A 55,410-nucleotide genomic window follows, 5' to 3' on the forward strand; every position below is an offset into this window, starting at 1 on the left:
GGAGGAGTTGGAGGTGGGGGTGGTGCGGAAGGCACCGCTGCGCCTGATCCGGCACCACCCCCACCTCCAACTCCTCCCCGCAAGGGGGAGGAGAGCCGGTTGGCGTCGAAACTGCCCCTAGGCGGCGCTGCGCGCAAGCACCGGCGCGAGAAGCTTGCGGATCTCAGGGATGCAGGAGCCGCAATTCGTGCCCGCCTTGCAGGCGGCGCCCACCGCCTCGACCGAGCCGGCCCCGGCGGCGATCGCCGCATTGATGACGTCGAGCCCGACGCCGTGGCAGGCGCAGACCACCGGCCCGGCCGAGGCCGTCGCCGCCCGGCCCGAGAGCAGGGCGCGCCGGTCGATGGCCTCGAGGTCGGGGCTGGCGAAGACCGCCTTGGCGAGTTCCCAGTCCGGCCGCCGGTCGCCCGGCGCGACGGCCAGCGCGGCCACGAGCCGGTCGCCGCGATAGACCGCGCAGCGGTAGAGCCCGCGGGCGTGATCGACATATTCGGCCAGTTCGTGGCCGGGGAACATCCCGCGCACGGCGAGCGCCATCTCGCGCGAGCCCTCTTGGGTGGCGAAGAGCAGGCCCGAGCCGCCCTGCACGGTCGCCCGCGCCCACCACCAGCCGGCGGGCGCCGCGTGGGCCTCCCGCGTCAGCAGATAGCCGCGGGAGCGGTAGGCGACGGCCTCGACGGAGGCCGGCGTCGCCTTCAGCTCGGGCTGGCCGGAGACCGGATCGGTGATGCCGCGGGCGAGCGCCGCCGCGCGCCCGTCCGAGGCGGTCATGTCGCTCCAGTGCATCGGCGCGAAGATCGAGCCCGGCAGGACGCCGTCCGTCACGGTCACTTCGAGGATCGCGCTGCCGAGATCGGTCGTGACCCGGGCGAATCCCCCGTCGCTCAGACGGTGGCGGGCCGCGTCGTCGGGATGGATCTCGACGAAGGGGACGGCGCGGTGGGCCGAGAGGCGCTGGCTTTTGCCCGTGCGGGTCATGGTGTGCCAGTGGTCGCGGATGCGGCCGGTGTTGAGCACGAGCGGGCGTTCCGCGGTCACGGGCTGCGCCAGGGCCGGCGGCTGCACCGCGACGAAGCGGGCGCGCTGATCGAAGGTGTAGAAGCGCCCGTCGGCGAAGAGACGGGCGCGGCCCTTCCGCGCGTCGGGCCCGCGCTTCGGCACCGGCCACTGCATCGGCAGGTGGGCGTCGTAGGCGTGCCGGTCGATCTCCGCGAGGCCGCCGAGGTCGAAGTCGCGGGTGCCATCGTTCTCGAAGGCCGAGAGCGCGGCGTGCTCGCGGAAGATCTCGACCGCCGAATTGTAGGCGAAGGCCTCGCCGTGGCCGAGGCGGCGGGCGACGTCGGAGAGGATCGCCCAATCGGCCCGCGCCTGCCCCGGCGCCTTCAGGAAGGCGCGCTGGCGCGAGATGCGCCGCTCGGTGTTCGTCACCGTGCCGTCCTTCTCGCCCCAGGCGAGCGCCGGCAGCAGCACGGTCTTCTTGCCCACGGCGCGGGCGCTGTCGCTGGTCGCGACCGCCTCCGAGACGACGTAGAGGTCGAGCGTCTTGAGGCTCTCGCGGATGCGGTCGGCCCGCGGCATCGACACGACGGGATTGGTGCCGATCACCCAGAGCGCCTTGATCTTCCCCCGCTCGATCGCCTCGAACAGCGCCACCGCCTTCATCCCCTCGCCGGTGATGATGTTCGGCGCCTTCCAGAAGCGCCGCACCCGGTCCACCTCCTCGGGGGCGAAGTGCATGTGGGCGGCGAGCATGTTGGCGAGCCCCCCGACCTCGCGCCCGCCCATGGCGTTGGGCTGGCCGGTGAGCGAGAGCGGCCCCATGCCGGGCCGGCCGATCCGCCCCGTGGCGAGGTGGCAGTTGATGATGGCGTTGCCCTTGTCGGTGCCCTGCGCCGACTGGTTCGCCCCCTGGCTGAAGGCGGTGACGACCCGCTTCGTGCGGGCGAACAGCTCGAAGAAGGCCTGCACGTCGGCCTCCGCGAGACCCGTCGCCCGGGCGGTGGCGGCGGCGTCCGGCGCGATCTGCCGGGCGCGCTCCAGGGCGCCCTCGATGCCGGCGGTGTGCTCCTCGATGAAGCGCCCGTCGAGCTTGGCCTGACCCGCCAGATAGGAGAGCAGGCCGGAGAACAGGGCCGTGTCGGTGCCGGGCTGGAGGCCGAGATGCAGGTCGGCCTCCTCGCCGGTCTGCGTCCGGCGGGGATCGACGGTGACGATCTTCGTGCCGCGGTTTTTGCGGGCATCGACCATGCGGCGGAACAGGATCGGGTGGCACCACGCCGCGTTCGAGCCGACGAGCACGATCAGGTCGGCCTCGTCGAGATCCTCGTAGCAGCCGGGCACCGTGTCGGAGCCGAAGGCGCGGCGGTGGGCGGCCACCGCCGAGGACATGCAGAGCCGCGAATTGGTGTCGACATGCGGCGTGCCGATGAAGCCCTTCGCCAGCTTGTTGGCGACGTAATAATCCTCCGTCAGGATCTGGCCCGAGAGGTAGAAGGCGATCGCGTCCGGCCCGTGCTGCTCGGCGATCCGCCGCAGGCCGCCGGCCACGGTGCCGAGCGCGCCCTCCCAGGACACACTCTGCCCATCGACGGTCGGGGCGAGCAGCCGGTCGCCGAGATCGACCGTCTCGCCGAGCGCCGAGCCCTTGGAGCAGAGGCGCCCGAAATTCGCCGGATGGTCGGGATCGCCCGCGATCGCCACGCCGCCCTGCCCGTCCGGCGTGGCGATCACGCCGCAGCCGACGCCGCAATAGGGGCAGGTCGTCTTCACCGCGGGTGCGGCGAGATCGGGGGCGGGCTGAGACATCACGTATCCTCGGCGGATTTTTTGTGCCGTCGCGCGGACGTTCCACCACCTTTTGCAAAAGTCGGGCCGCCCCCTTCGCGCGGGCGGAGGGGGGCCGAAAGGCCGAGCCGTCTCGGGCGGTTCCGACGGGTTTCGTCCGCTTTCCTCGCCCGCGCGTCCGGCCGCGTGGACATATGCCGGTCCGGCCTCAGATAACGACGGGAGAACGATCAGGGAGACGAGAACCATGAGCGAGCCCGCAAGCCCCTCCGCCGAGCGGGTCGAGCCCGTCACCGCCGAGCAGGCGGACAATGCCGGCACGCCCCTCCGGGTAACCGCGACGCCCGCGGCGCTGGAACTGATCGAGGAACTTAAGGCCGAGCACGGCCCGGTGATGTTCCACCAGTCCGGCGGCTGCTGCGACGGCTCATCGCCGATGTGCTATCCGGTCGGCGACTTGATCGTCGGCGACGGCGACGTGCATCTCGGCCAGGTCGGCGGCGCGGACTTCTTCATCTCGCGCTCGCAATTCGAGGTCTGGAAGCACACCCACATCATCCTCGACGTGGTGCCCGGCCGCGGCGGCATGTTCTCGCTAGAGAACGGCCGCGAGAAGCGCTTCCACATCCGCTCGCGGCTGTTCACCAGTGCCGAGAACGCGGCGCTGTCGGGCGCCTGCCGGCTCTAGCCGGCTCTCCTTCGGGATTCTTTTGGATGTTCAGCAATTCGCTGAATTTCCAGCCACTGTCCTCGATACCCGACCCCGTCATTCCGGGGCTCGCCGCAGGCGAGAACCCGGAATCCACCCGAGATGCCGAAAGTCCTGACGGGCGTGCCCGGTCGTGGATTCCGGGTTCCGCTGCGCGGCCCCGGAATGACGGCGGTGGTGACGAAGTCGGCGGGCGCCCGTTCAGGCGCGTTCGAAACCCAACAGCAGCGTGCCGCAATCGGCGGATTCATGAGCTTCTACAACTGCGAGGCAAGGCGAAAGCAATCCATGGCGCGCCTTGTCCGGAGATGGCGCACGCTGGTTCGCTTCGGCTCCGCCTCGCGACGACGGGATCGGGCGCGGCCCGGGGGCGATCGACCGGAAACCGGACGCGACGCCCTCAGCCGTCGCGGCGCAGGGCGTGGACCGAGAACAGCCCGTCGCGATCGGTCCAGGCCTCGACCGGCGACCAGCCGGCGCGGGCGGCGAGCGCCCGGAAGCCGTCGAGCGTGTACTTGTAGCTGTTCTCGGTGTGGATCGTTTCACCCGCGGCGAAGCTGAAGCCGCGCCCGGCGACGCGCACGGTCTGGGCCCGGCGGCTGACGAGATGCATCTCGATGCGCGAGGCCGCCGCGTTGAAGAAGGCCTGGTGCGCGAAGGTGCTCGGGTCGATCTCGCCGTCGAGTTCGCGGTTGATGCGGGTGATCAGGTTCAGGTTGAACGCCGCCGTGACGCCGGCCGCGTCGTCGTAGGCCGCCTCCAGCACGGCCCGGTCCTTCACGAGGTCCACGCCGAGCACCAGCGTCGCGCCCGCGCCGAGGATGCGCCCGAACACGTCGAGGAGGCGGGCCGCCTCGCAGGGCTCGAAATTGCCGATGGTCGAGCCGGGGAAGAAGCCGGCAAGCGGCCGGCCCTCGAAGCCCTCGGGCAGGGCGAAGGGCCGGGTGAAGTCGGCCACCACCGGCTCGACCGCGAGGTCGGGGAAGTCGCCCCGCAGCGTCTCGGCCTGCTCGCGCAAAAACTCGCCCGAGACATCGACGGGGAGGTAGGCCGAGAGCTCGGGCAGATGGCGCAGGAGGCGCCGCAGCTTGGCCGTCGAGCCGCTTCCGAACTCGACGAGCGCCGCGCCCTTCGGCAGCAGCGCGGCGATCTCGGGGCCGCGCGCGTCGAGGATGCCGAGCTCCGTCCGGGTCGGATAATATTCCGGCAGGGCGGTGATCTGCTCGAACAGGCCGGAGCCGGCGGCGTCGTAGAAGTACTTGGCCGGCAGCGCCTTCGGGCTCGCGCCGAGCCCGTTCCAGACATCGGCCAGGAACAGCCCGTCCTCGGTGATCGGGGCGGCGGGGCTGGTTTCCGTCAGGCGGGGATCGATCGTCAACGGCTTTCTCCGGGACCGCGGGAGGTGGAGGGCGGGATGGGCGATCAACCTCGCGCGTCGGCGAGCCTCAGACCCGTGAATTGCCAGCGCTGGTGCGGGTAGAAGAAGTTGCGGTAGCCGGGGCGCGCATGGCCGTCCGGCGTGGCGACCGAGGAGCCGCGCAGCACGTACTGGCTCGACATGAACTTGCCGTTGTACTCGCCGAGCGCGCCGGCCACCGGCCGGTAGCCCGGATAGGGGCCGTAGGCGCTGCGGGTCCATTGCCAGACGAGGCCGAAGGCGTCGTCGATCAGGCCGTCGCGGGCGGCGACCTCCCACTCGGCCTCCGTCGGCAGGTCGCGCCCCGCCCAGCGGGCATAGGCGTCGGCCTCGAAATAGCTGACATGGGTCACGGGCGCGTCCGCATCGACGGTCCTGCGGCCGGCGAGCGACATCGTCGACCAGCCATCGGATTCGCGCCGCCAGTAGCCCGGCGCCTCCCAGCCGTCGCGCTGCACGCAGAGCCAGCCCTCGTTGAGCCACAGCTCGGGGCGCGCGTAGCCGCCATCGGCCATGAAGGCGAGCCAGTCGCGGTTCGTCACGAGGCCGCGGTCGATGGTGGTGCCGAGCATCAGCACGTCGTGCTCGGGGCTCTCGTTGTCGAAGGCGAAGCCCTGCCCCGCGTGGCCGATCCGGGCGATGCCTCTTTCCAGGGCAGCCTTGCCGGCGTTTGCCTGCGCCGTGGGCATCGACCAGGCGGGATCGTAGACCGGATCGAGCGGGTTCTGCGCGAAGGCGTGCAGGAGGTCCGTGAACATCAGCTCCTGATGCTGCTGCTCGTGGTAGAGCCCGATCTCCAGGATCGGCAGCGCCCGCTCCAGCGCCGCGTCGGAGGTCTCGCGCAGCCACACCGTCACCGCACGGTCGACATGGGCGCGATAGGCGGCGGTCTCCGCCGTGGTCGGCCGGGTGATCATCCCGCGCATGAAGCGCGGCTGCCGGGGCCCGGCCTGCACGTAGTAGGAATTGAACAGGTAGTGCAGGCGCTCGTCGTAGATGGCGTAGCCCGGCAGGTGCTCGCGCAGCAGGAACTGCTCGAAGAACCACGTCGTGTGCGCCCGGTGCCACTTGGTCGGGCTTGCATCCTCCATCGACTGGATCTGCTGATCCTCCGGCGAGAGCGGGGCGGCGCGCCGCTCGGTCTCGTCGCGGACGGTGCGGAAGGCCGCGATCCAGGCGTCGCGGTCGATCGGGCGTGCGTCGAGCGGGGGCGGCGGGAAGGCCGCGCGGCTCTCAGGATGGGTGAGATGGGCTGCGCCGGCTGCCATGGTTGGAATCTCTTCCTCCGTTGCGCGCCGGAAATAGACGCCGATTGCCCTATGACAACGTCCGAACCCGCCAAGCTGTTCGTCGCACCCCCTGTCGCACCTCCCGCCACTCTCCCGTGGCACCGGTGCCAAGCGCGGCCTTTTTGCAGCCGCAGTGAGGTGTCCTTAACCGTCGCCGCCGGACACTCGCCGCCCCAAGGTTTCATGGATGCGCGAGCCCGGGCGGCGGTCATGCGGATCGATCTGATGGCAGGGGCGACCCTTTCGGCGGCATTGCCGGTGCAGAACGCGCAGCCGGTCATCCTCGTCTTCGATTCCGGCCTCGGCGGCCTCACCGTGCTGGAGCAGGTGCGCCGCGCCCGGCCGGACGCGGCCTATGTCTACGCGGCGGACGACGCGGCCTTCCCCTACGGTGCGCTGAGCGAGGAGCGACTGGTGGCGCGGGTGATCGCGGTGATGGAGCGGCTGTTGGCGCGCCACGCCCCCGACCTCGTGGTGATCGCCTGCAACACCGCCTCGACCCTGGTGCTGCCGGCCCTGCGCCAGCGCTTCGTCACGCCCTTCGTCGGCGTCGTGCCGCCGATCAAGCCGGCCGCCGCGCTCACCCGCACGCGGGTCATCTCCCTGCTCGCGACCCCCGGCACCGTGGCGCGGGCCTATACCCATGATCTCGTCGCGAATTTCGCGAGCGATTGCGCGGTAACCCTTGTGGGTTCCAAGAACCTCGCGGGCTATGCCGAGGCCGAGATGGCCGGCGCGCCGGTATCGGACGCGGCGATCCTGGCCGAGATCGAGCCCTGCTTCGTCGAGCGCGAGGACGGCCGGCGGACCGACGTCGTGTGCCTCTCCTGCACCCACTACCCGCTGCTGCTGCCCCGCTTCGAGCGTCTCGCCCCCTGGGCGGTCACCTGGATCGACCCGGCCCCGGCCATCGCCCGCCGGGTGATCCAGCTTCTCGGCGAGGGATCGGCGCAGGCCTCCGATGCGCCGCCCGCCCGCGCCGTGTTCACCGGCGGAAGCGGGCTCACCCCGGCGCTCGGCCGGTCGCTGGAGCGGCGGGGTTTGTACGAGACGATGATCGAGGCGATGCCGCTGGCGGTGAACTGAGGCGAGCCGTCACCGCCTCTCCCGCGGCGCCAGTTCCTCCGGCACCAGCGTCGCCGCATCCTGCCGCGCCACGATCTCGGCGAGGCCGACCGGCGCGAAATCCCAGGCATCCACGCCGACGTCGCAGGAGCGGGTGGTGTCGGGCAGCGTCGCATGGGTGTGGCCGTAGAGGTGCCGGGTCTCGCGCCAGAGGCCCGGCCAGGCGCGGTGGGCGTAGTGCGCGAGGAACAGCCGCCACGTCCGCCCCGCTTCGTCCGGCACCGAGATCCGGGCGCTCTCCAGCGGCGGCTCGGCCCAGGGGAGATCGAGCACGCGGTTGCTGTCGTGGTTGCCCCTCACCAGCCGCTTGACCCCGTTCAGCTGCGCGAAGACGGCGGCGCAGTGCTCGCGGCTGGCATGGGCCGCGAAGTCGCCGAGATGCCAGACCTCGTCCGCCGCGCCGACGCGCGCGTTCCAGCGGGCGATCAGCGCCGCGTCATGCGCCTCCACCGAGGCGAAGCCCCGCCGTCGGCGCTCGATTAGGTGCGCGTCGCCGAAATGCGTGTCGGCGATGAAGAAGGTAGCCATGCGTTCTTCACGATGCTGTGGAACAAGGCCGCGATCCAGGGGGCGGATCGCCCCGGTCGTCCGCCGACCCGCGCCGGCCCATTTGCCGGTCCTCGCCCGCTCTCAACACGCCGCGGGCCGCTTTGACTCCGCCACCGACCGTGACAGAAGGTACAGGCATGCCCATCGACCAGCCGAGCGCGCGTGATGGGTTCCGCGATCTCGGCGGACGGTTCGGAGGCAGCAACATTTTTCCGAGGACTCCCGGCGCAGTGTCACCCGGATTGCTCGGTGCCCCTGCGCAAACGTGCTAGCGCGGCCGTCATGCCGGTCTGGACGAAAATCCTCGTTGTCGCCGCCCTTGCCGTGATCCTTTCGGCCTGGGGATGGATGCTGGATTTGAGCCTCTCCGCCGCCCATGCATGGCTCCTCGAACAGATCGGTCACACGGGGATGCGGCTCCTGATCGGAGCCATGGTGTTCGCGGGCGCCTGGGCGCTCTGGAAGGAGACGGAGGATCGATGAGCCGTCCTCTCGCCGTCGCGCTCCTGGCGCTCGCTCTCTATCTCGGCGTGGTGGACTGCGTTCTGAAACTGGGTTTCTCGGCGGTGCATGCCTGGCTGATCGACCTGGTCGGCCGGACCGGCCTGTGGGTCGTCATCGCCGCCACCCTGTTCGGCGGCGGCTGGCTCGTCTGGAACGAGCAGGAGGACGGCTGACCGCGGGGCGGATGCGGCCGCCCCTCCGCTCAGAACCGGTCGATCAGAGCCGCGCCCCAGATCAGGGCGGCGATGAGCTGCGTCATGAACGCACCCGCCGAGGCGAGATCCTTCACGATGCCGATCCGGTCGTGCCGGCCTGGATGGAGGTGGTCGCACAGCTTCTCGATGGCGGTGTTGAGGAGTTCCGCCCCAAGCATCAGCAGCAGGCTCGCGACGAGCGCCACCCGGACCCACAGGCTGCCGCCCAGCACGAGCGCCACGGGCAGCCCGAGCGCCAGCAGGACGAGTTCGAGCCGGATCGCCCGCTCCGTGCGCCCGCCATGGACGAGGCCGCGCCAGGAGTTCAGGAAGGCGAGGTAGAGCGCGATCACGGCGTCTCCCCCGGGGCGGCGCGCGCGATCCACTTGGCGAGGATCGGGCCGGTCGCCAGCACGACGAACAGGCGCAGCGTCTGCACCGCGAGCACGAAGGACACGTCGGCCCGCGAGCCCAGGGCGATGATCGCCACCGAGTCGAGCCCGCCGGGACTGGTGGCCAGGAAGGCGGTGAGGAAATCGATCGGCAGCCAGTGGGTCAGGGCCCAGGCCCAGAGCCCGCAAAGCCCGATGATCGCGCCGGTGGCCGTCAGCACGCCCGGCAGGGCGTGGAGCGTCGCGTCCAGGGTCCGCCGGTTGAAGCGCAGGCCGACATACCAGCCGATCGCCGCGTAGGCGGCGTCGAGCGCCGGTCCGGGCAGGGCGATGTCGAGCAGGCCGGTGGCGTGAAGGATCGCGCCGAGCCCCATCGGCCCAACCAGGGGGGCGGAGGGCAGTCGCAGCAGGCTCGCGAGGCCGTACCCGACGGCCGCGACGGCGATCGTGGCCGCGAGGCCGGGCCAGGTCCAGGACTCCTCCGGGCTGCCCGCGCCGGCCGGGCCGGCGGCGTCGGCGAGCAGGCGCGCGACGAGCGAGGCCGAGAGCACCACGGCGGCGACGCGCACGTATTGCATGAACGCCACCAAGCGCGGGTCCGCGCCGTAATCCTCGGCCATCGCCACCATGGCCGCGGCGCCGCCCGGCGAGGAGCCCCAGGCCGCGGTCGTGCCGGGCAGGACCCGCAGCCGCGTCAGGGCGAGCCCGGTCAGCGCGCCGGCCGCCACGGTCACGCCGACCACCGCGAGGATGATGAACCCGTCCTCGTGCAGGGTCGCTGCGATCTCGGTGGTGGCGGAGCGGGCGACGAGGCAGCCGATCACCGCCTGGGCGGCCAGGAACAGCGGCCGGCTCAGCGACAGCCCGGCCCCGCGCACGCCGAAGATGATCGCGGCCAGCATCGGCCCGAGGAGAAGGGCGGCGGGGAAATGCGCGCGGCTCAGGCCGTAGGCGAGAGCGGCCGAGACGGCGACGAGCGCCGTCCAGCGCAGGAGGATGCGGGTCTCGGGCACGGGCCTGGGTGCAGGAAGGGGCGGGAACGGCGCGGGAAAGGCGCGGGATGCGATCCGCGCGCGGCCCGCGCTACACGCTCTCGCCCGAACTGTCACGGCGAGGCCGCGACGCGGCCGCCGGCCCGCTCGTCCCGACGGTCACGCGCGAAACCCCTCGTCGTCGCGGCAGGCGGCCGTGCCCGCCGGGGCGTGCGCCCGGAAGAAGGCGGCGAGATGCGCGAGGCCGGCCGCCCGCGGATCGCTGGAGCGCCAGGCGAGCGCCACGGTGCGGCCGGGTCCCTCCCCCTCGAAATGGCGCATGACGGTCAGGCCGCTCGGATCGGGTCCCGCGGGAACGGCGAGGGCCGGGATGAGGGTGTAGCCGGCGCCCGCCGCCACCATCGAGCGCAGGGTTTCCAGACTGGTCGCGTGGCGGCCGGCGCCCCTCAGGGTGCCGCAGGCGGCGATCGTCTGGTCGCGCAGGCAATTGCCCTCATCGAGCAGCAGCAGGTCCGGCCCGCTCAGGTTTTCCGCCCGCGGCGCCGCCCCCTGGGCGAAGGCGTGGTCCGCCGGGCAGGCGAGCCGGAACGGCTCCACGAAGAGCGGCGAGACGGTGAGCCCGGAAGCCGCCACCGGCAGCGAGACCAGGGCCGCGTCGATGCGCCCGTCGCGCAATCCGTCGAGGATCTCGGCGGTGCGCGCCTCGCTGAGCGCCAGCGTCAGCAGGGGGAATTCCTGGCGCAGCAGGCGCAGCACGAGGGGGAAATAGTAGGGGCCCAGCGTCTGGATCGCGGCCAGCACGAGCCTGCCGGTGAGCGGCGAGCCGCGCCCTTCGACGGCGAGCGCCAGCAGGCGCTGCGCCTCGCCGAGCACCACGCGGGCCTGCCGGACGATGCCCTGCCCGGCCACGGTCAACAACACGCGACGGTTGGATCGCTCGAACAAGGTCAGCCCGAGCGCGTTCTCCAATTTACGAACCTGCACGGAGAGCGTCGGCTGGCTCACGTTGCAGCGCTCGGCGGCCCGGCCGAAATGCCCCTCGTCGGCGACGGCCACGACATATTCGAGATCGCGCAGGGACAGGCCGGAGAGGTTCATAGGCTGCATCTATCACAACGTTTGTGACGATGCATTTGCCAATGGGTCATGCCTGGGTCATACCGTCGAAACAGAATGGTTCCAGGCTGTGCGCCCGCCCCGAGCGATCCACCCTGAAGCCCCTGCCTCCCAAGGAGAGAGTGACGCATGAGCGAGAACCGTCCGATTCTGACGACCCGCCAGGGCCATCCGGTCCGGGACAACCAGAGCCTGCGCACGGTCGGCGAGCGCGGACCGGCGACGCTCGAGAACTACCAGTTCATCGAGAAGATCACCCACTTCGACCGCGAGCGCATCCCCGAGCGCGTCGTGCACGCCCGCGGCGCCGGCGCCCACGGCTGGTTCGAGGCCTACGGCAAGATCGGCGACGAGCCGGCCTCCAAGTACACCCGCGCCCGCGTGCTCAACGAGACCGGCGTGAAGACGCCGATGTTCGTGCGCTTCTCGACGGTCGCCGGCGCCAAGGAGAGCCCGGAGACCGAGCGCGACCCGCGCGGCTTCGCCGTCAAGTTCAAGACCGTCGAGGGCAACTGGGACCTCGTGGGCAACAACCTCAAGGTCTTCTTCATCCGCGACGCGATCAAGTTCCCCGACATGATCCACGCGTTCAAGCCGGACCCGGTGACGAACCGCCAGGAGGCGTGGCGCTTCTTCGACTTCGTGTCGCAGCACCCCGAGTCGATCCACATGGTGACGTGGCTGAAGTCGCCCTGGGGCATCCCGGCCAACTACCGCGAGATGGAAGGTTCGGGCGTCAACACCTACAAGCTGGTCAACGACCAGGGCGAGGCGGTGCTCTGCAAGTTCCACTGGCAGCCCAAGCAGGGCGTGCGGAACCTGACCTCGCAGCAGGCGTCGGAAATCCAGGCCAAGGATGTCGGCCACGCCACGCGTGACCTCTACGACAACATCCAGGCCGGCAATTTCCCCGAGTGGGAGTTCTGCGTGCAGATCATGCCCGACGGCCCGAACGACCATCTCTCGTTCGATCCGCTGGACGACACGAAGCGCTGGCCCGAGGATCAGTTCCCGCTGCTGCCGGTCGGCCGCATGGTGCTCGACCGCGTGCCGGACAACTTCTTCGCTGAGGTCGAACAGTCGGCCTTCGGCACCGGCGTGCTGGTGGACGGCATCGACTTCTCGGACGACAAGATGCTGCAGGGCCGGACTCTGTCCTACTCCGACACGCAGCGCTACCGCGTCGGCGCGAACTACCTCCAGCTGCCGATCAACGCGCCGCAGCCCGGCGTGAAGGTCTACTCGAACCAGCGCGACGGCGCGATGACCTACGGCGTCGACGGGACGGGCCCGAACCGGCACATCAACTACGAGCCCTCGACGCTCGGCGAGGGCCTCGCCGAGGCGCCGAAGCGCAAGGAGTACCACCAGCCGGTCGAGGGCAACCTCGGTCGCTACCAGACCTCGCGCACCGAGGACGACTACGCCCAGGCGGGCCACCGCTACCGGACTTTCGAGGACTGGGAGCGCGAGGACCTGATCGCCAACCTCGTGGCCGACATGAAGCAGTGCCCGGAGCCTATCCAGCTGCGGATGGTCTGGCACTTCTGGCACGCCGACGAGGATTACGGCCGCCGCGTCGCCGAGGGCGCCGGGATCGACCTGGAGAAGGCCAAGGCCCTGCCGCCGCTGCCGGGCCGCGCCGCCCCGCACAAGCGCCTGACGCCCGAGACCTACACCGAGGGCGGCAACGCCCCGCACAAGGTCGCCGCCGAGTAAGGCGGACGGCCCGCTGACGGAAAAAACCCCGCCCGACCGTCAGGTCGGGCGGGGTTTTTGCTTTGGAGGAAGCGCCGCTTGCGGCGCCTCCCTCCCCAGCCTTACGGGCAGGAGCGGCGCACGCCGCGCTTGGCGATGTAGGTCTGGGTCTGCGGGTCGTAGGTCTTGAAACGGCGAGCGCACTCGGCCACCGCGTCGTCGTCGCCGCCGGGCGCGACACCCGTCGTGACCGTCTCGGTGCCGTAGTAGCCGGCCGGCGCGTAGTAGCCGTCGTCGTAGCCATACCCGTAGCCGTAGCCCGGATAGCCGTAGGCGCCGTAGAGACCACCGGCGGCGAGGCCGAGGCCGACGCCGAGACCCAGGCCGCCGTAGCCGTAGCCGCGGCGATAGTAGCCGGCGTTCCTCCAGCGGTTGCCGCCGTACCAGCCGCGGTTGCCGAAGCCGGGCCGCACGCCGGCGATCCCGCCGCCATAGCCCGGGCGAACGCCGCCGCCGAAGCCGGGACGGCCGGCGAAGCCGCCACCGCCGATGCCGGGCCGGCCCGCGAACCCGCCGCCGCCGATGCCGCCACGGCCGGCGAAGCCGCCGCCGCGGAAGCCCGGATTGCCGAACCCGGTCACGCCGCCCGCTCCGAGGGCGCTGCGGAAATTGCCGCCGCCGAGGCCGCCGGAGCCGCCGACGCCGATCGGCCGCGCGTCGGCGCCGGCCGGGAGGTAGGCCAGCGCACCCACGAGGGCGGCAGAGGCCACGATTATCCGCTTCATCGTCATTCCCTTGCAGTTCGAGAGAATGGCCCGCACCGGTCTCCACCGGCAGAATGGCCCGTTATTCTCCGAACGCCGGAAGATGACAGTCGATCCCGAGGCCGCGATTGACCGAATGTCGCGCGCTCGTCTCGGATCGTCTTCGCGTGACGATCGCGCGTGCAAACGGCCCCGCGGCGCGGATGTCGGCTACGCGCGGCGGCGCCGGGCCGCGAGCGCGACGAGGAGGCTGAGGATCAGCCCCAAGGCGAACGGCCCGTCGCCGAAGGCGGCGTAGAGAGTGCGGCCGGGGAGCCGGACGGGAAGGTCCGCGTCGAGCACGCCCTCGCTCCCGAGGGGAAGGCTCGCGACGACCCGGCCATGGCCGTCGACCACCGCCGAGATGCCGGAATTGGCGTCGCGGACCAGCGGCAGCCCCTCCTCCACCGCCCGCAGCCGGGCCTGGGCGAGGTGCTGGCGCGGTCCCGGCGTGTCGCCGAACCACGTGTCGTTGGTGAGGTTGAGGATCAGGCCCGGCACGGCCGGCGCACCCTCGGCCGGATCGGGGGGCAGGATCGCGCCGGGGAAGATCGCCTCGTAGCAGATCGTGGCGGCGACCGGCGGCAGGCCCGGCACGTTGAGGATGCGCTGACCCGCGCGGTCGCCCGCGGTGAAGCCGCCGGGGACGGAGATGAACTGGCGCAGACCCGCCGACCGCAGCAGCGCATCGAGGGGACCCGGCAGGTACTCGCCGAAGGGGACGAGGTGGACCTTGTCGTAGATGTCGCCGAACCGCCCGCCCGCCCCGATCGTCAGGATCGAGTTGAAGAACACGGCGTTCTCGCGGGTCAGCCGCTCGCCGTTGGGCAGTTCGCGCACCCGCGCGGCGCCGGTGATGAGCTGCTTGCCCTCGGGGAGCGCGGCGCCGATCCGCGCGAGCGCCTCCGGATCGCGCTGAATCAGGAAGGGAAAGGCCGATTCCGGCCAGATCAGGTGGGTGACGTCGGCGATGCCGGTCCGGTCGGGCGAGAGCGCGCGGTCGCTGAGTTCGAGATACTTGTCGACGATCCGCTCGCGGTTGGCGGAGCCGAATTTGTCGTCCTGCGGGATGTTGGGCTGGATCAGCCGCAGGCGCACGCCGGCCACCGTGGGATCCGGCGCGGCGGGCACGCGCCACGCCCCGTAGGCGGCCAGCCCCGCGAGGGCGACGAGCGCCGCCAGCGTCGGCCCGAACCGGCCCCGCGGCGTCGCGCCGGTGGCGAGCGTCGCGGGGGCGGCGGCGATGAGCACGGCGAGCAGGGTCAGGCCGTAGAGGCCGACGAGCGAGGCCGCCTGCATGGTCCAGAGGTTTCCCCCCAGCGCCATGCCGAGGGTGTTCCACGGGAATCCCGTCAGCACGTGCCCGCGCAGCCACTCGGCGGCGGCGAGCCCGAAGGCGAGCGCCGCGATGCGGCCCGCCCCCCGCGACCAGACGAGGCGGGCGGCGGCGAAACCCGCGGCGGAGAACAGGGCGAGCAAAGCCGGCAGGCCGAGCACGCCGAGGGGGAGCGCCCAGGCGAACTGGTCCGCCTCCACGAGGAAGGCGGTGCCGAGCCACCACAGGCCGGCGGTGAAGTAGCCGAAGCCCCAGGCCCAGCCGATCCCGGCGCAGGCCCGGACCGTGCGCCGGCCCGAGCCGCCGATCGCCGCGCCGTCGATCAGCCAGACGGCGACCGAGAGCGAGACGACGAGCGCCGGGAACAGCCCGTAGGGCGGCATGGCGAGCGCGCCGCAGGCGCCGGCCGCAGCGGCGATGGCCCACCGCGTCCAGCCATGGCTCAGGATGATACGGTGGGCGATGGCCTCGAGGGGGCCGATCCGCCCCGCGGCCGGGCGCATCCCGGCGCCGGGCGCGCGGCCGAGCGGAGCGGTCATGCCTTGTCGCCTCGTCCCTTACCGGCCGGATTCGGCGACCTGGGCTCTGTCCGCTTCGGCCGCCTCCGTCCCGGTGGCGTCGATCTCGGGCGCGTGCGGCGCCGGGCGCGGCGGCGGCAGGGCGAGCGGCACCACGGTGCCGATCTTGGCCGGCGCGCGCTGGAGCTTGATCCGCTTCACCCGCCGGGGATCGGCGTCGAGCACCTCGAACTCGATGTCGTCGGGACCGGGGATCCGCTCGCCGCGCACCGGCACCCGGCCGGCGAGCGTCACGATCAGGCCGCCGATCGTGTCGATCTCCGCCGCGAGGTCCCCGACCGCGGTGACGAGATCGAGGCCGGTGGCCTCCGACACCTCGGCGAGGCCGGCGCGGGCGTCGGCGATGTAGGCCTCCGTCTCGCCCTCCATGCGGTTGACGAGCTGGCCCTCGGCCACGTCGTGCTCGTCCTCGATGTCGCCGACCACCATCTCGATCAGATCCTCGATCGAGATCAGGCCGTCGGTGCCGCCGTACTCGTCGATGACGAGGGCCATGTGGGTGCGCGTCGCCTGCATCCGCACCAGCAGGTCGATGGCCGGCATGGAGGGGGGCACGAACAGCACCGGCCGCTGGATGCGGATCGAGGCGAGGGTCGCCGTGAGATCGACCTTGCCGAGATCGAGGCTGCGCAGGGCGCCGCGGGCGGAGGCGGTCCGGCGCGGGCGCGGCGTGGGCTTGGCCTCGGAATCCTCGGTCACGGCCTGGGGCACCGGGCGGCGCGGCGCGGCTTCGGCGCGGGTGGCGAGGTATTCCACGAAGTCGCGGATGTGGACCATGCCGCGGGGGTCGTCGAGGGTCTCGCCGTAGACCGGCAGGCGCGAGTGTCCGGCGGTGCGGAACAGCTTCAGCAGGTCGCCGAGGCTGGTGTCGCTGGACACCGCCACGATGTCGGCGCGGGGCAGCATCACGTCGTCGACCCGCACCTTGTGCAGGCCGAGCACGTTCTTGAGCATGGCCCGCTCAAGCGGAGAGAAGGCGTCCTCGCCCGTGTCGGGCTCGGCCAGGGCCTCCTCGATATCGGTGCGCAGGGACTCGCGCGGACGCAGGTGGAAGACGTTCAGCAGACGATCGTACCACGCCTCGCGTGGGGGCGGTTCGGCGTCCGCGGCTGGCGCGGCCAGGGCCGCGCCGCGACTTCGGTCGTTGGTCATGGGTCTCTAGGTTGGATGCGGCGGGAGTGCCGGTTGTCAGTCGTCGTAAGGATTCGGGATGCCGAGAGTCCGGAGCGCGGCGACCTCGAGCGCCTCCATGGCGTCGGCCTCTGCCTCGCCGGTCTCATGGTCCTGTCCGAGAAGGTGAAGGGTGCCATGGACGAGGAGGTGGGCGAAATGGTGCTCGAACGGCTTCGACTGCTCCGCACTCTCGCGCACGAGCGTGTCATACGCAAGAACCACGTCGCCGAGCGGCCGCGCCATGCCGGGCTGCAGCGGCCCTCCCGCGGCCGGAAACGACAGCACGTTGGTGGGCTTATCCTTGTTCCGCCATGTCCGGTTGAGGGTCTGGACGGTGGCGTCGTCCGCCAGCAGGACGCTCACCTCGACCGGACCGGAGGCCGAATCGGGCAGAATGGCCAATCCGGCCTCGACGGCCCGCAGCGCGAACGCCTCCAGATCGGGGACCGCCTGCTCCCAGCGCGGATCCTCGACGGCGATGTCGATCTCGTTGTCGCTCATGTCGGTCGCGCGAGGGGTCAGGCCAGCGGCCGGCGCCGCGGGTTCGGGTTGCGGTCGGCCTCGGCCTCGCCGTGGGCGGCGGCCTCGTAGGCGGTGACGATGCGGCGCACGAGGTCGTGGCGCACCACGTCCACATCGCGGAAGCGCACCCGGCCGATGCCCTCGACGCCGTCGAGCACGTTGACCGCCTCGACGAGACCCGACTTCTGGCCCGGCGGCAGGTCGATCTGGCTCGGATCGCCGGTGATGATCATGCGCGAATTCTCGCCCAGTCGCGTCAGGAACATCTTCATCTGCATCGAGGTGGTGTTCTGCGCCTCGTCGAGCAGGACCACGGCGTTGGTCAGCGTGCGCCCGCGCATGAAGGCGAGCGGCGCGATCTCGATGATGCCGGTCTGCAGGCCGCGGTCGACGTGGCGGGCCTCCATGAAGTCGTAGAGCGCATCGTAGATCGGGCGCAGGTACGGATCGACCTTCTCGCGCATGTCGCCGGGCAGGAAGCCGAGCCGCTCGCCGGCCTCGACGGCGGGCCGCGACAGGATCAGGCGCTCGGCGTGGCCCTGCTCCAGCAGCGAGACGGCGTGGCCGACGGCGAGCCAGGTCTTGCCGGTGCCGGCGGGGCCTTCGGCGAAGACGAGTTCGTTGGCCCGCAGGAGCTTGATGTAGTCGCTCTGCGCCGCGTTGCGGGCGCGCACGGCGCCGCGCTTGCGGGTCGCGATCTGCTCGAACTGCTCGCGGCCGTTGTCGGCCGTGATCTCGGCGGAGGGGAACAGGTTGCCCTGGACGGTCACCTCCTGGATCACCCCGTCCACGTCGCCGAGCGTCAGGGTGGTGCCGCCCTTCTGCACGCGGGCGTAGAGCCGCTCGAACACGCGCCGGGCCTTCTCGGCGGCCTCGGGCGTGCCCTTGACCACGAGGTGGTTGCCGAGCGCGGTGCCGGTGATGCCGAGCCGCCGCTCGATATGGGCGACGTTCTGGTCGTACTGGCCGAAGACGAGGCTCGCGAGCCGGTTGTCGTCGAAGGTCAGCGAGACTTCGACCGTTTCGGAGAGGCCCGGACGCCCCGGGGATGGTCGGTTGTTGCGGCCGGCGGGGCCACGGGCGGACGCAACGTCAATCGGCACGCGAGAGATCCGGCATGATGGGATGCCTCATATAGGTCACGCGGCGGCGGCCGCACCCTCCAGCGCCTCGCCGAACAGGCTGTTGGAGCCCGCCCGCGTGATCCGCACCGGGACCAGGGTGCCGATGGTCGAGGGCGGCGCGTCGAACTGCACCGCCTGGAGGTGCGGCGTCTTGCCCGCGACCTGTCCCGGATGGCGGCCGGTCTTCTCGACCAGGATTTCGGCGACCGTGCCGACCGCGGCCGCGTTGAAGGCGTGGCGCTGCGCGTCGAGGAGCTGCTGCAGGGCGGCCAGACGCTCGGTCTTCACCGCTTCGGGAACCGCGTCCGCGCGCTCCGCCGCCGGGGTGCCGGCCCGCGGGCTGTACTTGAACGAGAAGGCCGCCGCGAAGCCGATATCGGCGACGAGCCGCATCGTCTCGGCGAAATCGGCGTCGGTCTCGCCGGGGAAGCCGACGATGAAGTCCGAGGACAGGGCGATGTCGGGCCGCGCATTGCGGATGCGCTCGATCAGCCGGCGGTAGGCGTCGCCGGTGTGGCGCCGGTTCATTGCGTGGAGGATGCGGTCCGAGCCCGATTGCACCGGCAGGTGCAGGTAGGGCATTACCAGCGGGTTCCTTTCGTGCGCGACGATGAGGTCGTCCGCGAAGTCGTTGGGGTGGCTCGTCGTGTAGCGCAGGCGCAGGAGCCCCGGAACCGAGGCCAGCGCCTCCATGAGCTGCCCCAGCGTCGAGGCCGCCCCGTCCGGCCCGTCGCCGTGATAGGCGTTGACGTTCTGGCCGATCAGCGTGATCTCGCGCACCCCGCCCTCGACGAGGCGGCGCGCCTCCTCGACCACCGCCGCGACCGAGCGCGAGACCTCCGCGCCGCGGGTATAGGGCACGACGCAGAAGGCGCAGAACTTGTCGCAGCCTTCCTGCACCGTGAGGAAGCCGGTGACGCCGCGGTTGCGCCGGGCGGGCAGGTGATCGAATTTGTCCTCGACCGGAAACTCGGTGTCGACGACGCGGCTCTCCCGTGACTGGCGCAGGAGATCCGGCAGGCGGTGATAGCTCTGCGGGCCGACGACGACGTCGACCGCCGGGGCGCGCGAGAGAATCTCGCGCCCTTCCGCCTGCGCGACGCAGCCCGCGACCACGATGCAGGTGTCCTGCCCGCCCTCGGCGCGCTCGCCCTTCAGCACGCGCAGGCGTCCGAGCTCCGAATAGACCTTCTCCGCGGCCTTCTCGCGGATGTGACAGGTGTTGAGGACGACGACGTCGGCCTCCTCGACCGAGTCCGTCGCGCTGTAGCCCTCGGCCGCCAGCACGTCGGCCATGCGGCCGGCGTCGTAGGCGTTCATCTGGCAGCCGTAGGACTTGACGTAGGCTTTCTTCAAGATCGGGAACCCTGCCGCCGACGGGCGGCGAATTTCGGGGGACTTTCTGCTCGACAGGCCCTCTATCACGGTTCGCGCGCCGACACGATTCTCTTGCGCACCCCCTCGCCCACCCGAAGAGTCCCGCCCGTGAACCCTGCCGACGACCTCGCCTTCTTCGCCCTGCTGACCGGCAGCTTCCTGCGCCTCGTCGGCCGCCCGCTGCTGCCGGAGCCGGATCTCGGGCCGGATTGGCTCTACGGGCAGGCGCCCTTCGCCGTGCTCGCCCACGACACCGGCGCCGACCCGCTCTTCGTCTACGCCAACCGGGCGGCGCAGCGGGCGTTCGGCTACACTCTCGAGGAGTTCGTCGGCATGCCTTCGCGGCTCTCGGCGGAGGCGCCGGAGCGGGCCGAGCGGCAGCGCCTGCTCGACGCGGTCGCCCGCGACGGATTCGTCTCGGGCTATGCCGGCATCCGGGTCGCCAAGGACGGGCGGCGTTTTGCCGTCGCCGAGGGGATCGTCTGGCAGCTGATCGACGGGGGCGGGATCGTCCGCGGGCAGGCGGCGACCTTTCCGCTGCCGGCTTGAGCGCTCACACCGCGGCGATGCCCGGCGCCGAGACGTCGGCGCCCTCCCCGGCCGCCTCCGGCAGAGCCGGCACCGGACGGACGCCGGGCCCGCCGAGGCGGATCTCGCGCAGGCCCCGGCGCACCGCCGCCTCGGCCTGGGCGGTGGCGAGCTTGCGGTCGGTGGCGGCATCGAAGGCGATCGGTGCGCCCCAATCCACGTGGACGTCGATCGGGCCGCGCTCGGCGAACAGGGCGAGATGGGGAGCGAGCTCCATGTCGCCGTACCACGCGATCTCCGGCCGCTCGGCGCGGGTCACGGGCAAGCCGTTGCGGCGCGGATAGGCCAGGGCGAGCGGCTGGAGCCGGATCCGGGCGAGGCCGCCGGCTTCGGCGGAGAGCGCGGCACGCGCCGCGCCGACCAGGGAGGAGCGGAACGGCAGCAGCCGCAACCCGTCGCCGGTGGTGCCTTCGGCGAACAGCACGATCAGGTCGCCGTTCACGAGGCGCTCGCCGACCGTGGCGTTGACGCTGGCGGTCGCCGCGCGCTTGGCCCGCTCGATGAAGACCGTGCGCTGGAGCTTGGCCAGCGGGCCGATCAGTGGCCAGCCCTCGATCTCCGACTTCGCCACGAAGGAGAGCGGGCGCAGCGAGCCGAGGGCGACGATGTCGAGCCAGGAGACGTGGTTGGCGAGCACCAGGGCCGGCTCGCCCGGTGGCGGCGGCGTGCCCGTCTGCGTCACCCGCACCGAGAACAGGCGCAGGAACAGGCGGTGGAACAGCACCGGGATATGCGCGGCGAGCCGCCCGCGGCCGAAGCGCAGGCTGAGCCAGTGCGGCCCGATCACGATCAGGAAGGCCAGGGCCTGGACGAGCAGGCGGAGGCCGATGCCGGCCCGCGTCATCGGGCGGCTGCGCTCGCGCGAGGCCTCACGACAGCGACGCGCTCATGGTCAGCGCGGTCGCCCGGCTGCCGTCGGGCAGCGGGTAATAGCCCTTGCGCTCGCCGACCTTGAGGAAGCCGTGGCGGGCGTAGAGCTTCAGGGCCGGCGTGTTGCCCTCGTCCACTTCGAGATGGACCGTGCGGATGCCGGCGAAGGCGAGCGCCGTCAGGTGCTCGCTCAAGAGCCGTCGGCTGTGGCCGCCGCCGCGGGCGGAGGGCGCCAGCACGATGGTGAGGATCTCCGCCTCGTCCACGGCCTTGCGCGACAGCACGAAGCCCAGCAGCGCGTTGCCGCGGCGCAGGGCGTGCGCCTCGATCGAGCGCTCGCACAGCATCCGCTCGAATTCGTGGGCGGCCCAGGGACGGGCGAAGGCGGTGGCGTGCAGCTTCTCCAGGTCGCCCGCCTGGCCGGCATCCCGCAGGGGCGCGACGTAGGGCACGGAGCCCCAGGTGTCCCACCACGCGGACCACCAGTCGAGGGGCCAGAACGGGGAGACGGTGCGCGTCATGCCCTTGCGAGCCTCGCATGATCCTGCGGCTGGGCGTCCGGCCCGCGCAGGTAGAGGGGGCGCGGCAGCGCCTGATCCGGGTCGGCCACGAGCCCGAGCGAGGCGACCCAGGCGATCTGCGGCGCCCCCGTCTCGGCGACCTCGACGGTGAGCCCGGCCGCGCCCGCCGCCGCGGCGAGGGCGGGCGCGCCGGATCCGGTGAGGATCGCCCGTCGTCCGCCGAGCAGGCTCACCGCCTCCCCAACGGCGACATGCCGCGGCGGGATCACCGTGCCCTCCGTCACGCTCATGGCCTGGAGATAGACGGCGCCGTGGCGGGCATCGATCGCGGCGACCACCGTATCCTCGCCGTTGAGGGCGAGCTGGGGCGCGAGCAGGGCGGACAGGGTCGTCACGCCGACGACGGGAATGCCCGCCGCGAGCCCGATGGCCCGGGCGGCGGAGAGGCCGACGCGCAGGCCCGTGTAGCTGCCCGGCCCGACCGTGACCGCGACCCGGTCGAGTCCCTCGAACCCGCCCTCGACCCGGGCCGTGACCCGCTCGATCAGCGGCAGCAGCGCCTCGGCATGGCCGCGCACGAGCGGCATCGACTCCTCGGCGAGCAGGTCGTCGCTGTCGTCGGTGGCCACGCAGGCGGCACAGGCTTCGAGCGCCGTATCGATGGCAAGGATCCGCAACCGTTCAATCCATCCGGCGGCGGGCCACAGGCGCCCGCCATCGGGTTCAGTTTACGACGAAACGATCGCCCCCGTCAGGGCACCGGGGGCCGGCCTCCCCAAGGAAGCGCGCCGGTGTTGCACCGGTGCCCGCCGTGAGGAGGAGACGGATCAGATCGCCTGGACTTCCCGCACGGAGGGGAGGAAGTGCCGGAACAGGTTCTGCACGCCCTGGCGCAGGGTCGCGGTGGAGGACGGGCAGCCGGAGCAGGCGCCCTTCATCTCGAGATAGACGATGCCGTCGCGGTAGCCGCGGAAGGTGATGTCGCCGCCGTCGCCCGCCACCGCCGGGCGCACGCGGGTCTCGAGCAGGTCCTTGATGGTGGCCACCGTGTCGTGGTCGCCCTCGTCGTAGAACTCCTCCGTCTCGTCCTCCGCGAGCGCCGTGCCCTCGGCGAGGACCGGGCGGCCGGACTGGAAGTGATCCATGATCGCGCCGAGCACGGCGGGCTTCACCTGCGGCCACTCGTTCACGCCGTCGGCCTTGGTGACCGAGATGAAGTCGTGCCCGAAATAGACGCCGGAGACGCCCGGCACCGCGAACAGGGCGGTGGCGAGCGGCGAGCGCTCGGCGCCCGCGGCGTCGCGGGCCTCGAAGGTTCCCTCGGGCAGCACGACGCGTCCGGGCAGGAACTTGAGCGTGGCGGGGTTCGGCGTGGCTTCGGTCTGGATGAACATGAGAAGATTCCTCGGGTCCGCTGGCGCCGGTTCAAGGCCGGCCGGGAGCGGCGCCGGGATCCGCCGGCGCCGCTTTCCATGTGGACCGGGAGAGGCGGATTCTCAACCGGTGACGTGTCTTGTTGCGCGGCGGCATCCGGTGTAGGAAGCCCGTTCATCACGCACATCGTTCGTATCCGCGCCTGAGGAAGGAGCCGCCTCGCATGGCTCGCGTCACCGTCGAAGACTGCATCGAGAAGGTCGAGAACCGCTTCGAGCTGGTCCTGCTCGCCAGCCACCGCGCGCGCCTGCTCGCCGCCGGGGCCCCTCTGACCGTCGAGCGCGACCGCGACAAGAACCCGGTCGTGGCCCTGCGCGAGATCGGCGACGAGACCATCACGGCCGAGGATCTGAAAGAACAGCTCATCCACTCGATGCAGAAATACGTCGAGGTGGACGAGCCGGAGGCCGAGACCGTGCCGCTCCTGTCGAGCTCGCCCGCCGCCGCGGCGGTCGCGCCCCAGTCGTCCTCCGACGACAAGGACGTGCAGTTCGACCGCATGAGCGAGGAAGATCTTCTGCGCGGCCTCGAGAACCTCGCGCCGCCGACCGAGACCGACGACGAGGGCGAGTAAGCGCCTCCTCGCGCATCGCCTTCAGCGTTTCACGCCCGCCCTCGTTCCCCGAGCGGCGGGCGTTCTCGTCTGGCGGCCCCATTCGTCCAGCCACCCATTCGGGAAAGTGGGAACGGCTGCGCATCTCCCGCGACGCCGTGGGTCTGGCGAAACGGCGGCCGATGCTGGAAGGTGGTGGGCGATCGACCGCGGCCGCGTCCGGCCGGGCTTCCGACACAGTGAGAGCAGGATCCTTCGGCGGATGATGCGCCAGTACGAACTCGTGGAGCGGGTCAAGCGCTACAATCCGGCCGCGAACGAGGCGCTTCTGAACCGCGCCTACGTCTACGCCATGCGGGCGCACGGCACGCAGAAGCGCGCCTCGGGCGACCCGTTCTTCGCCCATCCCCTCGAAGTCGCCGCGATCCTCACCGACCTGCGCCTCGACGACGCCACCATCGTCGCCGCGGTCCTGCACGACACGGTCGAGGACACCGCCGCCACCCTCGACGAGATCCGCGAGATCTTCGGGCCGGAGATCGGCGCGCTGGTGGACGGGCTGACCAAGCTCAAGCGCCTCGATCTCGTCTCGAAGCGGGCGGTGCAGGGCGAGAATTTCCGCAAATTGCTCCTGGCGGTGGCCGAGGACGTGCGGGTGCTGCTCGTCAAGCTCGCCGACCGCCTGCACAACATGCGCACGCTTCACTTCATGCGCGACGACAAGCGGGCGCGGATCGCCGAGGAGACCCTCGACATCTACGCCCCGCTCGCCGGCCGCATGGGCATGCAGGAGCTGCGCGACGAGCTCGAAGACCTCTCCTTCCGGACCCTCAAGCCGGAGATCTACGCCACCATCACCAAGCGGCTCGAAGACCTCTCGGCCAAGTCCGGCAGCGTCATCGAGAGCATCGAGCACGACCTCACCGCCCGGCTCGCGGCGCGCGGCATCACCGCACAGGTGAAGGGGCGCCTCAAGAAGCCGTTCTCGATCTGGTCGAAGATGGAGCGCAAGTCGGTCGCCTTCGAGCAGCTCTCCGACATCGTCGGCTTCCGGGTGATCGTCGGCACCGTGGCCGATTGCTACGCCGCGCTCGGCGTGGTCCACACGAGCTGGCCGATGGTGCCGGGCCGCTACAAGGACTACGTCTCGACGCCGAAGCAGAACGATTACCGCTCGATCCACACCACGGTGATCGGGCCGAAGCGCCAGCGCGTCGAGCTTCAGATCCGCACCGCCGAGATGGACGAGATCGCCGAGTACGGCATCGCCGCCCACGCCCACTACAAGGAGGCGGGCAAGGAGGGCGCGGAGGGCGAGGTGCATCCGCGGCTCGCCACCGAGAGCGGCGCCTACCAGTGGCTGCGCCGCACCATCGAGCTCCTGGCCGAGGGCGACTCGCCGGAAGAGTTCCTCGAACACACCAAGCTCGAGCTGTTCCAGGACCAGGTGTTCTGCTTCACGCCCAAGGGCCGCCTGATCGCCCTGCCGCGGGGCGCGACGCCGATCGACTTCGCCTACGCCGTCCACACCGATGTCGGCAACACCGCGGTCGGCGCCAAGATCAACGGGCGGCTCGCGCCCCTGCTCCACGAACTCGCCAACGGCGACGAGGTCGAGATCGCCCGCTCCGACGGCGCCTCGCCGCCGGCGGCCTGGGAATCGCTCGTCGTCACCGGCAAGGCCCGCGCCGCGATCCGCCGGGCGACCCGCACCGCCGTGCGGCGGCAATATGCGGGGCTGGGCCGCCAGATCCTCGACCGGGCCTTCGAGCGGGCGGGCAAGAGCTTCTCCGAGGAGAAGTTGCGCGGCGCCCTGCCCCGGCTCGCCCGCGCCTCCACGGAAGACGTCTTCGCCGCCGTCGGTCGCGGAGAGATGTTTTCGGGAGACGTGGTGAAGGCGGTCTATCCCGACTTCAAGGACGAGCGCCGCACCGGCGTGAGCGGCGGTCCGGCGGCCAGCGGGGCGGCGGGGCGGCTCACCCGCTCCAAGGACCAGACCATGCGGCTGACCTTTTCCGGCGAGGCCGACGGCGCCGCGGCGCCGGGCAGCATCCCGATCCGCGGCTTGGCGGGCGACCTGCCGGTGAGCTTCGCCCCGAACGGCGGCGCCCTGCCGGGAGACCGCATCGTCGGCATCCTCACCCCCGGCGTCGGGGTGACGATCTACCCGATCCAGTCGGCGGCGCTCGCCGCCTTCGACAACGAGCCCGAGCGCTGGCTCGACGTGCGCTGGGACGTGGAGGGCTCGCAGGAGCGCTTCCCCGCCAAGCTCGCGCTCGAATCGATCAACGAACCCGGCACCTTGGCGCAGATCGCCCAAGTCATCGCCGAGCACGACGGCAACATCGACAACGTCTCGATGAAGCGGCGCACGCAGGACTTCACCGACATCTCGATCGATCTCTCGGTGCCGGACTTGAAGCATCTCACCGCCATCGTCGCCGACCTGCGCGGCAAGCGCTCGGTGAGCCGCGTCGAGCGGGTGAACGGCTGATCCGGTTTCCGCTTGGTCAAAGCGGGGACCGGATCAGCAAGCCAGCGCGGCGCCTGAGCGAAGTCCAAATCCGCCATCCCGAAGGGATCCATCGGATTTGGTATGACCCGCCTGCGCCCCGCTTGCGCCCCGTGCACGTCGCTGCAACAAGCGGCGGAACACGCGCAGGCGAGCCGATAATCATGACACCGGAAGAAGTTCTCGAAGAGTTCCGCTCCGCGGGTGCCCTGCTGCAGGGACACTTCATCCTCAGTTCCGGGCTGCGCTCGCCGACCTTCCTGCAGAAGATGACGATCTTCTCCGATCCGGCGCGCACCGAGCGGCTGTGCCGGGCGCTCGCCGACGTCGTCACGAAGCAGTTCGGCCGGATCGACATCGTGGTCTCGCCGGCCATCGGCGGCATCATTCCCGGCTACGAGACCGCCCGCCATCTCGGCGCCAGGGCGATCTTCGTCGAGCGCGATCCGGGCGGCCCCTTCACCCTGCGCCGCGGTTTCTCGATCCCCGCCGGGGCCCGTGCCGTCATCGTCGAGGACATCGTGACGACCGGGCTCTCGGCCCGCGAATGCCTCGCCTCCCTGAAGGACGAGGCCGGCGAGGTGGTCGGTGCGGCCTGCCTGATCGACCGGTCCGGCGGGCGCGGCGAGATCGGACTCCCGCTCGTCTCCCTCGTCACCCTCGATATCCCGACCTACGCCCCCGACGCCCTCCCGCCGGATCTCGCGGCTATTCCCGCGGTCAAGCCGGGCAGCCGAGCGATCCCGGCACCCTGAGCCCCCGCGCGGCAGCGCCGTGCGACCGAACTTCACGCGTGGCTTCGAGCGCCGCCAAAGGTTCCACCAAGATCATCGGCGCCGGCTCGGGCCTGCGGGCAACTTCAAGTATGGTTGAGTTTCATCTGATCCGTTTCACACGACGTCCTGCAATTGCCGCTCAAGAGAATGCAACCACTGATAATCTCTGAGTTGTGAGGCAAAAACTTGGAGCCCTCGCCATGGAGGGCATGTTAACTCTTTCTGGCGCTTGACAGAGCTTGCACCCTCCGCCACGACGGTGGTGGCTTGGTTCGGCGTCGGTCGCGCTGTTGCGAGCGCTGCAACTCTCCGCCACCGTGACTTGTCGGCCCTGCGACGGCTTGTTCTAGCAGAAAGCCCGGCTCGGCACTCGAAGGCGATCGCCTGTCGAGAATGTGAGGGTGCCGGACCTTGTTCGTGCATCAATCTTGCGTTTTCATATACTGAGTTCATGCCCAGATTTTCAACGAAATGACTTTCAGCTCCAGAACACGGATCGATCAATGAGTGATAAACAACGCACCGCGATTTTCATCGATGGCGCAAATCTGTATGCGACGACGAAGGCGCTCGGTTTTGACATCGATTATAAGCGTCTGCTCAAGGATTTTCAGAGCCGCGACAATCTCATTCGTGCTTTCTATTACACGGCGATGATCGAGGATCAGGAATATTCTTCGATCCGCCCGCTGATCGATTGGCTCGATTACAACGGCTACCGCGTCGTCACCAAGCCGGTGAAGGAGTTCACCGACTCGGCCGGCCGCCGCAAGATCAAGGGCAACATGGATATCGAGCTCGCGATCGACGCGCTCGAACTCGCTCCCCACATCGACCACATGGTCCTGTTCTCCGGCGACGGCGATTTCCGTTCGCTGGTGGAGGCGATCCAGCGCCGCGGCGTCCGCGTCTCCGTCGTCTCGACGATCCAGACCCAGCCGGCGATGATCGCCGACGACCTGCGTCGTCAGGCGGACGAGTTCGTCGATCTCGCCCAGCTCGCGGGCCGGATCGGCCGCGACCCGGGCGACCGCCCGGCCCGCGCCGCGGGCGACGGCCCCCGCCGCGACTTCGCCGAACGCGGCGCGCCCCGCGCCAATCCGGGTCTGGAAAGCCGCTACGGCATCCGCCCCGGTCCGTCCGACGAGGAATCGGAAGGCTGAGCGGCGCATCGCTGCTCGGGTCGTGGTGACGGAGGGATCATCCTCTCGCCGTCACCACGGTGGATGTTCAGCAATCCGCTGATTTCCCAGACACGGTCATCGATGCCCTCACCCCGTCATTCCGGGTTCCACTGCGTGGCCCCGGAATGACGGCGGTGGTGACGAAGTTCGCGGCGAGCGCCCGTTCACTCGTGTTCGCAGTCCCGACAGCAGCGGACCGCGATCAACGGATTTGTGGACGTCTACGATTGCGAGGCGAAGCCGAAGCGATTCGGCGCGTAGCCCTATTATGAGCGTTCGCGCTGGATTCGCTGCCCCTTCGCTCGCGACGACCGCGGGAGGAAGCGGCTTGCTCCAGCGCCGAAACCGCCTCAGCCCTTGTCGCGCAGCAGGCGGGCCTTGTCGCGCTGCCAGTCGCGCTCCTTGACGGTCTCGCGCTTGTCGTGGAGCTGCTTGCCCTTGCCGAGCCCCAGCTCGACCTTCGCCCGGCCCTTGTCGTTGAAGTAGATCTTCAGCGGGATCACCGTGTAGCCCTGGCGCTGGGTCGCGCCGATCAGCTTGTTGATCTGGCGGCGGTGCAGCAGCAGGCGGCGGGGCCGCTTGGTGTCGTGGTTGAAGCGGTTCGCCTCCAGATATTCCGGGATGTAGGCGTTGAACAGCATCAGGTCGTTGCCGGAGGGGCCGGCATAGGACTCGCCGATCGTCGCCTTGCCGCCGCGCAGGGATTTCACCTCGGTGCCGGTCAGCGCGATGCCGGCCTCGAATGTGTCCTCGATCGCGTAGTGGAAGCGGGCGGAGCGGTTGTCGGCGACGACGCGCCGGCCGGGTTCGGGTTTCGGTGCCATCTCTTCTGGTTGAGCTTCTTGCGCGCCGGGCGGAGGACGGCCCCGGAATATGGGGAAACGAGGGGCCGTCGGCGACCCCTCGTCCTTCGAGTGAGATCAGGCCCGCGAACGGCGCCGATCAGGACGATCAGATCAGGCCGGCATGGGCCAGCGCCGCATCGACCGCCCGGCGGCAGCCCTCCGTCGCCGGCACCAGCGGCAGGCGCACCTCCTCCGACATCAGCCCGAGGCGCGAGAGCGCGTATTTCGCCGGCACCGGGTTCGACTCGTAGAACATCTGCACGTGCAGCGGCATCAGCCGGTCCTGGATCGCCAGGGCCTTGGCGTAGTCGCCCGCGAGCGACGCTTCCTGAAGGTCGGCGCAGAGCCGCGGCGCGACGTTCGACACCACCGAGATGCAGCCGCGGCCGCCATGGGCGTTGAAGCCGAGCGCCGTCGCATCTTCGCCAGAAAGCTGGATGAAATCTTCTCCCATGGCCTGCCGCTGGAGGCTGACACGGTCGATCTTGGCCGTGGCGTCCTTCACGCCGGCAATGTTCTTCAGCTCGAACAGCCGCTTCATGGTGTCGACGCTCATGTCGACCACGGACCGGCCGGGGATGTTGTAGATGATGATCGGGATGCCGACGGCGTCGTTCACCGCCTTGAAGTGGGCGTACATGCCCTCCTGCGTCGGCTTGTTGTAGTAGGGCGTGACGGTGAGCACCGCATCCGCGCCGACGCTTTCCGCATGACGGGCCCGCGCCACGGCCTCTCGCGTCGCGTTCGAGCCGGCGCCCGCGATCACGGGCACCCGGCCCGCGGCCTCGGCGACGCAGACTTCGACCACGCGGTCGTGCTCGGCATGGCTCAGCGTCGGACTCTCGCCGGTGGTGCCGGTCGGCACCAGGGCGTGGGTGCCCTGTTCGATCTGCCAGTTCACGAATTTCCGGAAGGCCGACTCGTCGAACTCGCCGTCGCGGAAGGGGGTCGCGAGCGCGGTCATCGAGCCGCGAAGGCGGGCATGCGTATCGGTCATCCTGGCGTTCCCGGCCGTTCTTCTTGCCTGTCTTCCGGCACGTCCCGGCGGCTGCGGCCGCGGACGGACCGCGCTCGGGACGCGCGAGACATAGGCCCTCACCAGCCCGCGCGCAAACGCTTCGCTTGCGCAGTTAATGCCATCTTAACGCACCGGAGCCCAGCTTAAGGCTTGGCCTCCGTGTCGGGGTGTCTGATGACCTTGGCGTTCCCCGCCCGCTCCCTCCTCCTCGGGCTCGTGCTGTCCGGCACCGCCGTGCTGCCGCAGCGCGCCGTCGCCATCGAGGTGCGCAACCCGCAGCCGGCCTCGGCGCCCGCCGCGCCCGTGAGCGACGCCACCGCGCCCGCGGCGCAGATCGGCGACGGCCCCGCCTCCGATCCCGTCGCGGCGGACGCGCTGCGCCTCGATCCGAGCGCCGGCGAGGCCGCGACCGACAAGCCGCTGCCCGCCGCGGCCTCCTCTTACGCCTCCACCGAATCGGATGGCGCGGTCGCCTTCCCGCTGCCCGACGCGGCGGTCTCGCCGGCCGCCCCCCCCCCCGAGGTGCCGGATCCGGCCCGCCCGGTCGCCTCCGGCGAGACCGATCTCGGACAGCTGCGCGAGGCGATCGACCTCTACCGCAAGGGCAAGGTCACCGACGGCGACCGTCTCGCCGCTGGCTTCACCGACCCGGCGGCGCGGGCGCTGCTGGAATGGGTGGCGATCCGCGCCGGCGCCGGCATCAGCTTCGAGCGCGTCGTCGGCTTCGCCCGCGCCAATCCCGACTGGCCGGCGGGTCCGCTGCTGCGCCGCCGGGCCGAGGAGCGGCTGCTCACGGAGAAGAAGAGCCCGGCCGTCGTGCGCGCCTACTTCGCCAGCGCCCGGCCGACGAGCGCGCCGGGCAAGTTCGCCCTGGCGCTGGCGTTGCGCGCCGACGGGCTCGACGCGGACGCCGCCGACCTCGTGCACGACCTGTGGCGCGAGGAGAGCTTCGGGCGCAGCCTCGAGGCCAAGGTCACCGAGGCCTTCCCCGGCGTGCTCACCGTGATCGACCACCGCTACCGGATGGAGCGCGCCCTCCTGAAGGAGGATTGGACGACGGCCGCCCGCGCCGCCGACTATGCCGGCGGCTCCTATGCCAGCCTCGTGCGCGCCCGCCGGGCGGTGCAGGGCAAGGCCGGCGCGGCGGCCGCGCTCGCCTCGGTGCCGCCCTCCCTGCGCAACGACTCGTCCTACCTGCTCTCGCGCACCCAGTATTTCCGCCGGGCCGACAAGCCGGCGGAGGCGGCCAAGGTGCTGCTCTCCGCCCCCACCAATCCGGAGGTGCTCGCCGACGGCGACACGTGGTGGGTCGAGCGCCGGATCGTCGCCCGCAAGCTGATGGATGCGGGCGATCCCAAGACCGCCTACGCCGTGGCCGCGGCGCATTCCGCCCGCACCTCCGAGAAGCGGATCGAGGCCGAGTTCCATGCCGGCTGGATCGCGCTGCGCTTCATGGCCGACCCGGCCGCCGCCGAGCGGCACTTCGCGCAGGCCGCGAGCGTGGCCGAGACGCCGATCTCGCTCGCGCGCGCCGCCTACTGGCAGGGCCGCGCGGCGGAGGCCGCGGGCAGGAGCGCCGAGGCGAAGGGGTTCTATGAGCGCGCCGCGCTCCAGCCGATCGCCTATTACGGGCAGCTCGCCCGCGCCCGCCTCGGCCAGCACAGCCTGCCCCTGCGCCGCGCCGCCGAGCTGAGCCCGACGGCGCGGACCGCCTTCGACGACCGGCTGTTCGTGCGCGGCCTCAAGCTCCTCGCCGCCGCCCAGATGAAGGAACTGGCGCTGCCGCTCTACATCGACGCCGCCCGCTCGCTCACCGAGGAGGCGCAGGTCAACGCCCTCGGCGAGACCGCGGTGGAGGCGCGCGACGCGCGGGCGCTGGTCTCCATCGGCAAGCTCGCCACGCAGCGCGGCCTCGCCCTCGACACCCACGCCTACCCGACCATCGGCATCCCCGCTTACGAGACCTTCACCGCCGTGCCGCAGGTCGAGCGCGCCATGGTCTTCGCCATCGCCCGGCAGGAGAGCCAGTTCGATCCCCGCGCCCAGTCCGGCGTCGGCGCCCGCGGCCTGATGCAGATGATGCCGGCGACCGCCCAGCGCACCGCCAAGCGGGTCTCGACCTCCTACGAAACCGACCGCCTCACCAGCGATCCCGCCTACAACGCGCGGCTGGGGCAGGCCCATCTCGGCGAGCTGATGGAGGACTGGAAGGGCTCCTACATCCTGGCCTTCGCCTCCTACAACGCGGGCGGCGGCAACGTGAAGAAATGGGTCGATGCCTACGGCGACCCGCGCCGGCCCGACATCGATCCGATCGACTGGGTCGAGCGCATCCCCTTCACCGAGACGCGCAACTACGTGCAGCGGGTGATGGAGAACCTGCAGGTCTACCGCAACCGCCTCGACGGCAAGAGCGCGCTGATGATCGAGCGCGACCTCGCCCGCGGCGCCCGCACCGCCGTGAGCGCGGAGGCGCAGCCGGTCACGCCGTAGCTGTTCCGTCCCGGTAGTGGCGGCGCACCAGCGCCTCCACGAACGGCCAGAGGCCCGGCACGCCGCGCTCGATCACCGGCCGGTAGCGCGCCAGGACCTGGACCTCGGTCAGGCCGTTCTCGGCCCAGGTGCCGCCGTCCGTCAGCGTGTTGAGCAGGAGCGGCTGGAGCCGGTCGAGCGCCTTGGCGAAGCGGGCCTCCGCCGTCTCGACCGCCTCGAATTCCCGCCACAGCGCCAGGTAGCGAACCTTCTGCGCCTCGGGCAGCAACCCGAAGATCCGCTCCGCCGCTTCCGCCTCGACCAGGGCCTGGGCGGCGGCGTCGTAGCTGCCGTGGATCGGCACGTCGCCGGCATCGACCTCGACGATGTCGTGCACGAGCAGCATCGCGACGACGCGGCCCATGTTGAGGCCGGGCGCGAGATCGCCGAGCACGAGGGCGAACATCGCCAGATGCCACGAATGCTCGGCCGAGTTCTCGCGCCGACGCTCGCCGATGGTCCGGTTCTGGCGCAGCACGGCCTTGAGCCCGTCGATCTCGGCGAGGAAGGCGAATCGGCGCTCGAGGGCCAAGGCCTCGTCGTTCACGTGGTCCATGTCGCTGTCCCCGGCATCGTGGCGGCACGGTTGAAGGCTTCCGCCCGTCCGGGCAAGGCGGATCGACGATCGATTTCCCACAGGCATCGACGCACGATGTTTTTGGATCGCGGCGCCGTCGCCGCTAGTGTCGCTTCGCCATGGCCACGACGGATCCGATCTCCGACTCTGCCCTCCGCGGCATCGAAGCCCGCCTCATCGCGCGGGCGACGGAGTCGGACGACGGAGAGGCCATCATCGCGGAGTTCTGCGAAGCGCTGGTCGCGGTCGGCCTTCCCCTCTGGCGTCTCAGCCTGGCGGTGCCGGTCATCGACCCCGTCTTCCGCGGAGTGAGCCTCGCGTGGCGGCCCGGGCAGGGCATGGCGTTCTTCCCCACCGCGCACGGGCCGGAGGGCGAGGACACGTTCTTCCGCAGTCCCGTCGGCTGGCTGCGGGCGAACGACCTCGCCTTCGTTCGCTGGCGCCTCGACCAATCGAACGGCTGCCCCGACCTTCCGCTTCTGGGGCAACTGAGGCAGGCGGGTGCCACGGATTATCTGCTCCACGCCGCCGCCTTCGCCCCCGGCAGCGCCATGGAGGGCGTCTGCATCTCGTTCGCCACCGACCGTCCCGGCGGCTTCACCGAGGCGGAGCAGGCGGTGGCCGCCGGGCTCGTGCCGGTGATCGCCCTGGTCACGGCCAAGCTCAGCCTGTCGCATACTATGCGCGAGATGCTCGGCACCTATCTCGGGCCGGCGACCGGCGCGCGGGTGCTCGCGGGCGAGATGCGGCGCGGGCAGAGCACGGTCGTCCACGCCGCGATCCTGCTCGCGGATCTGCGCGGCTTCACCGCGGTGGCGGACCGCGACGATCCTCTGAAGGTCGTCGGCTGGCTCGACGAGCATTTCGACGCGCTGGGCGAGCCGGTGCAGCGCCACGGCGGCGAGATCTCGAAATTTCTGGGCGACGGCTTCCTCGCCGTCTTCCCCGTGGCCGAGCCGGACGCCCTCGCCTGCCCGGCCTGCGCCGGCGCGCTCGACGCGGCGCAGGAGGCGCTGGCGCGCAACGACCGCCTGAACGCCACCCGCCGCCGGGACGGCCTGCCGCCGCTCGAGGCGGACATCGTGCTTCACTACGGGCGCGTCGTCTCCGGCAATGTCGGCACCGACCGGCGCCTCGACTTCACGGTGATCGGGCGCGCGGTCAACGAGGCGAGCCGGATCGAGCGGCTCTGCGATGAACTGGAGCGGCCGCTGCTGCTCTCGGATGCCTTCGCCCGGCGCTGCGGGACGGCCCTCGTCCCGGTCGGCGAGTTCGCCCTGCGCGGCGTCGGACGCAAGCAGCGGATCTGGGGGCTGGCAGGGGAAGCGGCCGAGCGCTCAGAGCGGACGGCCTGAAACGGCGCGTCCGAGCCCGCCCGGAGCGCGGCCCACGAGGTCAGCTCCGGGCACCGTCTGCAGCGCCGCCAGACCGGTCGGAGCGCGGCGACGCGCGGGGTCACGAGCGCAGGTTGAGACCGATTCCCTGCCGGTCGGAGAGCGGTGCGACCCCCGTCGGCGCGGCGGCGCGCTCCAGCGGCACGCCGGCCTTCTGGAGGTAGTCCACCACCGCGAGCGCCCGCGCCCGCGCGAGGTCGGCGCCGGCCTCGGCCCGCTCGGCCTCGGTCTTTTCGGGCTTCGGCTCAGGCTTCGATTCGGGCTTGGCCGCCTCCTTCGTCTCCGCCTTGCCCTTGCTGGCCTTGCCGGATTTCGCGTCCTTCTTTGTCTCCGGTTTGGCGGGCTTGGGCGCCGCCTCCTTCGCCGCCTCGTCGGCGACCGGATCGGCCTGCGCCTCGGGCTTCGCCCCGGCCGGGTCGAGATGGCCCACGACCTCGATCCGCTCGCCCGGACAGGCGCGGGCCAGGGCCGCCACCGCGTCGAGAACCGGATAGAATTCGGGCGCGAGCGCCGTGCTGCCCGGTGCGAAGCGCAGGGGATGCCCGGCGGTGCGCGCGGCGAGGCGCTGTCCGCAGGCGCCCGATTCGGCCGTCGCCGCCGGCGCCTCGTCCGACGCGACGGAGACCGTGGCGTTCCAGCCAGGGGGCATCGCCCGCGGCACTGTCCGGCCGAGGCGGGCGGCACTCTCGGGATAGAGGCTCGTGCCGGTCAGGCGGAGCTCGGTCCCCGTGATCGTCAGCTCACCGCTCGCCAGCGTCGAGAGCGGATCGATCGCCGCCGCCAGGGCCGCGGCCAGACCGGCCGGGGCGCCGTTGGCCAGTCGCGTGCGGTCCTGGATCGATTCGCGGAAGAAGCGCGGATTGAGCCGGGCCAGCAGCGCCTCGCGGCTTGCCTGATCCGGCAGATGGCCGCTCACCGTCACGCTGTCGGCGTTGCGGCGGATGCGCAGGACGTAGGGGACGATGGGGCGGGCGGTGAGCGCGACACGGCCCGCGGCGACCCCGGCGGGGCGGGCGTCGCGCATCAGCGTCTCCACCTCGGTGACCGCTCCGGCATCGAGCGCGTTGCCCTCGACCGAGACGGCCGCGCCCTCGAAGGCGACGCGTCCCTCGTGCAGCAGACCGGCGAGCCGGAAGACGAAGCGGGCCAGGGCCGGCCCGTCGACGCCCTGCGGCAGGCCGCGGGCATCGCGCAGACGGTCGTCGATCGCCGCCCCCTCCGCGGCCTGGGCGGCGGCGGCACGGATCTCCTCGCGGGCGCTCTCCGAGGCGACGTGGCCGGTCAGTTCGAGGCTGCCGTCCGCCCGGCGGGCGACGCCGAAGCGGAAATCCGCGACGACCGGCGGCGTGATCTCGACCGTGCCCAGGGTGTAGCCCTGCGGCGGGCTCGCCAGCGCCGTGCGCAGGGCGTCGTAGGCGGCGACGCTCGCCGCCTCGCCGCGGATCGAGATGACGGTGTCGTTGAGCGTGGCGACGGCGCCGGTGGTGAGATCCTGTAGCCGCTCCACGGCGAAGGCCGCCGCGTCGGGGAAGTCGCGCGGTGCGCCCCGCGCGGCCCGGGCGTGGTCGCTCAGGGTCGCGTCGCGCGGCAGGGCCGGCTTCAGGCGCTGCGCCAGCTCGAAGGCGCCGACCTCGGCCGGGCGGCTGCCGTTGGCCTCGACCCGGCCGGCCGCGGGACGCTCCACCGACCAGACGAAGGGGGAGACTTCCTCGATGACGCCGGTCCGGTCGGTGAAGCGGCGGACCCCCTCGATCGCGGCGAGCCGGGCGACGACCGCCTCGCGCTGGGAGGCCTCCGGCGCCTCGCCCGCGGCGGTGAGATCGCGGCCCGACACGGTGACGCGGAGCCAGGGCTCGGGCTGCCCCTCCCCGGTACTGGCGGCGATCGCCGATGCCTGCTGTTCCAGATGTGCCGTGACGCGCGACAGGCCGAGATAGGCGGCGGCCGCAGCGATCAGGAGGAGCGCGGGAAGGCCGGCGAGCCAGCCGACGCGGATCAGGCGCGACCGGGACGGCGTTGCGGGCGGCGATGACGGCGGGAGCGACGGCGTGGACACGGGGCTCGACCTCCTCGGCGGCCGGCGAGGGCGGCCAGATGACACGGTCATCGGGGCGCTTTGAAGGCCGCGCGCCGCCTCGCTCCGGCCATGAAAAAACCCCGGCCGCGAAGCCGGGGTCTGGAGGTTCTTTCCGTTCGGCCCCCTGAGACAGGGGGCCGATGCTGTCGAGCGGCAGGCGCGCGGCCTGCCGCAAGTCCGACTTAGAAGTCGCGCTGCACGCGGAAGCGGGCCTGGAACACGTCCTCGCTGCTGACGGTGCGGGTCGGGACGTTGTTTACGAACGTACCCTTGTCGCCGTCGGAGACGCGGCCGCTCCGGACGCCTGTGCGGATGTACTGGCCCTCGACGCCGATATCGAGGTCCTTGACCGGCGACCAGATCAGGCTCGCGCCGGTGACGATCTGGTAGGTGTCGCGCAGCGACTGGCTGAGATTGTAGCCGGCGGCGTTGGTGATGTAGGAGGGCGGCGCGATGGTCGACGGGCTGTTGACCAGAGCGTTCGCCTGGCTGGTGGCCTGACGGGCACCCGCCGGGAACCAGATCTCACCGTAGCTGGCGTAGAAGGCCGAACGCCACTCCGGCGACCAGTAGTGGAGGTACGAGCCGACCACCGTGAAGCTGCTGGACAGCTCGATCTTACCGGTCAGCGGGTTGACCACCGCATCGGCGAGGTACTGGTTGAACGGGTTGCCGGCATAGACCGACGCGTTGCTGAGGTAGCCGGCGGTGAAGCGGTTGATGCCGGTGTAGAACGAGGCACCCTCGCCGTACGAACCCTGGAGGTAGAGGCCGTCGCCCGGAGCGATGAAGGGCAGGTTGAACTTCACGCCGCCCTGAACCGCCCAACCGTAGTCGGTCTGCGAGCCGGAGCTGATGCCGCGAGCCGCCAGCAGCGCCTGAGCGTTGGCTTGCTGGGTGGCGCCAGCGCCGGGGACGCCGAGCGTGGCGATGTAGCCGCCGGTGTTGATGTCCTTGACGGCGGCGGAGAGCTGAGCCGAACCCCACGGAGCGTCGTAGCGCAGCGAGCCGACGAAGTCGGGCATGCGCGAGCGCTGCACGGCGTCGATGAAGGCGACCGCGGTGGCGTTGCCGACGGCGTCGGTGCCGAGGATGATCGGGGTCGGAGCGGTGGTGAGGACCTGCGAGAGGGCACCCGTGCCCGCGCCCGCCGCCGCCGCCGGGACGGCGTTCGAGAAGATCGGGTTCTTGCGGTAGTTCGGATCTTCCATCGAGATCGTCGCGGTGAACCCGTCGCCGAACTTCTGGGTGTAGGCGAGCAGGTTGGTCGACGGCATGTTGGAGCCGAGCGACGAGCCGATGATCTCGTAGTCGGCGGCGTAGAAGTCGTAGAACGAGGAGGCGCGACCGGCGGTCAGGCCGGCGAACTGGATGAACGCCTTGTCGACGTTGATGAAGTTCTGGATGCGGCCGAAGGCGTCCTGGCCGGTGCCGGAGAAGGCGTAGCCGCCGCGCAGGTTCGTGCCGGAGGAGGTCTTGGTGTGGCCGGTGCGGCTCGCCGCATCGAGACGGAGGAACGCGCGCAGGGTGCCGTAGCCGGTCTGGGTGCGGGCGTCGAAGTTGAAGCGGGCGAGGCCGATGAAGCCGGAGAGATCGCCGCCACCGGTGACCCGGCGGTTATCGCTGCCGATGTAGCCGTACTCGGCGCGGGCGCGGCCGGAGACACGCAGGCAGGTGTCGGTGCCGGGGATGTAGAAGAAGCCGGCGCCGTAGGCGGAGCAGACCCGGACGTACTCGATCGGAGCGGCCTTCTTCACCGGCAGGTCGGCGGCCTGAGCCCCACCCACGATGGTCAGCCCCGCTGCCGATCCAAGGAGAAGGCTCTTGACGAGCTTCATGATAAACCCTCCAGAAGTTTCGAGACCCACGGGATCGGACTTCTGTTGACGCTGGGCGCCCACCGTTGGGTGGCCATCCCCGCCAGTCCTTGTTTCCCTTGGAGCTTGGCAGTCCCCCTCGGGCATCGGCCAAACCGCAGCGGGGTTATCCCGTCCGCAGCGGCACCATGGTCGAGCGTGACCGTACGGGCAACAGGGATGGGCGTCTTGGAGGTGTCACAAAGTGGCTTCGCTGCGATCTGTTGCAGCATCGCAACTTAATCCATGCCCAACCGTAAAGTTTTCCCCGGTCGCAAGGTGAGGGCGAAGGATCATCTCGGGCGCGGCCCGGCGGAACTGATCACCGGGCCGGGGCTCTCAGCCGCTCTGCGACTCGCGCTGCATCTCTAGGGTCAGCCAGCGCTCCTCGGCGGCGGCGAGCTCGGATTCGGCGGCACCGAGCATCGCCGTCGCCTTCTGGAAGCGGCCGGGATCGCGGCCGTACAGGCCGGGATCGGACAGCACCTCGCGCAGCTTGGCGATTCCCGCCTCCAGCTCGGCCATGCGGCCCGGCAGGGTCTTCAGCTCGTGCTGCTCCTTGAAGCCGAGCTTCGCCCGCGCCGGCGCCGCCTCCGCCCGCGGCGCCTTCTCCCTCGGTTCGGGGCGCTCGCGGACGGCCTTGTCCCGCCCGTCGCTGCGCGCCTCGACGCCGCGCCCGCGCTGGCCGAGCATGTCGGTGTAGCCGCCGGCATACTCGACCCAACGCCCCTCCCCCTCGCTGACGAGAACGGTGCCGGCGACCCGGTCGAGGAAGTCGCGGTCGTGGCTGACGAGAATCAGGGTGCCGGCATAGTCGCCGAGCATCTCCTGCAGGAGATCGAGGGTCTCGAGGTCGAGGTCGTTGGTGGGCTCGTCGAGCACGAGCAGGTTGGAGGGCTGGGCGAGCGCCCTCGCGATCAGCAGCCGGTTGCGCTCGCCGCCGGAGAGCACGCTCACCGGGGTGCGCGCCTGCTCGGGCGCGAACAGGAAGTCCTTGAGGTAGCCGATCACGTGACGGCTGCGCCCGCCCACCGTGACGCTGTCGCCGCGCCCGCCGGTCAGAACCTCGGTGACCGTGGCGGTCGGCTCCAGCACGGCGCGGGCCTGATCGAGATGGACCATGTTCAGGCCGGTGCCGAGGCGCATCTCGCCGGAATCGGGCGCCAGCGCGCCGGTGAGCAGGTTGATCAGCGTGGTCTTGCCCGCCCCGTTGGGGCCGACGATGCCGAGGCGGTCGCCGCGCAGCACCCGCAGGGACAGGTCGTGGACGATCCGGCGCTCGCCGTAGGATTTCGAGACCTGACGCGCCTCCGCGATCAGCGTGCCCGAGGCCTCGCCCTCGCTCGCGGTCAGCACCGCCTGCCCCACCGGGCGGCGATGCTCGCGGCTCTGCTTGCGCAGGTTCTGCAGGTCGGCGAGGCGGCGCACGTTGCGCTTGCGCCGGGCGGTGACGCCGTAGCGCAGCCAGTGCTCCTCGTCGGCGATCTTGCGGTCGAGCTTGTGCTTGTCCCGCTCCTCCTCCTCGAAGAAGGCGTCGCGCCACGCCTCGAAGCTGGAAAAGCCCTGCTCAATCCGCCGGGTCACGCCGCGGTCGAGCCAGACGGTCGCCCGCGACAGGGCGGAGAGGAAGCGGCGGTCGTGGCTGATGAGGACGAGGGCCGAGCGGGTCCGCTTCAGCTCGGATTCCAGCCACTCGATGGCCGGTAGGTCGAGGTGGTTGGTCGGCTCGTCGAGAAGAAGAATGTCGGGCTCGGGCGCCAGCGCCTGGGCGAGCGCGGTCCGGCGCGCCTCGCCGCCCGACAATCGCCGCGGATCCTCGCTGCCGCTCAGGCCGAGGCTCTCCAGGAGGTAGCGGGCGCGGTGCGCGTCGTCGCCCGGTGCGAGGCCGGCCTCGGCGAAGGCGAGCGTCGTCTCGAACCCTGAGAAATCCGGCTCCTGCGCGAGGTAGCGGATCGTGGTGCCGGGCTGGACGAACCGCACGGCACGATCCGGCTCGACCAGACCGGCGGCGATGCGCATCAGGGTCGACTTGCCCGAGCCGTTGCGGCCGACGAGGCAGGCGCGCTCGCCCGGCGCGATCGTCAGCTCGGCCCGCTCGATCAGCGGCGTGCCGCCGAAGGTGAGTGCGACGTCCTGAAGGGTGAGAAGCGGGGGAGCGGCCATGGCGGGCTTATGGCAGCAGCCGCAGCCCGGAACAACGGAAGCGGATTCCTCGCGCTCCCGGAGATCCTATCCCGAGCGAAGCGCGCGCCTCAGGTCGCCATTCTCTTCGCCCGCAGGCCGGCAGCCTCGCCGGAAGTGGGCCCTCGCGCATCGTCCTGGCCTTCGAATCCAGGACGATGCGCGAGGTCTCCGATCTTGCATCGTCTTTTCCCGAAAGCCGGCAACCACCTTTCGGGACGATGCTCTAGGCCGTCGGGTTGGCCGGACCGGTCGGGGTCGAGTCGGGAAGGCCGGGGCTCTCGACGGGGATCTCGGTCGGCATGGTTCCCGGCGCTTCCGCGGGCGTCCCGCCGGGAATCTCGGGACCAGGGCCCGGCTCGGGGATCTGCGGCGTGTCGGGCGTAGCGGGGCCGGGCGTCTCCGGACCGGGGCTCGGGACCTCGGGGCCGGGCGTGGGGGTTTCCGGGATCGATCCGGGATTGGCCATTCGAACGCACCTCGCTGACGGCCCGTCCGTCGCGCCGTCGTCCGGGCCAACGGGGTGTGGGCGGAGGGGTTCCCGCTACTTCTTGGGCAGGAGCAGCTTGTTGCCTTCCTTGCCGACGATCTTCTGGATCTTCTGCGCGAACATCGAGAGCAGCAGCGGCATCCGGACCTCGACGCGCACGACGTCCGGGCCGACATCGATCTGGCCGTCGACGGTCTGGGTCAGCGCGGTGACCGAGTAGTCGAGGCGGTCACCGGTCCAGTTCAGGGTGTTGATGGCGATGCCGCTCTTGCCGAGCGCCTCGCGCACCCGGGCGGTGCCCTCGTCGATGCGCCGCCGGGCCTCGTCGCGGCCGAGTTCGTGCGGAATCTCGACCACCATCGGCTTCGCCATCTCGATCCCCTCTCCTCTCCTCAGGGCGCGGACCCGGATCGGACGATCCGGGACGCACGGCATCGGGTGAGACAATTATGGGAACGGGTCGGTTCCCCGGCAACGCTCGGCGACGGTGCGCCGGTCCCGGAGAGGAGACGGTTCGCCGTCCGGGCGCCTCAGCGCACGACGTTGAGCGAGACGTAGCTGGTGCCCGACATGCCGATGGCGCGGGCCGAGCCGCGGGCCAGATCGATCACCCGGCCGCCGACGAACGGGCCGCGATCGTTGATGCGCACGACGATGGAGCGGCCGTTGGCGCGGTTCGTGACGCGAACGCGGGTGCCGAAGGGCAGGCTGCGGTGGGCGGCGGTGTATCCGTTGGGATTGAAACGCTCGCCGTTCGCCGTCTTCCGGCCGCTTCCGTACCAGGAGGCCTGGCCACTCTGGGCCTGGGCGGGCAGCGTCGCGAGGGCGCCGACGACGGTGGCGAGGCAGACGGCAACGGTCCGGTTGGAAACCTTCATCGAGGATCGCATTCCCTTGTTGTTTGCGATGTGTGTTGAGCGCCGCGGAAAATGAGCCCGATCTCGGCCAAAATAAGACGAGGATTTTGCGCCGCGGTATCGGACGAGAATCAGACTATCGGCCGCGATCCCATGGGTCCATGTCGCGTTAAGAATTGATTACTTGGCTCGTTTTGGGGCGCGGCGCCGCGATAGTCGCAACACTTGCCGCGCAAGCATTCGGCGCCGGGCCGCGCGGGACGGGAAAAGCCTCGACAAAGCTTCGCGCGGGGTTGTCCGTGCGGTCGCACAGCGTTGCATTCAGCGCATGAATAAGGGCGGCAAAAATTGCCGCCCCATATCGAGACGCAGATTTACGGCGTCGGCAAACCCGACCTTTACCGTGATCGCGGCATGGTCCCGGTGTCAGTCGCGTAACCGGTGTTTGCCATGGCTTCCCCGCGTACCGCGGTCGTCGGCGTCACCGCCCGGAATCAGGTCTCGCGTACCGGGCGGATCGCGTCGGCGCCGCGGATGGGTCTCGCACCCTCCGTTCAGCGTCTCCCCAACACCCTTCCCCTCGACGAGATCCTGATCGGCGACTGCATCGCCGCCATGGACCGTCTGCCGGCCGAAAGCGTCGACTGCGTCTTCGCCGACCCGCCCTACAATCTCCAGCTCGGCGAGGCGGGCCTGACCCGTCCCGACCAGAGCGTGGTCGACGCCGTCGACGACGACTGGGACAAGTTCTCCAGCTTCGAAGCCTACGACGACTTCACCCGCGCCTGGCTGAAGGCCGCGCGCCGCGTGATGAAGCCGAACGCCACCCTGTGGGTGATCGGTTCCTACCACAACATCTTCCGGGTCGGCAGCGCGTTGCAGGATCTCGGTTACTGGATCCTGAACGACATCGTCTGGCGCAAGGCCAACCCGATGCCGAACTTCCGCGGCAAGCGCTTCACCAACGCGCACGAGACCCTGATCTGGGCCTCGCGCTCGCCGCAGGCCAAGTACACCTTCCACTACGACGCCCTGAAGGCCGGCAACGAAGACCTTCAGATGCGCTCCGACTGGTTCATCCCGCTCTGCACCGGCGAGGAGCGCCTGAAGGACGAGGCGGGCCGCAAGGTCCACCCGACCCAGAAGCCGGAGGCCCTGCTCGCCCGCACGCTGCTGGCGGCGACCAATCCCGGCGACGTGGTGCTCGACCCGTTCTTCGGCACCGGCACGACCGGAGCCGTCGCGAAGCGGCTCGGACGCCGCTTCATCGGCTGCGAGCGCGACCCGACCTACGCCGCGGCGGCACGGGCCCGGATCGCGGGGATCGAGACCCTGTCCTCGGCCTCGCTGGCGCTGGCCACCCCGAAGCGGGCCGAGCCGCGGATCCCCTTCCTCAGCGTGGTCGAGGCCGGCCATGTCCGCGCCGGCGAGACCCTGACCGACGAGCGCCGACGCTTCCGCGCGACGGTGCGGCCGGACGGCCAGCTCAGCGTCGGCCCGGCGATGGGCTCGATCCACAAGGTCGGCGCCCTGGTGCAGGGCCTGCCCGCCTGCAACGGCTGGACCTTCTGGCACGCGGAACGCCAGGGACGCCTCGTCTGCATCGACGATTTCCGTACGAAGATGCGGGGCCAGACCGGCGCATAACGCCCGTCAAGGTTTCGAAAGGACAAGCTCTTGGGCGGATGCAGGGCAGAGCCCTGCATCTCACCGTGTCCGGACCGGCTTCGGCGCCTTCTTGACGATCCGCGCCAGATCCGAGGGCCGCGACGAGGCGGGCTTCGGGATCGGCCCGCGCCGCGGTGGCGGCTCGGGCTCGGGCGGCGTGGCGAGATCGGGCTCGGGGGGCGGCCTCGGCGCGGGGGCCGCGAGCGGCACCGGACCGCTGAGCGCGTGGGCGAGCACCTTCTTCATGGCGCCGGGCAGGGGCTCGGTGTCGAGCGCGGCGCGGGGCGTGAAGCGCATTCCCTCGGGCGGCTTGGTCTCCGCGGCGACGCGGGCGAGGAACACCGTGAGTTCCAGCGGGAAGTGGGTGAAGCCGTGCTTCACCACGCCCGGCAGGCGCTTCCAGCGGGCATCGAGCGGTGCGTCGAGCAGGCCCTTGGCCGGATCGTAATCGGGCAGCCACGCGCTCGTCGGCGGTTCGGCCATGGCGCCGAGCAGGCCCTCCGCCGGCCGCGTGCGGAGCAGGACCGCCTCGTCGCCGGCCCGCAGGGCGACGAAGGCCGCGCCCTTCCGCAGGATGCCCTTCTCCTTCTTCACCTTCCTCGGAAAGGTCTCCTGCAGACCCTCGGCGCGGGCGCGGCAGGGCCGCATCCACGGGCAGAGGGCGCAGGCGGGGCGCTTCGGGGTGCACAGGGTCGCGCCGAGATCCATCAGCGCCTGCGCGAAATCGCCCGGTCGCCGCTCCGGCACGAGCGCTTGCGTGAACAGGCGGATCTGCGCGCGGGCCGCGGGCAGCGGCGTCTCGATGGCGTGGAGGCGGCTCATCACCCGCTCGACATTGCCGTCGACCGCCGCGGCCGGCCGGTCGAAGGCGATGGCGGCGATGGCACCGGCCGTGTAGGCGCCGATGCCCGGCAGCTTGCGCAGGCCCTCCTCGGTGTCGGGGAAATCGCCCGCGGCGGCGACCGCCCGGGCGCAGGCATGCAGGTTGCGCGCGCGGGAATAGTAGCCGAGCCCGGCCCAGGCCGACATCACCGCCTCCTCCGGCGCGGCGGCGAGTGCCGCGACGCTGGGAAACAGCGTCAGGAATTTTTCGAAATAGGGCTTCACCGCCGCGACGGTGGTCTGCTGCAGCATCACCTCCGAGAGCCAGACCCGATAGGGGTCGGGGGTCTCGCCCGGCAGCGCCCGCCAAGGCAGCGCTCGGCGGTGGCGGTCGTACCAGGCAAGGAGATCGGCGGCCGAGGCGGCGGGCATGGCCCGTCCATAGCGGGAGCGCGAGGGCGGAAAAAGCGTCTGCGGGCTCTTCGCGAAAAAGTCGCGCGGCCGTGTCGTCGCGCGATCACGCCCGGTCCCGACTCCCCCGCAGGCCGCAATTCGGGTAGTTTGCCGAGAGGGACGCGCTCACCGTGCCGCCCTCGTGTTCCGGAGTGCCGATGGCGCGCGTCAAACCGCTCAGCGAACTGATCGAGGGCTGCATCGGCCCGGCCTTCGCCGCGCAGGGCTTCGCCTCCTCCGACATCCTCGCCGTGTGGCCCGACATCGTCGGGGCGCGCCTCGCCGGGGCCTGCCAGCCGGTCAAGCTCGAATGGCCGCGCCGCGCCCGCCGCGACGCGGAGGGGCGGCCGGAGCCCGGCACCCTGGTGGTGCGGGTGGAGGGCGCCTTCGCCCTCGAACTCCAGCACCTCGCGCCGATCGTGATCCAGCGCGTCAACGCCCATTACGGCTGGGCCTGTGTCGGCAAGATCGTCCTGCGCCAGGATCGCCTGCACCGGGCCGCGCGCCGCGCGCCGCAGAAGATCCTGGATCCCGCCCGGCGCGGCGAGGTGGCGCTGGCGGTGGCCCGCATCGAGGAGGATCGCCTGCGCGATGCCCTCGACCGGCTCGGCATCGCCGTGGTGGCGCGGCGCTAGCGCGGCGCGCTTCGCGACGCACTTCGCGAAGCACGAACGGAGGGACGTGCGGGCGGCGGCGCAGCGTGATAAGCGGCTGCGGACAGGCCGTGCGGCGACGCGTCCCTCGGCCGGACGGAGCCGTTCCGTCCTATAGCGCGGTATCGGGCCGAGCGCGGCCCGCGAACGGAGCCCGCCCCTGCCATGATCACCCGGCGCGACGCCCTGAAACTGACCGGCCTTGCCCTCGGCACCGCCGCCCTGCTGCCCCGCCTGACCCTCGAGGCGCTGGCGCAATCGGCCGACACGGCCGCCCTGATGCAGCCCGGCCCACTCGGCGACGTCTGGCTCGGACCGCCGGACGCCAAGGTGACGATCATCGAGTACGCCTCGATGACCTGCTCGCACTGCGCCCACTTCCACGCCACGACCTGGCCGGTGCTGAAGGAGCGCTACATCGACACCGGCAAGGTGCGCTTCACCCTGCGCGAATTCCCCCTCGACCCGCTCGCCACCGCCGCCTTCATGCTGGCGCGCTGCGACGGCGACGCGAAGTACTATCCGATCACCGACCTGCTGTTCGACCAGCAGCAGAGCTGGGCCTTCGTGCGCAAGCCGCAATCGCCCGTCGACGCCATGGAGCAGCTTCTGCGCCAGGCCGGTTTCTCGAAGGAGAAGTTCGAGGCCTGCCTCAAGGACCAGAAGACCTACGGCGCCATCAACGCGGTGAAGACCCGCGGCCTCGAAACCCTCAAGGTCGAATCGACCCCGACCTTCTTCATCAACGGCGAGAAGCACGCCGGTGCCCTCTCGATCGAGGAGATGGAGAAGATCATCAAGCCGATGCTGGGGGCCTGATCCGGCTCCGGACAGCCGTGGAAAAACGAAGAATTATGTTGTTTTATCAACAACTTGATTGGTGCGCCGGTCGCCTTGACACTCAAGGTTGGCGAAACTATGGTGCGCCGCGCCGAGGGGGCAGGTCGTTTCCCTCCGCTCCCGACGACGTGTGGGGTCGCCTGTGAGCGGCGACCCGGCAGGCAATGGGGGCGGGCCGGAAAAGGCTCCCGCTGACGGCGATCTCTCCGCGAGGCTCAAGCGTCTCGAGACGCAGCTCGAGGGCAAGCGGCCCAAAGCCGCTCCCGACAAGCTTGCGCGCACCGGCACATCCGGCGGGGGAGCCCCGATCGGTCAGGCCATGCGGCTCTCGACCGAGTTCATCGCGGGCGTGATCGCCGGAGGAATCCTCGGATACATCGTCGATCATCTCTTCGGCACCAAGCCGTGGGGCATGATCGTGCTGCTGATGCTGGGCTTCGTGACGGGGATCTACAACGTCATGCGGGTCAGCGGCTTCAGCGGGAAGAAAAACTGAGAAAGATCGTCGGTAAGGGTCTCCAAGCCGCCTCAGGGGTCTTGAGACTCGCCCGGCATCGTGTAAGGGCGACGCGCGACAGACGGGAGCCGCCGGGTTCCCGCGCGCGACACACAAAAGGGGCGGAAGCGGGCACATGGCGGTCAGTATCGACCCGATCCACCAGTTCGAGCTGCAGCCGCTCGTCTCGCTGGGTCACATCGGCAACCAGCAGCTCGCGTTCACGCAATCGGCTCTCTACATGTTCGCCGCGGTGGGCATCATCTCGTTGCTGACCATCGTGGCGACCTCCGGACGCTCGGTCGTCCCGGGCCGCCTCCAGGCGCTGGCCGAGACGCTCTACGAGTTCATCGCCGACACGGTGCACCAGGCGACCGGCGCGGACGGCAAGCGCTTCCTGCCGCTCGTCTTCTCCCTCTTCATGTTCGTGCTCATCCTGAACCTGCTCGGGATGATCCCCTACGCCTTCGCGGTGACGAGCCACCTCATCGTCACCTTCGGCCTCGCGCTGGTCGTGATCCTGACCGTGGTGATCTACGGCGTCGCCAAGCACGGCACCCACTTCCTCGGCGTGTTCGTGCCGTCGGGCGTGCCGAAGCCGCTGCTTCTCATCATGGTGCCGATCGAGATCGTGTCGTTCCTGTCGCGGCCGATCAGCCTCTCGGTCCGTCTCTTCGCTAACATCCTGGCCGGCCACATCGCCCTGAAGATCTTCGCCTTCTTCGTGGTCCAGCTGCTGGTCGCCGGCGCCTGGGGCGTGCTCTCGCCCCTGCCGCTCGCGCTGACCATCGCGCTGACGGCCCTCGAGTTCCTCGTCGCGGCCCTCCAAGCCTACGTGTTCGCGACGCTGACGGCGGTGTACCTCGCCGACGCCCTCCACCCCGGCCACTGATCCTTTCCGGCCGGACCCTTCCGCCCACACCGAACCCCGTTCGAACTTCAGGAGTGTTTCATGGATCCCGTCGCTGCGAAGTACATCGGCGCCGGCCTCGCCTGCCTCGGCATGGCGGGCGCCAGCATCGGCCTCGGCAACCTGTTCGGCCAGTTCTACTCGGGCGCGCTGCGCAACCCGTCGGCCGCCGATAGCCAGCGCACCAACCTCCTCCTGGGCTTCGCGCTCACCGAGGCGCTCGGCATCTTCTCGCTGCTCGTCGCGCTGCTGCTCCTCTTCGCCGTCTGACGTGCCTTTCGAGGGCGTGCGAGCCGGCGCGAAGCCCGCCTCGCACGCCCTCGCTCGTTGATCCGGCCGCTCCGCCCGCGGAGCCGGCCTTCCGACGTCACCGGACAGGGCCATGGCCGAGCAGAAGAATCCCCTCACGACCCCCTCTCCGACCGCGGACACGCAGATCGTTCCGCCCGGGAGCCCCCATACCCATACGGAGCAGCCCTCCGGCGGCCACGGCGGTGCCTTCCCGCCCTTCGAGAGCCACACCTTCCTCGCGCAGCTGATCTGGCTCGCGCTGGCCTTCGGCCTGCTCTACTACCTCATGTCCAAGATCGCGCTGCCGCGCATCGAGGCGATCCTCGGCGAACGCGCCGGCCGGCTCTCGTCCGATCTGAACGAGGCCCAGCGCATGAAGACCGAGGCCGACGCCGCCGGCGCCGCCTACGAGAAGTCCCTGCGCGAGGCCCAGGCGAAGGCGCAGGCCATCGCCCAGGACACCCGCAACAGCCTCTCCGCCGAGGCCGACGCCAAGCGCAAGACGCTCGAGGCCGAGCTGAACCAGCGGCTCGCCGCCTCCGAGGCGACCCTCCGCGCCCGCACGACGGAAGCCATGGGCAACGTCCGCACGATCGCCGGCGAGACCGCCTCGGCCATCGTCGAGCGGCTGACCGGCCAGGCGCCCGATCAGGCAAGCCTGAACCGCGCCCTCGACGCGACGCCCGCCGTCCACTGACCCGAGGGCCGGCCCCGTACCGGCCCCTCCCCATCCGAACCGACCCCGCTCCGGTCCGCCGGGCGGAAGGCCGACCAAGGGTTTGAGACCGACATGTTGTTGACCGCGGAATTCTGGGTCGCCGTCGCCTTCGTGGCGTTCCTGGTCATCGTCTGGCGGGTCGGCGGCTTCTCGATGATGACCAAGGGGCTCGACAGCCGCGCCAAGCGCGTGCGCCACGAGCTCGACGAGGCCCGTCGCCTGCGCGAAGAGGCCGCAGCCGTGCTCGACGACTACAAGCGCCGCCGCGCCGAGGCCGAGCGCGAGGCCGAGGCGATCGTCGCCGGCGCCCGCGAGGATGCCGAGCGCATCGCCGCCGAGGGCCATGCCCGCCTCAACGATTTCGTCGCGCGCCGGACCAAGGCGGCCGAGGCGAAGATCGCCCAGGCCGAGGCCCAGGCCTCCGCTCAGGTTCGCGCCGCCGCCGCCGACGCCGCCGTCAAGGTGTCGGAGACCCTGCTGCGCGAGCGTCTGCAGGGCGCGGCGGCACAGGATCTCGTCCGCGCCAGCCTCGGCGATGTGAAGAGCCGTCTCCAGGCCTGACGTCTGATCCCATCGCCGCGGGGCGCCTGCCGCCTTTCGGCAAGGACGCGACGCAAATCGACAAGCCGCGACGAGGGCTACGGCTACGGTCACCGGACGGGTGGCAGGGCCGGCGAAGCACCCGACTGGTCGGCCCCGAGACACCCGGCTTTGCCGGGTGTTTTCGTGTGCGGGACCGTTCGGCTGCGTTGCAGTGCCACAGCGGGGATCTACTCCCTTCAAAAATTTTGAAGACAGGCGAAAAATCACCTGTGCTTGGCCTGTCGTGCCGCGACGTGTACGAATAGTGCCTGAAAAACACCCCCGTGAACGCCGACGGGAAACGGGTGGGTTTGCCCGTAAACAACGTAAAGAGGCTACGCTCATGAGCGCCGGAACTGCGTCCGACACCAACACCCTCGACACCTTCTTCTCGTCTCATCTTGCCGAGACGGATCCCGAGATCGCCCGCGCCATCGCGCAGGAGCTCGGCCGGCAGCAGCACGAGATCGAGCTGATCGCCTCCGAGAACATCGTCTCGCGCGCCGTGCTCGAAGCGCAGGGCTCGGTGCTGACGAACAAGTACGCCGAGGGCTATCCGGGCCGGCGCTACTACGGCGGCTGCCAGTTCGTGGACATCGCCGAGGAGCTCGCCATCGACCGCGCCAAGCGGCTGTTCGGCTGCGGCTTCGCCAACGTGCAGCCGAATTCCGGCTCCCAGGCGAACCAGGGCGTGTTCATGGCCCTGATGCAGCCCGGCGATACCTTCCTCGGCCTCGACCTCGCCGCGGGCGGCCACCTCACCCACGGCGCGCCCCCGAACGTCTCGGGCAAGTGGTTCAAGCCGGTCTCCTACACCGTGCGCCGCGAGGACCAGCGCATCGACATGGAGCAGGTCGAGCGTCTCGCGCAGGAGCACAAGCCGAAGGTGATCATCGCCGGCGGCTCGGGCTACCCGCGTCACTGGGACTTCGCCAAGTTCCGTGAGATCGCCGATTCGGTCGGCGCCTTCTTCTTCGTCGACATGGCGCACTTCGCCGGCCTCGTCGCCGCGGGCCTGCACCCGTCGCCGTTCCCGCACGCCCACGTGGCCACCACGACGACCCACAAGACCCTGCGCGGTCCGCGCGGCGGCATGATCCTGACGAACGACGAGGCGCTCGCCAAGAAGTTCAACTCGGCGATCTTCCCCGGCCTCCAGGGCGGTCCGCTGATGCACGTCATCGCCGCCAAGGCGGTGGCCTTCGGCGAGGCGCTGAAGCCCGAGTTCAAGATCTACGCCAAGCAGGTCATCGACAACGCCCGGGCGCTCGCCGACACCATCATCTCGGGCGGCTACGACATCACCTCGGGCGGCACCGACAACCACCTGATGCTGGTCGACCTGCAGAAGAAGGGGCTGACCGGCAAGGCCGCCGAGGCGGCGCTGTCGCGGGCCGACATCACCTGCAACAAGAACGGCGTGCCGTTCGACCCGCAGAAGCCGACGATCACCTCGGGCATCCGTCTCGGCACCCCGGCCAGCACGACCCGCGGCTTCGGCGTCGCCGAGTTCAAGCAGGTCGGCTCGATGATCGTCGAGGTGCTCGACGGCCTCGCCGAGAAGGGCGAGGGCGGCGATGCGGCGGTCGAGGCGGCGGTGAAGGAGAAGGTTCACGCCCTGACCGATCGCTTCCCGATCTACAACTAAGATCGAGCGCGACTCATCCGGCCCGCGCTGCGGGCCCCAGGCGACCGCGGATCCCCCGATCCGCGGTCGCCTTCGTTTCGGGAGGAGCGCGAAGTTAATCCATGCAAGTTTTGTCGCTCCCAGGTGTGTACACGTCAGTCCAACCTTGAAATGATGTGTACAGAAACAGCCTTCGCCTGAAGGTTGCGCGGTGCGGCTCGGGAGGGTGCTCCTGCATCTCTCGCTTCATACGGATTACGGTCTTCGTCTGCTGATGCACCTGACGTTGGTCGAGCCGGGAGCCTGGGTCGCGACTCCGGCCGTCGCCCAGCGCTTCGGCATCTCGGTGCACCACCTCCAGAAGATTGCCCAGGCGCTGGTCCGGGCCGGCGTCGTCGAGGCGCGGCAGGGCCGCTCCGGCGGCGTGCGTCTCGCGCGGGAGCCGCACGAGATCCGGCTCGGACGGCTCGTCGCGGAATTGGAGGGAGTCGGCACGGTGGTCGATTGCCGACGCGATCCGTGCCCGCTGATCACGCGCTGCCGTCTCAAATGGGCCTTCGACGCAGCGGAACAGGCGTTCTTCCTCGAACTCGATCGTCTCACCCTCGCCGACGTGGCGGCCGGACCGACGGCGGTGGCGCTCCGCGCCCTCTTCCGCACCGAGCCCGGCGGCGAGTCCGCAGCGCCCGCCGTTCCCCCCGGTCCCGCTCCTGGCAATTGAGCGGCGAGTGGGGCAGAGAGGGGCGGCTTTCGAGAGTGCCCGGAACGAGGTGGTGAGCGCACGATGCGGTGTCCGTTCTGCGGAGGTCCCGACACCCAGGTGAAGGATTCGCGTCCGAGCGAAGATTCCTCGGCGATCCGCCGCCGCCGCGTCTGCCCGGATTGCGGCGGACGCTTCACGACCTTCGAGCGGGTGCAACTGCGCGAACTCGTCGTGCTCAAGCGCTCGGGCAAGCGCGTGCCGTTCGATCGCGACAAGCTCCAGCGCTCCATCGACGTGGCGCTCCGCAAGCGGACGGTCGATCCCGAGCGGGTGGAACGCCTCGTCAGCGGCATCACCCGGCGGCTGGAGAGCGGCGGCGAGGGCGAGGTCACCAGCGAGGCGATCGGCGAGGCGGTGATGGAGGGCCTGAAGGGGCTTGACGACGTCGCCTATGTCCGCTTCGCGTCGGTCTACAAGAATTTCCGCGAGGCGCAGGACTTCCAGGATCTGCTCGGCACCCTCGGCGGCCGGCTGGAGGGCGAGGCGTCGCTCCCCGAGGCGGAGCCGGCCGCGCCCGTCCCGGCCGATGACGAAGTCGCTCCGCGCCGTCGCCGGCCCGCCCGGAAGCAGGCGTGACGGGGCGGGCCGTGGAGGCGTCGCAGCAGACCGCGCTCGATCTGCGCGCCATGCGCCTCGCCCTGGCGCTGGGGCGGCGCAATCTCGGCCGCACCTGGCCGAATCCGAGCGTCGGTGCCGTGGTCGTCGCCGAGGGCCGCATCGTCGGGCAGGCGGTGACGGCCCCCGGCGGACGCCCGCATGCGGAGCCGCTGGCGCTCGCCATGGCCGGCGCGGCCGCCCGCGGCGCCACGCTCTACGTCACCCTCGAGCCCTGCTCGCATCACGGCCGCACGCCGCCCTGCACCGACGCGACGATCGCCGCCGGGATCGCCCGCGTCGTCACCGCCATCGAGGATCCCGATCCGCGGGTCGCCGGGCGCGGCCATGCGGGTTTGCGCGCCGCCGGGATCGCCGTCGAGACCGGCCTGCTGCGCGAGGAGGCCGCCCGCGACCATCGCGGCCACTTCTCCCGCGTGACCCGCGGGCGCCCGAGCCTGCACCTCAAGCTCGCCCGGACCCGCGACGGCTTCGCGGCCCCCTCGACCGGCGAGCGTCTGAAGATCACCGGCCCGATCGCCGACGGGGCGGTGCATCTGTGGCGGGCGCATGCCGACGCGATCATGGTCGGCATCGGGACGGCGCGGGCGGACGACCCCTCGCTGACCGTGCGGCTGCCGGGACTCGCCGAGCGCTCGCCGCTGCGGATCGTCCTCGACTCGACGCTGCGCCTCAACCCCGCCAGCCACCTCGTGCGCGGCGCCCGCGACCTGCCGACCCTGGTTCTGACCGGACGCGGCGCCCCCGCCCATGCCCGGCGGATGCTCGCCTCCTTCGGCGTCGAGCTCGCTTTCGTCCCGACCGATGCGCAGGGCCGCATCGACCTCAACGCCGCGCTGGCGCTCCTGGCCGAGCGCGGCCTGACGCGGATCTGCAGCGAGGGCGGGCCGGCGCTTGCCGATGCGCTGGCGGCGCACGATCTCATCGATGCCTGCACGCTCATCACCGGCCCCGTCACGCTGGGCGAGGCCGGCGGCCTGCCGGCGCTCGGGCCGAACCTCGCCCGCCGCCTCGCCGACGGCGCGCTGCGCCTGACCGAGACCCGCGACTTCGGCCCCGAAACGGCGGTCACCTACGAGAGGATCTGACATGTTCACCGGGCTCGTCAGCGATGTCGGCCGCATCGTCTCGGTGGAGGGCGCGGAGCGCCTGCGCCGGATCGTCATCGAGAGCGCCTACGACCCCGCCGGCATCGCGCTCGGCGCCTCCATCGCCTGTTCCGGCCCCTGCCTCACGGCCGTCGCGGTGGAGCCGCACGGGGCGGGCTGCCGCTTCGCCGTGGACGCCGCCGCCGAAACCCTGGACCGCACCACGGTCGGCTCCTGGCGCGAGGGCACGCGGGTCAACCTCGAACGCTCGCTCAGGCTCGGCGACGAGCTCGGCGGCCATCTCGTGACCGGCCATGTCGACGGCATCGCCGAGATCCTCGCCCGCGAGACCGTGACCGGTGAGGACAACCCCTGGGGCGCCAGCGAGCGCTTCACCCTGCGGGCACCGGCGGCGCTCGCCGGTTTCATCGCCGAGAAGGGCTCGATCTGCCTCGACGGCACCTCGCTCACCGTCAACGCGGTCTCGGGAAGCGACTTCTCGGTCCTGCTGATCCCGCACAGCCTGTCGGTCACGACCTGGGAGGAGCGCCGCGCGGGGGACCGGATCAATCTCGAGGTCGATCTCCTGGCCCGCTACGCCGCGCGGCTCGCCGAGACACGCGGCTTGTTGCAGGGGTGATCGGTCATCCGTTTGATCGCTTCGACTCCGCCTCGCGATGACGGGATTGGGCGATGTCCGAGGTGATCGACCGGAAACCGTTTGAGACCCGGATCGGTCGGCCTCACTTGCCGTCGTAGGCGGCGGCGAGGCTGTTGAGGATCTTCTGGGTGTCGCCGTCGTATTTCTTGTCGCCCGCGGGCGAGGCCCAGTAGCTCACCAGCAGGGAGCGCTCGCCCTCGGCCTTCGGCACGACCGAGATGTAGCGCAGCACCGTCGGCTTGCCCTCGTAGGTCGCCGGATACTCGGTGACCTTCAGCATGTAGGTCGGGAACTCGACCTGCTTGGCCGTCTCGGCGCCGACGACCTTCACGCCCTGATCCTTGAAATAGGCGTTGTGCTCGTCGAGCAGCGTCTGGAACTGGGCCGGCCGATAGTTCTCGAGCCAGAGATAGACCTCGTCGTCGGCCGTCCGGACCTGGATGCCGCGCTTGATCTCGGAGACCTTCCACGCGTCCGGCACGTCGATGGCGATCGGCCGGTCGCCCGGCACGACCGTGACGCGCTTGGCCGAGGCGGACGGGCCGCCCAGCAGCAGCAGGGCGAGGGCCGCCCCCACCAGGAATGTCGCGCGTCCCGTGATCATGGTGAGCCCCCGTCGGCCGCATTCTTGTGCAGTGGTGCGGCGGAAGCTTTGCTGTTTTTGCGCATCCCCGACAATCGGCAATGTGACCGCGACCCTGGGATTCTTCGGCCGACGCGCGGGGCGCTTCACCGCCCACTGATTTTTGCGGGTCCGCCTGCGGCACCGTCGCCATCGACGGAGCCGAGGACCGGTCTTGCCTCCGAGTACGGCCAAGGTTCACAAGGGAGACACTTCGCCGTTCCCTCCGAGTCCGGCGCCGCGATTCGGGTTCGTCTTGTAAAAGGTCGGCGGACAGCATGACGGGACTGGTCGAGCGGCGCCGCGACAGGGTGCTGGCGGGGCTCACCGCGCTGAGCGGTGCCCTCCTTCTCGCCTTCCTGCTCGGGCGCGGCGCACTGCGCGATGCCGGCTTCAACTCGCACGGGGCGCTGGCCGACGCGCTCCTGCACGGGCGGCTCTGGGTCGAGCACTGCCCCGAGATCGATTGCGCGCTGTTCGAGGGGCGCACCTACATCATCTTCCCGCCGCTGCCGGCGCTGCTGCTGACGCCGTTCGTGGCCCTGTTCGGCTTTCCCGGCTTCAAGGGCTTCGTGCTGCTGGGCCTGTGCCTCTCGGGCTTGAGCCTCTTCGCCTGGAGCCGGATCTTCCGCGCGCTCGCGGTCGAGCGTCGGC

Annotated in this window: 54 protein-coding genes (1 of these 54 only partly in view); 26 read left to right on the forward strand and 28 right to left on the reverse strand. The window is 70.8% G+C overall.

From position 1 onward, the window contains the following. Nucleotides 1–117 precede the first annotated feature (117 nt). Nucleotides 118–2,805: a molybdopterin-dependent oxidoreductase gene (locus ABS772_RS04045; protein ID WP_350392356.1), complete on the reverse strand. Its 2,688-nt coding sequence runs from the start codon at nt 2,803–2,805 to the stop codon at nt 118–120. Between the two features lie 226 nt (nt 2,806–3,031). On the opposite strand from ABS772_RS04045, the gene ABS772_RS04050 reads away from it, so the two are divergent. Continuing rightward, nucleotides 3,032–3,472 (forward strand): DUF779 domain-containing protein, encoded by a 441-nt coding sequence (locus ABS772_RS04050; protein WP_350392358.1) that lies wholly within the window; start codon nt 3,032–3,034, stop codon nt 3,470–3,472. A gap of 421 nt (nt 3,473–3,893) precedes the next feature. Here ABS772_RS04050 and egtD read toward each other — a convergent pair whose 3' ends face one another. Both egtD and egtB read right to left on the reverse strand, forming a co-directional pair. After that, the gene (egtD, locus tag ABS772_RS04055) at nt 3,894–4,871 is read right to left on the reverse strand and encodes an L-histidine N(alpha)-methyltransferase (protein WP_350392360.1); all 978 of its coding nucleotides are present in this window, start codon (nt 4,869–4,871) and stop codon (nt 3,894–3,896) included. Between the two features lie 44 nt (nt 4,872–4,915). After that, complete coding sequence (egtB, locus tag ABS772_RS04060) at nt 4,916–6,178, reverse strand: ergothioneine biosynthesis protein EgtB (protein WP_350392362.1); 1,263 nt, start codon at nt 6,176–6,178, stop codon at nt 4,916–4,918. A gap of 231 nt (nt 6,179–6,409) precedes the next feature. On the opposite strand from egtB, the gene murI reads away from it, so the two are divergent. Then, entirely contained in the window at nt 6,410–7,285 is an 876-nt protein-coding gene (gene murI, locus ABS772_RS04065; RefSeq protein ID WP_350392363.1) for a glutamate racemase, read from the forward strand. Between the two features lie 9 nt (nt 7,286–7,294). Here murI and ABS772_RS04070 read toward each other — a convergent pair whose 3' ends face one another. Beyond that, nucleotides 7,295–7,852 carry a metallophosphoesterase family protein gene (locus ABS772_RS04070; RefSeq protein ID WP_350392365.1) on the reverse strand — a complete coding sequence of 186 codons (558 nt, stop codon included), beginning with the start codon at nt 7,850–7,852 and terminating at the stop codon, nt 7,295–7,297. Between the two features lie 186 nt (nt 7,853–8,038). Between ABS772_RS04070 and ABS772_RS04075 the strand changes: the two genes are divergently transcribed. Both ABS772_RS04075 and ABS772_RS04080 read left to right on the forward strand, forming a co-directional pair. Then, entirely contained in the window at nt 8,039–8,356 is a 318-nt protein-coding gene (locus tag ABS772_RS04075) for a hypothetical protein (protein WP_350392367.1), read from the forward strand. Beyond that, nucleotides 8,353–8,550: a hypothetical protein gene (locus tag ABS772_RS04080; protein ID WP_350392369.1), complete on the forward strand. Its 198-nt coding sequence runs from the start codon at nt 8,353–8,355 to the stop codon at nt 8,548–8,550. Before ABS772_RS04075 ends, ABS772_RS04080 begins: the two co-directional genes overlap by 4 nt. A 29-nt stretch (nt 8,551–8,579) precedes the next feature. Here ABS772_RS04080 and ABS772_RS04085 read toward each other — a convergent pair whose 3' ends face one another. From ABS772_RS04085 to ABS772_RS04095, 3 genes are all read right to left on the reverse strand, one after another. Further along, nucleotides 8,580–8,924, reverse strand: coding sequence for a diacylglycerol kinase (locus tag ABS772_RS04085; RefSeq protein WP_350392371.1), 345 nt, complete (start codon nt 8,922–8,924; stop codon nt 8,580–8,582). Further along, nucleotides 8,921–9,976, reverse strand: a complete 1,056-nt coding sequence (locus ABS772_RS04090; RefSeq protein WP_350392373.1) for an AbrB family transcriptional regulator — start codon at nt 9,974–9,976, stop codon at nt 8,921–8,923. The genes ABS772_RS04085 and ABS772_RS04090 overlap by 4 nt, the downstream gene beginning before the upstream one ends. 138 nt (nt 9,977–10,114) lie before the next feature. Then, entirely contained in the window at nt 10,115–11,053 is a 939-nt protein-coding gene (locus tag ABS772_RS04095) for a LysR substrate-binding domain-containing protein (protein WP_350392538.1), read from the reverse strand. 147 nt (nt 11,054–11,200) lie between these two features. Here ABS772_RS04095 and ABS772_RS04100 point away from each other — a divergent pair, with 147 nt between their 5' ends. After that, nucleotides 11,201–12,790 carry a catalase gene (locus tag ABS772_RS04100; RefSeq protein ID WP_350392375.1) on the forward strand — a complete coding sequence of 530 codons (1,590 nt, stop codon included), beginning with the start codon at nt 11,201–11,203 and terminating at the stop codon, nt 12,788–12,790. 101 nt (nt 12,791–12,891) lie between these two features. Here the strand turns inward: ABS772_RS04100 and ABS772_RS04105 are convergent, their stop codons facing one another. The 6 genes from ABS772_RS04105 to miaB all read right to left on the reverse strand — a co-directional run bounded on the left by ABS772_RS04105 (nt 12,892) and on the right by miaB (nt 19,661). Then, entirely contained in the window at nt 12,892–13,554 is a 663-nt protein-coding gene (locus ABS772_RS04105) for a BA14K family protein (protein WP_350392377.1), read from the reverse strand. A gap of 189 nt (nt 13,555–13,743) precedes the next feature. Further along, on the reverse strand, nt 13,744–15,447 hold the full coding sequence (lnt, locus tag ABS772_RS04110) for an apolipoprotein N-acyltransferase (RefSeq protein WP_350392379.1): 1,704 nt from the start codon (nt 15,445–15,447) through the stop codon (nt 13,744–13,746). An 18-nt stretch (nt 15,448–15,465) separates the two neighbouring features. Then, entirely contained in the window at nt 15,466–16,638 is a 1,173-nt protein-coding gene (locus ABS772_RS04115; RefSeq protein WP_350392381.1) for a hemolysin family protein, read from the reverse strand. 36 nt (nt 16,639–16,674) lie between these two features. Next, complete coding sequence (ybeY, locus tag ABS772_RS04120) at nt 16,675–17,160, reverse strand: rRNA maturation RNase YbeY (protein ID WP_350392383.1); 486 nt, start codon at nt 17,158–17,160, stop codon at nt 16,675–16,677. 17 nt (nt 17,161–17,177) lie between these two features. Continuing rightward, nucleotides 17,178–18,284 (reverse strand): PhoH family protein, encoded by a 1,107-nt coding sequence (locus ABS772_RS04125; protein WP_350392385.1) that lies wholly within the window; start codon nt 18,282–18,284, stop codon nt 17,178–17,180. A gap of 36 nt (nt 18,285–18,320) precedes the next feature. Continuing rightward, nucleotides 18,321–19,661 carry a tRNA (N6-isopentenyl adenosine(37)-C2)-methylthiotransferase MiaB gene (gene miaB, locus ABS772_RS04130; RefSeq protein WP_350392387.1) on the reverse strand — a complete coding sequence of 447 codons (1,341 nt, stop codon included), beginning with the start codon at nt 19,659–19,661 and terminating at the stop codon, nt 18,321–18,323. Between the two features lie 129 nt (nt 19,662–19,790). Here miaB and ABS772_RS04135 point away from each other — a divergent pair, with 129 nt between their 5' ends. Further along, nucleotides 19,791–20,231: an MEKHLA domain-containing protein gene (locus ABS772_RS04135; RefSeq protein WP_350392389.1), complete on the forward strand. Its 441-nt coding sequence runs from the start codon at nt 19,791–19,793 to the stop codon at nt 20,229–20,231. Between the two features lie 4 nt (nt 20,232–20,235). Here the strand turns inward: ABS772_RS04135 and ABS772_RS04140 are convergent, their stop codons facing one another. The 4 genes from ABS772_RS04140 to ABS772_RS04155 all read right to left on the reverse strand — a co-directional run bounded on the left by ABS772_RS04140 (nt 20,236) and on the right by ABS772_RS04155 (nt 23,055). Further along, nucleotides 20,236–21,114, reverse strand: coding sequence for a lysophospholipid acyltransferase family protein (locus tag ABS772_RS04140; protein ID WP_238254214.1), 879 nt, complete (start codon nt 21,112–21,114; stop codon nt 20,236–20,238). Nucleotides 21,115–21,139: 25 nt separating this feature from the next. Further along, on the reverse strand, nt 21,140–21,661 hold the full coding sequence (locus ABS772_RS04145; protein ID WP_350392391.1) for a GNAT family N-acetyltransferase: 522 nt from the start codon (nt 21,659–21,661) through the stop codon (nt 21,140–21,142). Further along, nucleotides 21,658–22,338, reverse strand: a complete 681-nt coding sequence (tsaB, locus tag ABS772_RS04150) for a tRNA (adenosine(37)-N6)-threonylcarbamoyltransferase complex dimerization subunit type 1 TsaB (RefSeq protein WP_350392393.1) — start codon at nt 22,336–22,338, stop codon at nt 21,658–21,660. The genes ABS772_RS04145 and tsaB overlap by 4 nt, the downstream gene beginning before the upstream one ends. Nucleotides 22,339–22,488: 150 nt before the next feature. Continuing rightward, complete coding sequence (locus ABS772_RS04155; protein ID WP_238254235.1) at nt 22,489–23,055, reverse strand: NifU family protein; 567 nt, start codon at nt 23,053–23,055, stop codon at nt 22,489–22,491. A 203-nt stretch (nt 23,056–23,258) separates the two neighbouring features. On the opposite strand from ABS772_RS04155, the gene rpoZ reads away from it, so the two are divergent. The 4 genes from rpoZ (at nt 23,259) to ABS772_RS04175 (ending at nt 28,099) form a co-directional block, all read left to right on the forward strand. After that, nucleotides 23,259–23,669 carry a DNA-directed RNA polymerase subunit omega gene (rpoZ, locus tag ABS772_RS04160; RefSeq protein WP_012455261.1) on the forward strand — a complete coding sequence of 137 codons (411 nt, stop codon included), beginning with the start codon at nt 23,259–23,261 and terminating at the stop codon, nt 23,667–23,669. 241 nt (nt 23,670–23,910) lie between these two features. Then, complete coding sequence (locus ABS772_RS04165) at nt 23,911–26,142, forward strand: RelA/SpoT family protein (protein WP_238254237.1); 2,232 nt, start codon at nt 23,911–23,913, stop codon at nt 26,140–26,142. Between the two features lie 182 nt (nt 26,143–26,324). Further along, on the forward strand, nt 26,325–26,915 hold the full coding sequence (gene pyrE, locus ABS772_RS04170) for an orotate phosphoribosyltransferase (RefSeq protein WP_350392396.1): 591 nt from the start codon (nt 26,325–26,327) through the stop codon (nt 26,913–26,915). A gap of 524 nt (nt 26,916–27,439) precedes the next feature. Beyond that, a complete protein-coding gene (locus tag ABS772_RS04175; protein WP_238254263.1) occupies nt 27,440–28,099 on the forward strand; it encodes a LabA-like NYN domain-containing protein in 660 nt (219 codons plus the stop codon). A 371-nt stretch (nt 28,100–28,470) separates the two neighbouring features. Here ABS772_RS04175 and smpB read toward each other — a convergent pair whose 3' ends face one another. After that, entirely contained in the window at nt 28,471–28,944 is a 474-nt protein-coding gene (smpB, locus tag ABS772_RS04180) for an SsrA-binding protein SmpB (protein WP_238254242.1), read from the reverse strand. Between the two features lie 127 nt (nt 28,945–29,071). Next, complete coding sequence (gene dapA / locus ABS772_RS04185; RefSeq protein WP_238254243.1) at nt 29,072–29,962, reverse strand: 4-hydroxy-tetrahydrodipicolinate synthase; 891 nt, start codon at nt 29,960–29,962, stop codon at nt 29,072–29,074. A 201-nt stretch (nt 29,963–30,163) separates the two neighbouring features. Between dapA and ABS772_RS04190 the strand changes: the two genes are divergently transcribed. Then, nucleotides 30,164–32,476: a lytic transglycosylase domain-containing protein gene (locus ABS772_RS04190; protein WP_350392540.1), complete on the forward strand. Its 2,313-nt coding sequence runs from the start codon at nt 30,164–30,166 to the stop codon at nt 32,474–32,476. Here ABS772_RS04190 and ABS772_RS04195 read toward each other — a convergent pair. Further along, nucleotides 32,466–33,071 carry an HD domain-containing protein gene (locus ABS772_RS04195; protein ID WP_350392398.1) on the reverse strand — a complete coding sequence of 202 codons (606 nt, stop codon included), beginning with the start codon at nt 33,069–33,071 and terminating at the stop codon, nt 32,466–32,468. The two genes, ABS772_RS04190 and ABS772_RS04195, sit on opposite strands and share 11 nt — an antisense overlap. A gap of 140 nt (nt 33,072–33,211) precedes the next feature. Between ABS772_RS04195 and ABS772_RS04200 the strand changes: the two genes are divergently transcribed. Next, nucleotides 33,212–34,447: an adenylate/guanylate cyclase domain-containing protein gene (locus ABS772_RS04200; RefSeq protein ID WP_350392399.1), complete on the forward strand. Its 1,236-nt coding sequence runs from the start codon at nt 33,212–33,214 to the stop codon at nt 34,445–34,447. A gap of 100 nt (nt 34,448–34,547) precedes the next feature. On the opposite strand, the gene ABS772_RS04205 is transcribed toward ABS772_RS04200, so the two are convergent. The 6 genes from ABS772_RS04205 to ABS772_RS04230 form a co-directional block, all read right to left on the reverse strand. Then, nucleotides 34,548–36,542, reverse strand: a complete 1,995-nt coding sequence (locus ABS772_RS04205; RefSeq protein ID WP_350392401.1) for a flagellar motor protein MotB — start codon at nt 36,540–36,542, stop codon at nt 34,548–34,550. A gap of 203 nt (nt 36,543–36,745) precedes the next feature. Beyond that, nucleotides 36,746–38,401 (reverse strand): porin, encoded by a 1,656-nt coding sequence (locus ABS772_RS04210; RefSeq protein WP_350392403.1) that lies wholly within the window; start codon nt 38,399–38,401, stop codon nt 36,746–36,748. Between the two features lie 357 nt (nt 38,402–38,758). Then, complete coding sequence (locus ABS772_RS04215; RefSeq protein ID WP_350392404.1) at nt 38,759–40,582, reverse strand: ABC-F family ATP-binding cassette domain-containing protein; 1,824 nt, start codon at nt 40,580–40,582, stop codon at nt 38,759–38,761. A 244-nt stretch (nt 40,583–40,826) separates the two neighbouring features. Further along, nucleotides 40,827–41,069 carry a hypothetical protein gene (locus ABS772_RS04220; RefSeq protein ID WP_350392406.1) on the reverse strand — a complete coding sequence of 81 codons (243 nt, stop codon included), beginning with the start codon at nt 41,067–41,069 and terminating at the stop codon, nt 40,827–40,829. A gap of 75 nt (nt 41,070–41,144) precedes the next feature. Continuing rightward, nucleotides 41,145–41,462: a polyhydroxyalkanoic acid system family protein gene (locus ABS772_RS04225; protein WP_238254250.1), complete on the reverse strand. Its 318-nt coding sequence runs from the start codon at nt 41,460–41,462 to the stop codon at nt 41,145–41,147. 158 nt (nt 41,463–41,620) lie between these two features. Continuing rightward, complete coding sequence (locus ABS772_RS04230) at nt 41,621–41,968, reverse strand: septal ring lytic transglycosylase RlpA family protein (RefSeq protein ID WP_238254251.1); 348 nt, start codon at nt 41,966–41,968, stop codon at nt 41,621–41,623. Nucleotides 41,969–42,397: 429 nt separating this feature from the next. On the opposite strand from ABS772_RS04230, the gene ABS772_RS04235 reads away from it, so the two are divergent. Continuing rightward, nucleotides 42,398–43,594, forward strand: coding sequence for a site-specific DNA-methyltransferase (locus ABS772_RS04235; protein ID WP_350392408.1), 1,197 nt, complete (start codon nt 42,398–42,400; stop codon nt 43,592–43,594). Nucleotides 43,595–43,654: 60 nt separating this feature from the next. Here ABS772_RS04235 and mutY read toward each other — a convergent pair whose 3' ends face one another. Next, the gene (gene mutY, locus ABS772_RS04240) at nt 43,655–44,869 is read right to left on the reverse strand and encodes an A/G-specific adenine glycosylase (RefSeq protein WP_350392410.1); all 1,215 of its coding nucleotides are present in this window, start codon (nt 44,867–44,869) and stop codon (nt 43,655–43,657) included. A 179-nt stretch (nt 44,870–45,048) separates the two neighbouring features. Here mutY and ABS772_RS04245 point away from each other — a divergent pair, with 179 nt between their 5' ends. The 12 genes from ABS772_RS04245 (at nt 45,049) to ABS772_RS04300 (ending at nt 54,113) form a co-directional block, all read left to right on the forward strand. Beyond that, nucleotides 45,049–45,525 carry a DUF721 domain-containing protein gene (locus tag ABS772_RS04245; protein ID WP_350392412.1) on the forward strand — a complete coding sequence of 159 codons (477 nt, stop codon included), beginning with the start codon at nt 45,049–45,051 and terminating at the stop codon, nt 45,523–45,525. 183 nt (nt 45,526–45,708) lie between these two features. Then, nucleotides 45,709–46,362, forward strand: a complete 654-nt coding sequence (locus ABS772_RS04250; protein ID WP_238254254.1) for a DsbA family protein — start codon at nt 45,709–45,711, stop codon at nt 46,360–46,362. A 163-nt stretch (nt 46,363–46,525) separates the two neighbouring features. Continuing rightward, nucleotides 46,526–46,879 (forward strand): AtpZ/AtpI family protein, encoded by a 354-nt coding sequence (locus ABS772_RS04255; RefSeq protein ID WP_350392414.1) that lies wholly within the window; start codon nt 46,526–46,528, stop codon nt 46,877–46,879. A gap of 136 nt (nt 46,880–47,015) precedes the next feature. Further along, on the forward strand, nt 47,016–47,771 hold the full coding sequence (locus ABS772_RS04260) for a F0F1 ATP synthase subunit A (RefSeq protein WP_350392415.1): 756 nt from the start codon (nt 47,016–47,018) through the stop codon (nt 47,769–47,771). Nucleotides 47,772–47,831: 60 nt separating this feature from the next. Then, nucleotides 47,832–48,059: a F0F1 ATP synthase subunit C gene (locus tag ABS772_RS04265; protein WP_012455237.1), complete on the forward strand. Its 228-nt coding sequence runs from the start codon at nt 47,832–47,834 to the stop codon at nt 48,057–48,059. A gap of 112 nt (nt 48,060–48,171) precedes the next feature. Continuing rightward, on the forward strand, nt 48,172–48,777 hold the full coding sequence (locus ABS772_RS04270; protein ID WP_350392417.1) for a F0F1 ATP synthase subunit B family protein: 606 nt from the start codon (nt 48,172–48,174) through the stop codon (nt 48,775–48,777). A gap of 96 nt (nt 48,778–48,873) precedes the next feature. Next, nucleotides 48,874–49,359 (forward strand): F0F1 ATP synthase subunit B family protein, encoded by a 486-nt coding sequence (locus tag ABS772_RS04275; RefSeq protein ID WP_238254270.1) that lies wholly within the window; start codon nt 48,874–48,876, stop codon nt 49,357–49,359. 364 nt (nt 49,360–49,723) lie between these two features. Further along, on the forward strand, nt 49,724–51,028 hold the full coding sequence (gene glyA / locus ABS772_RS04280) for a serine hydroxymethyltransferase (RefSeq protein WP_238254258.1): 1,305 nt from the start codon (nt 49,724–49,726) through the stop codon (nt 51,026–51,028). 205 nt (nt 51,029–51,233) lie between these two features. Beyond that, on the forward strand, nt 51,234–51,728 hold the full coding sequence (locus ABS772_RS04285) for an RrF2 family transcriptional regulator (protein WP_350392541.1): 495 nt from the start codon (nt 51,234–51,236) through the stop codon (nt 51,726–51,728). A 63-nt stretch (nt 51,729–51,791) separates the two neighbouring features. Next, nucleotides 51,792–52,346 (forward strand): transcriptional regulator NrdR, encoded by a 555-nt coding sequence (gene nrdR, locus ABS772_RS04290; RefSeq protein ID WP_350392419.1) that lies wholly within the window; start codon nt 51,792–51,794, stop codon nt 52,344–52,346. 50 nt (nt 52,347–52,396) lie between these two features. After that, the gene (gene ribD, locus ABS772_RS04295; protein WP_350392543.1) at nt 52,397–53,473 is read left to right on the forward strand and encodes a bifunctional diaminohydroxyphosphoribosylaminopyrimidine deaminase/5-amino-6-(5-phosphoribosylamino)uracil reductase RibD; all 1,077 of its coding nucleotides are present in this window, start codon (nt 52,397–52,399) and stop codon (nt 53,471–53,473) included. Between the two features lies 1 nt (nt 53,474). After that, nucleotides 53,475–54,113 (forward strand): riboflavin synthase, encoded by a 639-nt coding sequence (locus ABS772_RS04300; RefSeq protein WP_350392420.1) that lies wholly within the window; start codon nt 53,475–53,477, stop codon nt 54,111–54,113. A gap of 103 nt (nt 54,114–54,216) precedes the next feature. Here ABS772_RS04300 and ABS772_RS04305 read toward each other — a convergent pair whose 3' ends face one another. After that, nucleotides 54,217–54,738 carry a hypothetical protein gene (locus ABS772_RS04305; RefSeq protein ID WP_350392422.1) on the reverse strand — a complete coding sequence of 174 codons (522 nt, stop codon included), beginning with the start codon at nt 54,736–54,738 and terminating at the stop codon, nt 54,217–54,219. Nucleotides 54,739–55,034: 296 nt separating this feature from the next. Between ABS772_RS04305 and ABS772_RS04310 the strand changes: the two genes are divergently transcribed. Beyond that, nucleotides 55,035–55,410, forward strand: the start of a protein-coding gene (locus tag ABS772_RS04310) for a hypothetical protein (protein WP_350392423.1). It continues 851 nt past the right edge of the window; only the first 376 of its 1,227 coding nucleotides appear in the window; it begins with the start codon at nt 55,035–55,037; the stop codon falls past the right edge of the window.

It is taken from the genome of Methylorubrum podarium, from assembly GCF_040270385.1.
Lineage (GTDB): Bacteria > Pseudomonadota > Alphaproteobacteria > Rhizobiales > Beijerinckiaceae > Methylobacterium > Methylobacterium podarium.

Excerpts from the sequence above, each read along its gene's own strand:
- ABS772_RS04045 (WP_350392356.1), bottom strand. The coding sequence starts at position 2,805 with ATGTCTCAGCCCGCCCCCGATCTCGCCGCACCCGCGGTGAAGACGACC.
- ABS772_RS04050 (WP_350392358.1), top strand. The coding sequence starts at position 3,032 with ATGAGCGAGCCCGCAAGCCCCTCCGCCGAGCGGGTCGAGCCCGTCACC.
- egtB (WP_350392362.1), bottom strand. The coding sequence starts at position 6,178 with ATGGCAGCCGGCGCAGCCCATCTCACCCATCCTGAGAGCCGCGCGGCC.
- murI (WP_350392363.1), top strand. The coding sequence starts at position 6,410 with ATGCGGATCGATCTGATGGCAGGGGCGACCCTTTCGGCGGCATTGCCG.
- ABS772_RS04070 (WP_350392365.1), bottom strand. The coding sequence starts at position 7,852 with ATGGCTACCTTCTTCATCGCCGACACGCATTTCGGCGACGCGCACCTA.
- ABS772_RS04075 (WP_350392367.1), top strand. The coding sequence starts at position 8,039 with ATGGGTTCCGCGATCTCGGCGGACGGTTCGGAGGCAGCAACATTTTTC.
- ABS772_RS04080 (WP_350392369.1), top strand. The coding sequence starts at position 8,353 with ATGAGCCGTCCTCTCGCCGTCGCGCTCCTGGCGCTCGCTCTCTATCTC.
- ABS772_RS04095 (WP_350392538.1), bottom strand. The coding sequence starts at position 11,053 with ATGAACCTCTCCGGCCTGTCCCTGCGCGATCTCGAATATGTCGTGGCC.
- ABS772_RS04100 (WP_350392375.1), top strand. The coding sequence starts at position 11,201 with ATGAGCGAGAACCGTCCGATTCTGACGACCCGCCAGGGCCATCCGGTC.
- ABS772_RS04105 (WP_350392377.1), bottom strand. The coding sequence starts at position 13,554 with ATGAAGCGGATAATCGTGGCCTCTGCCGCCCTCGTGGGTGCGCTGGCC.
- lnt (WP_350392379.1), bottom strand. The coding sequence starts at position 15,447 with ATGACCGCTCCGCTCGGCCGCGCGCCCGGCGCCGGGATGCGCCCGGCC.
- ABS772_RS04115 (WP_350392381.1), bottom strand. The coding sequence starts at position 16,638 with ATGACCAACGACCGAAGTCGCGGCGCGGCCCTGGCCGCGCCAGCCGCG.
- ybeY (WP_350392383.1), bottom strand. The coding sequence starts at position 17,160 with ATGAGCGACAACGAGATCGACATCGCCGTCGAGGATCCGCGCTGGGAG.
- ABS772_RS04140 (WP_238254214.1), bottom strand. The coding sequence starts at position 21,114 with ATGACGCGGGCCGGCATCGGCCTCCGCCTGCTCGTCCAGGCCCTGGCC.
- ABS772_RS04145 (WP_350392391.1), bottom strand. The coding sequence starts at position 21,661 with ATGACGCGCACCGTCTCCCCGTTCTGGCCCCTCGACTGGTGGTCCGCG.
- ABS772_RS04155 (WP_238254235.1), bottom strand. The coding sequence starts at position 23,055 with ATGTTCATCCAGACCGAAGCCACGCCGAACCCCGCCACGCTCAAGTTC.
- rpoZ (WP_012455261.1), top strand. The coding sequence starts at position 23,259 with ATGGCTCGCGTCACCGTCGAAGACTGCATCGAGAAGGTCGAGAACCGC.
- ABS772_RS04165 (WP_238254237.1), top strand. The coding sequence starts at position 23,911 with ATGATGCGCCAGTACGAACTCGTGGAGCGGGTCAAGCGCTACAATCCG.
- pyrE (WP_350392396.1), top strand. The coding sequence starts at position 26,325 with ATGACACCGGAAGAAGTTCTCGAAGAGTTCCGCTCCGCGGGTGCCCTG.
- ABS772_RS04175 (WP_238254263.1), top strand. The coding sequence starts at position 27,440 with ATGAGTGATAAACAACGCACCGCGATTTTCATCGATGGCGCAAATCTG.
- smpB (WP_238254242.1), bottom strand. The coding sequence starts at position 28,944 with ATGGCACCGAAACCCGAACCCGGCCGGCGCGTCGTCGCCGACAACCGC.
- dapA (WP_238254243.1), bottom strand. The coding sequence starts at position 29,962 with ATGACCGATACGCATGCCCGCCTTCGCGGCTCGATGACCGCGCTCGCG.
- ABS772_RS04195 (WP_350392398.1), bottom strand. The coding sequence starts at position 33,071 with ATGGACCACGTGAACGACGAGGCCTTGGCCCTCGAGCGCCGATTCGCC.
- ABS772_RS04200 (WP_350392399.1), top strand. The coding sequence starts at position 33,212 with ATGGCCACGACGGATCCGATCTCCGACTCTGCCCTCCGCGGCATCGAA.
- ABS772_RS04210 (WP_350392403.1), bottom strand. The coding sequence starts at position 38,401 with ATGAAGCTCGTCAAGAGCCTTCTCCTTGGATCGGCAGCGGGGCTGACC.
- ABS772_RS04215 (WP_350392404.1), bottom strand. The coding sequence starts at position 40,582 with ATGGCCGCTCCCCCGCTTCTCACCCTTCAGGACGTCGCACTCACCTTC.
- ABS772_RS04220 (WP_350392406.1), bottom strand. The coding sequence starts at position 41,069 with ATGGCCAATCCCGGATCGATCCCGGAAACCCCCACGCCCGGCCCCGAG.
- ABS772_RS04225 (WP_238254250.1), bottom strand. The coding sequence starts at position 41,462 with ATGGCGAAGCCGATGGTGGTCGAGATTCCGCACGAACTCGGCCGCGAC.
- ABS772_RS04230 (WP_238254251.1), bottom strand. The coding sequence starts at position 41,968 with ATGAAGGTTTCCAACCGGACCGTTGCCGTCTGCCTCGCCACCGTCGTC.
- ABS772_RS04235 (WP_350392408.1), top strand. The coding sequence starts at position 42,398 with ATGGCTTCCCCGCGTACCGCGGTCGTCGGCGTCACCGCCCGGAATCAG.
- mutY (WP_350392410.1), bottom strand. The coding sequence starts at position 44,869 with ATGCCCGCCGCCTCGGCCGCCGATCTCCTTGCCTGGTACGACCGCCAC.
- ABS772_RS04245 (WP_350392412.1), top strand. The coding sequence starts at position 45,049 with ATGGCGCGCGTCAAACCGCTCAGCGAACTGATCGAGGGCTGCATCGGC.
- ABS772_RS04250 (WP_238254254.1), top strand. The coding sequence starts at position 45,709 with ATGATCACCCGGCGCGACGCCCTGAAACTGACCGGCCTTGCCCTCGGC.
- ABS772_RS04260 (WP_350392415.1), top strand. The coding sequence starts at position 47,016 with ATGGCGGTCAGTATCGACCCGATCCACCAGTTCGAGCTGCAGCCGCTC.
- ABS772_RS04265 (WP_012455237.1), top strand. The coding sequence starts at position 47,832 with ATGGATCCCGTCGCTGCGAAGTACATCGGCGCCGGCCTCGCCTGCCTC.
- ABS772_RS04270 (WP_350392417.1), top strand. The coding sequence starts at position 48,172 with ATGGCCGAGCAGAAGAATCCCCTCACGACCCCCTCTCCGACCGCGGAC.
- glyA (WP_238254258.1), top strand. The coding sequence starts at position 49,724 with ATGAGCGCCGGAACTGCGTCCGACACCAACACCCTCGACACCTTCTTC.
- nrdR (WP_350392419.1), top strand. The coding sequence starts at position 51,792 with ATGCGGTGTCCGTTCTGCGGAGGTCCCGACACCCAGGTGAAGGATTCG.
- ribD (WP_350392543.1), top strand. The coding sequence starts at position 52,397 with ATGCGCCTCGCCCTGGCGCTGGGGCGGCGCAATCTCGGCCGCACCTGG.
- ABS772_RS04300 (WP_350392420.1), top strand. The coding sequence starts at position 53,475 with ATGTTCACCGGGCTCGTCAGCGATGTCGGCCGCATCGTCTCGGTGGAG.
- ABS772_RS04305 (WP_350392422.1), bottom strand. The coding sequence starts at position 54,738 with ATGATCACGGGACGCGCGACATTCCTGGTGGGGGCGGCCCTCGCCCTG.